Genomic DNA, 56,758 nt, shown 5'->3' with positions numbered 1-56,758 from the left:
CTCGGTACTGAGGTCGGGTCGGACTCGCCCGTGTCGTTCGAGTCGACCATGACCGACTCAGTGACCAAGATGACCGAGCTCGCCAGTGAATACACGAATGCGGATGCAGGAAGCCGCGGATACGGGGACGGGAACGTGGCGTTCGCCGAAGGCAAGGGCGCCATGTACCTGCAGGGCCCGTGGGCGCTCGGCGAGATCGCCAAGACGAACCCCGACGCCGAACTCGGCATGTTCCCGCTCCCCATGACCGAGAACCCCGATGACCGGGAGGTGCGCGTCAACATCGACCTCGCCGCCTGGATCCCCGAGGCATCGAAGCATAGAGAGGAGGCACGCGACTTCCTGCAGTACCTCTTCCAGCCTGAGGTCATCAACGACTACAACGCCGCCCAGCTCGGGTTTGGCACGACCGTCGACGCAGACCCAGTCACCGACCCTCGACTCGTCGAGCTGCAGCCGTACTACGAGGACGCCGCCTTCTATCAGGGCCCTTCGAAGGCCATCCCACTCACCATCCCCACCGACAACTACATGCAGGGACTCGTCACCGGGGGAGCCAGCGTCGAAGGAACGCTCAGCACCCTCGACGCCGACTGGGCCCGCCTCGCGCTGCGCCAGTAACCGCTCATGGCAACGGCAAGCACCACCCGATCACGAACCGGAATGGAGACACTGATGTCGACCACCACCGAGGCGATCCGAACCGACGAAGCGAAGCGCGACGGCAAGAAGCTCAGGCCACGCAGCACACGTCGCGTCGATCGCATCCACTACCTCTTCCTTGTCCCAACGCTCGTGCTCTTCACGATCGCCATCACCATCCCGGCCATCATCGGCATCTTCTTCAGCTTCACCAACTCGATCGGCTTCGGGGAGTGGAACTTCGTTGGCATCACGAACTACATCGCGATGTTCGGCGACCCCGCGATCTGGCAGAGCTACGGCTTCACCATGGGCTTCGCCGCAGTTACCGTGATCGTCGTCAACGTGCTCGCGTTCCTCCTCGCGGTCGGGCTCGTCGCGAAGATCCGCCTCAAGGCGCCGCTGCGGACCGTGTTCGTGATCCCCATGGTCATCTCGGGCATCGTCATCGCGTTCGTGTTCAACTTCCTCTTCTCGAACGCCGTACCGGCACTCGGCCAGAGCCTCAACATCCCGTGGCTCTCGGAGAGCATCCTCGCGAACCCGAGCCTCGCCTGGATCGGCATCGTCATCGTCACCGCGTGGCAGGCGATACCCGGCACGCTCCTCATCTACATTGCGGGACTCCTGGCGGTGCCCGGCGACGTCTACGAGGCCGCCGAGCTGGACGGGGCGACCAAGCTGCAGCAGATGCTGCAGATCACGCTGCCCCTCGTCGCAGGCTACGTCGTCATCAACGTCATCCTCGGTTTCAAGAACTTCCTCAACGCCTACGACATCATCGTCGGCCTCACGGACGGCGGTCCTGGCACGTCGACGAGAAGCATCGCGATGACGATCTTCACCGGCTTCAGCGGGGGCGACTACGCCTACCAAATGGCGAACGCGACCTTCTTCTTCGTGATCGTCGTCGCCATCTCCCTTCTCCAGCTCCGCCTCACCCAGGGAAAGAACCAACTCTGATGGCACTTCAGCAGCCCATCGTCGGCCGCACGCGCGCGGCATCCGCCAACACGACCTTCGGAGGGCGCAAGCGGTGGTCGACGACGATCATCCTGTTCCTCTGCGCCGTGACCGTGCTCATCCCGCTGTACGTGACGGTCGTGACCGCCTTCAAAACGACCTCGCAGGCGGTGAGCGGCAACGTCTTTGCGCTGCCCGCGCCGTTCAGCATCGACGGCTTCGTCGAGGCCTGGAACCTCACCAACTTCCCGCAGGCGTTCGGCGTCTCCGTCTTCATCACGGCGGGAACAGTCGCCGGCGTGATCCTGCTCGCGGCGCTCGCCTCGTACGCGATCACGCGGAACTGGAACAACCGCTTCTTCCGCGGCTCCTTCTACTACCTGCTGGCCGCGATGTTCCTCCCGTTTCCGGCGGTCGCGCTTCCGCAGATCCAGATGAGCGGCCTCTTCGGCCTCGACAACCCGGTCGGCGTGATCATCCTGCACGTCATGTTCCAGCTGAGCTTCTCGATCCTGCTCTTCACGGCGTTCCTGCGCTCGATCCCCGGGGAGCTGGAGGAGAGCGCGCGCATCGACGGAGCGAGCACCTGGCAGACCTTCTGGCGCGTCATCTTCCCGCTGCTCGCCCCCATGAGCGCGACGGTCGGCATCTTCGCCTTCCTCGCTTCCTGGAACGACTTCATGATGCCGTCGCTCATCATCTCCGACCCGGCCATGCAGACCCTCCCGGTCGTGCAGAAGATCTTCCAAACGCAGTTCAGCAACAACTACAACGTGTCGTTCGCCTCGTACCTGATGGCGATGGCGCCAGCCCTGATCGCCTACCTGTTCACGCAGAGGTGGGTCATGGAAGGTGTCACGCAAGGGGCAGTGAAGGGCTGACCTTCGGCGCCCGTGCGCAAACCGTTCTCGCCTCGCAGACCACCATCGACCGCAGACCGCCCACAACCCAAGGAATACCCCCAACTATGAGCTCGACCTTCTCCGCAGAGACCGACCTCCTCACTCGCGCCCTGCCACACGACGCCGACTGGTGGCGTCAGGCAGCCGTCTACCAGATCTACCCGCGCAGCTTCGCCGACGCCAACGGCGACGGGCTCGGTGATCTGCCCGGCATCACCGCCAAAGTGCCCTACCTGCAGGGCCTCGGCGTCGACGCCGTCTGGCTCAGCCCCTTCTATCCTTCAGAGCTCGCCGACGGCGGCTACGACGTTGCCGACTACCGAAACGTGGACCCACGCCTCGGTACCCTCGCGGACTTCGACGACATGGTCGCTGCGCTGCACGGCGTTGGGATCAAGGTGATCGTCGACATCGTGCCGAACCACTCCTCAGACCAGCACGAGTGGTTCCAAGCGGCGCTCGCGGCGGGGCCAGGATCCCCCGAACGAGACCGCTACATCTTCCGGGATGGGAAGGGTCCGGACGGGGCAGAGGCTCCGACCGACTGGGAGTCGGTCTTCGGCGGCCCGGCCTGGCACCGGGTAGAGGACGGCCAGTGGTACTTCCACAACTTCGCCGTCGAGCAGCCCGACTTCAACTGGTCGAACCCTGAGGTGCGCGCCGACTTCCTGAAGACGCTGCGCTTCTGGTCGGACCGCGGAGTCGATGGGTTCCGCATCGACGTCGCCCACATGCTCACCAAGGACCTCAGCGGGGATCTGCCCTCGAAGGCTGAGCTCGACGCGATGCCGTTCGACGGCCTGCACCCGATCATCGACCGAGACGACGTGCACGAGGTGTACGCCGAATGGCGTGAGGTCTTCAACTCGTACGACCCTCCACGCACCGCCGTCGCCGAGGCGTGGGTCGAGCGCGATCGTCGCCCGCGCTACGCGAGCCCGGAGGGGCTCGGTCAGGCGTTCAACTTCGACCTGCTCGAGGCAGACTTCGACGCCGCCCAGTTTTCGAGCATCGTCGCCGACAACCTCGAGCTCGCCGAGCGGTCCGGTTCGTCGACCACGTGGGTGCTGTCGAACCACGACGTGGTGCGTCACGCGACCCGATACGGGCTTCCGCATCCGGAGCGCGACGAGAAGGGGCACCCGCTGGCGAAGCACGGCTCGGAGTGGCTGCTCTCTGCCGGCGAGCGTCCGGCGCTGGATGCCGAGGGCGGCCTCCGGCGTGCCCGCGCGGCGACGCTGTTCACGCTTGGTCTTCCGGGTTCCGCCTACCTGTACCAGGGTGAGGAGTTGGGCCTGCACGAGGTTGCTGAGATCCCGGACGCGGACCGCCAGGACCCTACCTTCTTCCGCAACCCCGGCGTGGACATCGGCCGCGATGGCTGCCGCGTTCCGCTGCCGTGGGCGTCGGAGGGCCGCTCATTCGGGTTCGGGGTAGCGGATGCGCACCTGCCCCAGCCCGAGTGGTTCGGCGCATCAGCGGTCGGGGTGCAGTACGTCGACCCGGAATCGGTGCTGACGATGTACCGGCGGGCGCTTGCGCTCCGCCACGAACTGCAGAGCGGTGAGCAGCTCGAATGGCTGCCGACCGGGCGTGAAGACGTGCTCCGGTTCGCTCGGCCGAACGGGTGGGAGATCGTGACGAACTTCGGTTCGGAGCCCTTCGAGCTCGGCGCAGACGCTGAGGTGCTGCTGCGCAGCGACCTGGAGGCTGGCCCGACCCTCGCCGCTGAGACGACCGCCTGGGTGCGCCGCCGCGCGTAGTCAGCTCAGCACACCGCTGAGGTGCGCCCGCCCTCGATACGAGCATCGGGCGCACCTCGTGGCGCGGCATCGTTCCCGTGCCGCTGGGGCAGGCAACGACTCTGGTTCACTTCGGCGTCGGTTCGCCGAGCAGTCCCCGCAGCGCGGTCAGCATCCGCTGCGCCGCAAGACGCCCGTTGGTGGGGTCGATCGCGTGGTGGGCGGCCATGCACTCCCTATGTAGCCGGCGTTCGTCGACGCCATGGGGCAGGCGAATCTCCCAGTCAACGCCGAACGGTTGTTCGGGCACGCCCGCGTGCGCAAGGTACTCGGCGGTCGTCTCGTGGATGATCGCGCGGACCTCGTCCGTAGCGGTTGCCAGCCTGCCTCCGTCGCTACTGTGCGTCGGATACGAAGCGGTGCGTTGGCACACGTACTCAGGACCAGCCAAGTAGGCGATCAACGCCGTCCAACCGTTGAGATCGAGGTGCACGCGGTGCCCGGCACGTGTGCTGTGCGTCGGAAAGTCATTCCAGCTCCAGGTCGGAAGCTCGGGCTCGGCGGGGCGGGCGGCCTCGTCGCCGAGGAGTTGCTCGGAGAGCTCCCAGAGCTTTCTTGCCGAGGCGGGGTCCAGAGCGTGCGGGACCACCCCGTGCAGACCATCGACGATCTCTGCCACGACTTCTGCGGGGCGGCAGTCTTCGTAGTAGGTGGGAGTGCCCGGTCCAAGGAGAGCCCGGGTGGCGACGTAGACCGTGGTCGCCGCTCCCTGCTGCGGGGTCTTCGTCGGGAAGCGTCGCTGCATGTCGGCGAGCACTTCCGGGTCCCAATGGCGCTGCAGGTTCGTCCAGATTCCACCCGGCATAAGCGCTGCGGCGGCAATGCCTCGTTCGGTCCAGCGTCGTGTGGCCTCCAGACTGAAGAGCACGTTCGCAGTCTTGGACTGGCCATACGCGAGATGCCGGTCGTAGTCGTCTCGCTCGAAGAATGGGTCGTCGAACCGAATGCCGCTCGAGCCGTGACCGCTCGAGCTCACAGCCACGATGCGAGCGTTCTGGGCCTCGGTGAGTGCGGGAAGCAGAACTTGCGCAAGCGCGAAGTGCCCGAGGTGGTTGACGGCGAACTGCAGCTCCCACCCCGCTGGTGTGCGCGACTCCGGGGTATGCATGATCCCGGCGTTGTTGATGAGCAGGTGCAGTGGCCCCGACCAGGCGTCGCCGAGCGCGCGAACCGTCGAAAGGTCCGCCAGATCTAGGTGCGCCACACGGACGTCGGCGTCGTTGACGGATGCGCGGATGTAGCTGGCGGTCCGCTCCCCGGCTTCTAGGTCGCGCACCGCGAGCGTCACGGTAGCGCCCGCCGCCGCGAGCGCGCGTGCCGTCTCGGCGCCGATTCCAGAGCTTGCACCAGTCACAAGCGCTGTCTGGCCGAAGAGGTCAATACCGGCGACCACCTCGAGAGCTGTCGAGTCGGGGCCGAACGTGGGAGAGCCTGGACGGTTCATGGTCCTGTTCCTACCACCGCGAGCACCGCCACGGGAACTCATTCGCCTCAGCCGCCGCTCCTGGCGACCCTGACGACGCGCACCCCGCCCGCCGGTACCGGGTCGCTGGCGGCGATCGCCTGGTCGGTGAGGAGGTCCTGACCCGCCACCCCGGCGCCCGCATCCTGCGCACCGTGGTTGATCTGGAACACGTAGTCGACGCCTGGTCCTCGCCGGACTACCGTCTCGACGTCGCTGACGGGGGAGGTGTCCACTCCCGCATCCTCGAGCACTCGCAGCACGAAGCTGTCGAGGTCGGTGCCGTCGAGTGCTGTTGCGACGTACCAGGCGGTGCCGCGACCGAAGTCGTTGCGAGTGACTGCGGGCCCGTCGACCCCTGGCCCGTCGGCGAAGGTGGTGATGGCCGCGGCGCCCTGGAGCTGGATGTCGTCGCTCCAGACGCGCCCCGTGGAGCCGTCGCTGAGCTGGACTCGCTCGCCAGCTCGCAGTGGGAGGAACTCTTCCACGACCAACCCCAGCACGTCGCGCAACTGCCCCGGGTACGGACCTGACGGCACGTTGTCGTTGGTCGAGACGATGCCGGAGAAGTACGAGAACGCGAGTGTGCCGCCCTGCGCCGCGTACTCGCGGAGGTTCTCAGCTGCCTGGTCCTCGATGAGGTACAGGGATGGTGCGAACACGGCGTCGTAGGCGCTGAGGTCGGCTGAGGGGTGCACGAAGTCGACCGTCACGCCGCGGCGCCAGAGGGCCGCGTAGAAGGCTTCGACGCGCTCCCGATGGTCGAGGTCGACGGATGGCCGCCAGTCGAGGTCCTGTGCCCAGAACGACTCCCAGTCCCAGGCGATCGCGACGCGTGCATCCACGGTCGAACCGAGCGCGGGGGTGAGTGCCGCGACGTCGGCCCCCAGGGCGACCGATTCTCGCCACTTCCGGGACGCTTCGCCGGCCTGCGGGATGAGGGCGGAGTGGAATTTCTCGGCGCCCCGCTGGCCCGCCCGGATCTGGAAGAACAGCACCCCGTCGGCGCCACGGGCGGCGTGCGCGAGGCTGTTGCGGCGCATCTCGCCGGGTCGCTTCGCGATGTTGCGGGGCTGCCAGTTGACGGCTGACGTGGAGTGTTCCATGAGGATCCAGGGCTTGCCGCGTGCGAGCGATCTGGTGAGGTCTGCGGCGAGAGAGAGCTGGATGTGGTTGTCGTCCTGCTCAGCGCTGAGGTAGTGGTCGTTGGCGACGATGTCGACCTCGTCGGCCCACTTCCACAGGTCGACGCTCGGGCACATGCCGGCCATGAAGTTCGTCGTGATCGGCTGCGGCGCGTGCGCTCGGATGGCGTCGCGTTCTGCGGTGAAGCACTCGAGGAGCGCCGCCGAGCTGAATCGGTGGAAGTCGAGACGGTGCGCGGGGTTGCTGGCGGTGCCGGAGCGGTGCGGGGCGTCGATCTCGTCCCAGGCACCGTAGCGTTGGCCCCAAAAATTTGTTCCCCACGCCGCGTTGAGCTCGTCGAGCGAGGAGTAGCGGCGCTGCAGCCAGAGCCTGAACGCTGCGACGGAGTACTCGTCATAGCTCTCCGTGATGGGCGCGCCGTACTCGTTGTGCACGTGCCAGAGCACAACGGCGGGATGCTGGGCGTATCGTTCCGCGAGCTTCGCGGCGATCGCGGTCGAGGCGCGGCGGTACTCGGGGGAGCTGGGGCTCACAATGCCCCGCGAGCCGAACGCGAGGGGGGTCCCGTCGCGGGTGACCGCGCGTGCGTGTGGGTACGCCCGACAGAACCAGGCGGGCGGGGATGCGGTCGGGGTGGCGAGATCAACGTCGATGTCGGCGGCATGGAGCCGATCGATGATCTCGTCGAGCAGGGAGAAGTCGTAGGTGCCTTCCTGCGGTTCGAGCAGGGCCCACGAGAAGATGCCGATGCTCACGAGGTTGACGCCGGCCTCCCGCATGAGGCGAATGTCGTCGTCCCAGACCTCGCGGGGCCACTGTTCGGGGTTGTAGTCGCCGCCGAAGCGGATGGTCTGGCGGCCGGGTATCCACGTCACTGTGCTCACCCGGTCGAGCTTACGTCATCGTAAGTCGAGCGGGTCATTGACTTACGAAAGCGAAAATGCGTGAATCGGTGCATGACTGACGCAGTTCGCGATCCCCATGCAGCCTCAGACGACCGATACGAGCGGATGCGCTACGCCCGGTCGGGGAGGAGCGGGCTCAAGCTCCCGGAGCTCTCGCTCGGCCTCTGGCACAACTTCGGGCGCGAGCGCCCGCTCCAAACGCAGCGGGCGATCGTCCGCCGCGCCTTCGATCTTGGCATCACGCACTTCGATCTGGCGAACAACTACGGCCCGCCTCCCGGCTCGGCGGAAGTGAACTTCGGGCGCATCCTCGCCGAGGATCTCGCCGACTACCGAGACGAGATCATCGTCTCGACGAAGGCCGGCTACCTGATGTGGCCGGGCCCATACGGCGAGTGGGGGTCGCGCAAGAGCGTGCTCTCCTCGCTCGATCAGTCCCTCGCGAGGCTAGGGCTCGACTACGTCGACATCTTCTACTCGCACCGCTTCGACCCGGAGACGCCGCTCGAGGAGACGATGGGGGCCCTCGCCACCGCGGTCACCTCGGGGCGGGCACTCTACGTCGGGGTCTCGAACTACGATCCGGCGCAGACGCGCGAAGCCGCACGCATCCTGGCCGGCCACGGTATCCCGCTCACCATCCACCAGCCGCGCTACTCCATGTTCGATCGCCACATCGAGGGAGGGTTGCTGCCTGTGCTGGACGAGATCGGCGCAGGCGGAATCGTCTTCTCGCCGCTCGCGCAGGGTCTGCTCACTGACCGCTACCTCGACGGCGAGGTGCCGGCGTCGTCACGCGCCGCGACCTCGACATTCCTGTCTGCAGCGGGCATCGACGAGGAGTACCTGGGGCGCGCTCGGGCACTGAATGCGATCGCCGGCGAGCGAGGGCAGACGCTCGCGCAGCTCGCGCTGAGCTGGGTGCTGCGCCATCCGCAGGTCACCAGCGCGCTCGTCGGCGCCTCGAGTGTCGCGCAGCTCGAGCAGAACGTCGCTGCCCTGGATGCGCCCGGGCTCACCGCCGAGGAGCTTGCCGCGATCGAGCCGCTGGCGGTAAGCGGTACCGGGCAGGTCTCGCGCTAGCCGACAAGCGGGCGGCGTGACGGGCTTCGGCCCCTCGCGATCTCGTGTGTCCGCTCTTCTCGGGACGCGCGCAGGTGGACGCCTGCCCAGGCGCGAAACGGACGCCACGCGTTCGTGATCTGCTCGAGGGTTCGGTCCGAGCCATACCGGTCGATGATCTCGGCTTCGAGGCGATGCTCGTGCTGCGGCAAGACGTCGGGAAAGTTGGCTCCTCGGATGACGATGAGCTCCGCTGCGAACGGGCCTATGCCGAGGATCCCACGCAGTTCGCGGAGAACCTCGACGGCTCCGAGGGAGCGAAGCCGTTCGCCTTGGAGTGCTCCGTCGAGGGCTGCCGTCGCGACGGCGCGCAGGTACTCCGGCTTCCGTCCAGGGAGGTGCAGGTCGAGCTTGCGCAGAGTTGCTGGTGCCGGGAAGGCGCCTCGATCACCGTGCTGTTCGGCGAGGCGTTTGGCGAGTGTTGCGGCCTGACGCATGGGCACGCGTTGCGACAGCACGGACCACACGGCGGCTTCGTAGGGGGAGTAGAAACCGCACGGTCGAAAGCCGGGGAGTTCCCGCTGCAGCTGGCCGATGATCGAGTCGCGTTCGCCGACCGCAGGCCATCCGCTCGCGTCGATATCCAACGACATGAAGCGCAGCACCTGTCGGACGGCGGCCTCGAGGTCGCCGTGGCCCTGCACGGTGATGTGAGCAGCTCCCGCTCGCTGGCTGATGGTGAAGGCGACGGGTTCCCAGTCGGTATCGCTGAGGAAGGTCGCGGTGATCTCGTCGCGGTCGCTCTGTGTGGCGAGTTCTGACGGGGCGAAGCCCTCCCAGAACCGACGACTCGTCGCCAGCGACCAGGGTCCCGCGACTTCCTCGAGGTGCTCGAGTCGCTGTGCCGGATGCTCAGGCACGGTCGTGGAGGGTGATCTGGTACCCGTCGGGGTCGGCGAACGTGAATGTGCGGCCGAACGGCCCATCAGTCGGGGTGGCAGTGATTTCGATGCCGTCCGCGACCATCGCGTCGTGGACAGCTTGTGCGTTCGGGGCGTGCATCCACACGCCCACCCCGCGGCCGAGCGGCGCGGCCTCGAGGTCGACGCCGGGAGCCGCATCCCGGACCGCGAAGGCGGCGGGCGCGGTGTCGAAGACGACCGCGTGCGGTGGTCCGGGTTGGCGTGCGAAGCCGAGGTACGTCTCGTAGAACCGAGCGGATGCCTCGATGTCGCGAACCTGCAGGGAGATGAAGCCGGGGCCGGATGCGTGTGCCATGATGTCTCGCTCTCGTTGTGTGTGTCAGTTAGCTGACATTGAGGAGTGTATGTCAGAATACTGACATGAGTCAACCGGGTCAGCAGATCGAACTGAACACTTCGCTCGGCTACCTGCTGAAGGAAACGGCAACCGCGCTTCGCCTCGCCATGGAAGCCGTCCTGCGTCCCCTCGGCATGACCATCACCCACTACTCGTGCCTCGAGCTGCTGGCGCAGCGGCCCGGCCTCTCGAACTCGGACCTGGCGCGCGGTGCGTTCGTCACGCGGCAGTCTATGAACGTGCTGTTGCAGGCCCTCGAGCGCGATGGCCTCGTCCGACGACCAGAGGAGGCCACCGCTGGACGCGTGCTCCCCGCAGAGCTCACCGACGCGGGTCGACGTCAGCTGCGCGAGGCGAGCGCCGCCGTGCGTGGCGTCGAGGACCGGATGAAGTCGGATCTGAGCGCGGAGGAGCGAGCGGCGCTCCAAGACCTCCTCACGAGGTGCGTGACGTCGCTCCGCTGACAACGAAGGAGTCTGCTCGCCGGATCACGTACCTGAGCGTCGTCTGGGAGACCAGCCCACTTTGTGACGCATCGCCCTTGGCGCGCGTCTCCTCTGTAACGCCCCAGTCAGGTGCACAGGCACCAGGGCTCGAACGTGAGGAGACCAGCACATGACGAACGCCACCCCCAACACCACCGCCGCTTCCAGCTCCGCCCCTGAGCCCAAGGCAGGCGTCACCCCGAAGACCGTCGCACCGTCCAGCCGCAACGGCTCCGATCTGGCCTCCGGCCCCGGCACGACCACGGTCGTCGACAGCGTCGTCGCTCGTGTTGCCGGCATCGCGGCACGCGAAGCCTACGGCGTCTACGACCTCGGTGGCGGCGCGGCCCGCGCGATCGGCGCCATCCGCAACGCCATCAACGCGACCGACCAGGGTCAGGGCGTGAGCGTCGAAGTCGGCGAGAAGCAGGTCGCCGTCGACGTCACCATCGTCGCCGAATACCCGGTCTCGCTGCAGGACGTCGCGAACGGCGTTCGCGCCGACGTGATCCGCGCGATCGAGTCCATCGTCGGCCTCGAGGTCACCGAGGTGAACGTCACGGTCAACGACGTGCACCTGCCGAGCGACGACAAGGCCGACGAGGAGCCCGCGGAGCCGCGCGTCCAGTAGTCGTGGTCGCGGTTCGGAGCATCCCCCGGTGCCCCGAGCCTCGCACCACCCCAGTCGGCCTGGCCGTCCAGAGACGGCCAGGCCGCCGCACTTAACGAGAAAGCAGGTCAACCATGTTCCTCCGCATCGTCACATTCGTGCTCGGAATTGTCGTCAAGAAGCAGAGCGCCAAGAAGAAGCGCCAGAAGCAGGCCGGGTCTCGGTCGAAGCACCACGGCCGGACCACGAAGCGCGGGGGTCGTGCGAGCCGCGGCCGCCGACGCTGACTCCTCCCACGCAGTCCCGCCGCGTTGTCCACGCCCCGTTGACCTCAGGCCGATCACCGCCCGCCGACCGTCGTGTCGGCGGGCGGTGCTGTGTGTCTGGGGCCCAACCCTGCCAGGCCCGAACGGCGGGGTCGTGATGTCCGATTTCTCACTTCTCACACCCTCGAGCGGTGGGTGTGCCGAGGAAGTTGCTTCTGGGAAACAGCAGCACGCGCCGCGTGAAACATGCGGTTTCTACGCTCTGTGCATGCCAGCGACCCCGCGTCGCCGTTCATTCACGGAGGAGCCACCATGCGCGCACCAAGTCGAGCTCGACGAGACGAGCTGTGATGACCCCGAAACAATTGCCGCACAACGACGAAACATCCGAGACCTACGCTCGCGACATGCTTCCCCCAGCGCCCCGCTCCCGCCACGTCGTGGTGATCGGTGCGGGCATGGTGGCGCACCGCTTCATCGAATCGCTGCGTGCACAGGACTCCGATGGCGTCTGGGCGATCACCGTCATCGGCGACGAGCCGTGGCGGCCCTACGACCGCGTGCAGCTCACCAGCACCTTCTCTGGGGTCGACCCCGCCGCGCTTGAGCTGGGCAGGCCACTCATGTGGTCGCACCCGAACGTCACGCTGCGGACCTCCGAGACGGTCACCAGCATCCACCCAGAGCACCGCACGGTCGTGACCTCGACGGGCGCGACCGAGCACTACGACGAGCTGGTCATCGCCACCGGCTCGTCGGCCGCGAAGCCGCCGATCTCGGGGGTGGATGCGCCCGGCGTGCACGTGTACCGCACCGTCCACGACGTGGTCGCGCTCAAGGCGGAAGTTGCCGAGTTGTCACAGCGGCTCGGCCGAACGGTACGCGGCGCGGTCGTCGGCGGTGGGCTCCTCGGCCTCGAGGCGGCCGGCGCCATGGTGGCCCTGGGTGCCGAGTGCACCGTCGTGCAGTCCTCCGGGCACCTCATGTCCGCGCAGCTCGACGCCGGCGGCGGTGAGGCGCTCCGGCTCCTCATCGAGCACCTGGGCGTCGACGTGCGCACCGGCTCGCGTGCGAGTGCCGTCGTGCTCGACGCCGACGGTCGCGCCGCCGGCCTCGAGTTCCCGAACGGCGAACCGGAGATGGCAGACCTCGTCGTCTTCGCCGTCGGCATCAAGCCCCGAGACGAGCTCGCCCGAGGCTCAGGGCTCATCCTCGGCGCTCGCGGTGGGATCGAGGTCGACGAAGCGTGCCGCGCATCCGCCGCCAACATCTCGGCGATCGGCGAAGTCGCCTCGATCGACGGAGAGTGCTTCGGGCTGGTCGCTCCCGGCTACTCGATGGCCGAGGTCGTCGCGAACCGACTCACCGGGGGAGCGGCCACCTTTCCCGGCGTAGACCTCTCGACGAAGCTCAAACTCACCGGCGTCGACGTGGCGAGCTTCGGCGACGCCTTCGCGGAGTCACCGGGTGCGCTCGAGGTCACCTACGCCGACCCAGTCGGCGGGGTGTACAAGAAGCTGGTCATGTCCGACGACGGCAAGGTGCTGCTCGGCGGCATGCTCGTGGGAGACGCATCGGCCTACACGTCGCTGCGGCCCATGGTGGGCCGTGAGCTCGGCACCGACCCCGCCGCCTACCTGCTGCCCGCGGACGGCATGCCGGAGGTCGGCGGCGATCTGCCGGACGACGCCACGGTCTGCTCGTGCAACAACGTCTCCGTCGGGGCGGTCCGCGGCGCGGTCACCGAGCACGCCTGCACCGACCTCGCCGGCGTCAAGGCCTGCACCAACGCGGGCACCGCCTGCGGCTCGTGCGTGCCGCTCGTCAAGAAGATCTTCTCGACCGAGCTCGCCAAGACAGGCGTCGAAGTCAGCAACGCGCTCTGCGAGCACTTCGCGCTCTCGCGGGCCGGGCTCTTCGACGCCGTGCGCGTGACCGGCCTCTCCACCTTCACCGCCATCATCGAACGGCATGGCAACGGCGGCCGAGGCTGCGACATCTGCCGACCGGTCGTGGCCTCCATCCTCGCCTCGCTCGGCAACGGGCACATCCTCAAGGGCGAGCAGGCGGCGCTGCAGGACACCAACGACCACGTCATGGCCAACATGCAGAAGGACGGCACCTACTCGGTGGTCCCACGCATCCCTGGCGGCGAGGTCACGCCGGACGGGCTCATCGCCATCGGCGCCGTCGCCAAAGAGTACGGCCTCTACACGAAGATCACCGGTGGCCAGCGCATCGACCTCTTCGGCGCCCGCATCGAGCAGCTCCCCGAGATCTGGAAGAAGCTCATCGACGCCGGCTTCGAGTCGGGTCAGGCCTACGGAAAGGCGCTGCGCAACGTGAAGTCGTGCGTCGGTTCCACCTGGTGCCGGTACGGGGTGCAGGACTCGGTCGCCATGGCCATCTTCCTCGAGCTCCGCTTCCGGGGGCTCCGCTCGCCCCACAAGCTCAAATTCGGGGTCTCGGGATGCGCGCGCGAGTGTGCGGAGGCACGAGCCAAGGACGTCGGCGTCATCGCGACCGAGAAGGGCTGGAACCTCTACGTGGGCGGCAACGGCGGCTTCACGCCCCGTCACGCCGAGCTCCTCGTCGAGGACCTGAACGACGAGCAGCTCATCACCGCCATCGACCGCTTCATCGGCTACTACATCCGCACCGCCGACCGCATGCAGCGCACCGCGCGCTGGATCGAGGACCTCGAGGGAGGCATCGACACGCTTCGCGCGGTCGTGCTCGAGGACAGCCTCGGCATCGCCGCCGACCTCGACGCGATGGTCGCCAACCACGTCGACAACTACAAGGACGAATGGCAGGAGGCGCTCAACGACCCGGAGGTCATGCAGCGGTTCGTCTCGTTCGTCAACGCCCCCACCACCCCAGACCCCTCGCTCGGCTACGTGCCAGAGCGCGGCCAGCTTCGCCCCGCGAACGCCACAGACCGCAGCGCCGGCACCGTGATCGCAGGAACGACCTTGGAGGTCCGACGATGACCATCGCATTCGATACCAGAGGCGAGCAGCTCGAGCAGCCGGTCGCAGGCACCAGCGGCCGGTGGATCGCGGTCTGCCCGCTCGAGGCGCTCCACCCGGAACGCGGGGTGGCCGCCATCCTCGACGGCACCCAGATCGCGCTGTTCCGCCTCGGCGGCGACCGGGTCTTCGCGGTGCAGCAGGCCGATCCCTACTCGGGATCGCAGGTCATGAGCCGCGGACTCGTCGGCACGCGAGGCGGCCGAGTCACCGTCGCCTCCCCGATGTTCAAGCAGGTCTTCGACCTCGAGACCGGCGAGTGCCTCGACACCGTCGGCAAGGAGGAACGGGCCCTCATCACCTACCCCGTGCGACTCGAAGCCGGCACCGTGCACGTCGACATGAGCTCGGCGATCGACGGCGGGCAGCAGCGATGAGCACGCTCATGGCGCTCGACTTCGCCGGCCGCGATGTGCTCATCGTCGGCGCCGGCGCCGTCTCAGCCCGACGCGCCCAGAAGTTCGTCACGGCCGGCGCATCCGTCACCGTCGTCGCCCCGGAGCTCGGCGGCACCCTCGGCGGACTTGTCGCCGACGGGCTCGTCACCTGGCTCCAAGAGCCCGTGCGCGCCGACCACCTTGACGGCGTCTGGTTCGTGCACACCGCGACGGGGGACCGGGCGGCCGACCTGCTTGTCGCTGACTGGGCCAACGAGCGCCGCGTGTGGTGCGTGAATGCCAGCGACGCATCCGCTGGCAGCGCCAAGACGCCGGCCACCTCCGACGCCGGGGCCGTCGAGATCGGCGTCGTCTCCAAAGAAGGCGCCGACCCGCGCCGAAGCCGCCACATCTGCGACCAGCTCGCCGAGGGACTTCGCTCCGGAGCCGTGGACCTGCGCCGCCACCGCAAGGGCACCGGCCGCGTCGTGCTCGTCGGCGGCGGGCCGGGCGACGCCGACCTCATGACGCTCCGCGGCCGCCGCGCGCTCGCGGAAGCCGATGTCGTCGTGACCGACCGACTCGGGCCCCGATCGGTGCTCGCCGAGCTGCCTGCCGATGTCGAGATCGTCGACGTCGGCAAGCAGCCCAAGCATCACCCGGTGCCGCAAGAGGAGATCAACCGCATCCTCGTCGAGAAGGCCAAGCAGGGGCTCGTGGCTGTTCGGCTCAAGGGCGGCGACCCCTTCGTGTACGGGCGAGGCGGCGAGGAGGTGCTCGCCTGCAACGCCGAGGGCATCGGCGTCGAGGTCGTCCCCGGCATCAGCAGCTCCATCTCGGTCCCCGCCGCGGCGGGTATCCCCGTCACCCACCGAGGGGTCGCGAACTCGTTCCAGGTGGTGACGGGCCACCAGCGGCTCGGCGCGGAGCTGCTCCGCTCGGTGAAGGGCGAGAACTGCACGCTCGTGGTCCTGATGGGCGTGTCAGCCCTCGGTCGCATCTGCGGTGAGCTGGTGGATGCGGGAGTCCGCGACGACATGCCGGTCGCCATCATCGAGAACGGGCACACGCCCAGACAGCGCGTCACACGGGGGAGCCTTCGCACCATCGATGCGACGGCGCGCTCCGTCGGCGTCGAGAACCCCGCGATCATCGTCATCGGCGAGGTCGCCCAGTTCGGTCTCCTGCAGGCAACCCGTCAGCTCCAAGAACAGGACGCATTGTCAGCATGAGCCTCCCAACAGCGAGCGGAGTGCGCGGCCGCGCACCTCAGGAACAGCACCTGGCCGGCGTCGTGGTTGTCGTGACCAGCGACCGCCGGTCTGGTGAGCTCGCGACGGCGCTCGAGCGTCGCGGGGCCATCATCCGCCACTCGCCGTCGCTCAGCATGACCGCCGTCGAAGACGACGCCGAGCTCCTGGACGCGACCAAGCGGGTCATCGCCACTCCGCCCGACATCGTGGTGGCCACCACGGGCGTTGGGTTCCGCGGCTGGATCGATGCGGCGGATGCGCACGGCCTGGCCGAAGAGCTGCTCGCCGTACTCGCCCGCGCACGCATCGTCGCCCGAGGGCCGAAGGCGCGAGGTGCGATCCAGGCGGCCGGCCTCAACGCCGACTGGGTCGCCGAGTCGGAGACGTCCGCCGAGCTCGCGCAGTTCCTCCTCGCCGAAGGCGTCGAGGGGGCCCGAATCGCCCTCCAGCACCACGGATCGGGCGCCGACGGCCTCGACGAGGAGTTTGCGGCCGCCGGAGCCGATGTCGAGAGCCTTATCGTCTACAAGTGGGGGCCGCCAGCGGACCCCGCGCTGCTCGCCCGCTGGGCGCACAAAGCTGCCGACGGCGAGGCCGACGCGATCGTGTTCACCTCCGCCCCCGGCGTATCTGCCTGGCTCGACTCCTTCGCACCGCAGGGTGCGGCAGCAGCCCGGCCCGGGCAGGACGCGGACGGTGAGGAAGCGCAGGACGACGCCTTCGAGCGGCTCAAGGCGCGCAGCCGAGACGGATCACTCGTGACGGTCGCCGTCGGCCCCATCACCGCGGCGCCGCTTCGAGCCGTCGGCATCGAACCCGTCGTGCCCAAACGTGGCCGCCTCGGCGCGCTCATCCGCGAACTCATCGAGTACTACGCGCAGCGGTCGGGCGAGGGCATCGAGACCGAAGCAGGCAGGCTCTTCCTCCGCTCCAGCTGCGCCGTGATCGGCGACGACGTCGTCGAGCTCTCACCCGGTGCGCTGCGAGTCCTGCGGCTCCTGGCCGCCAACCCGGGCGGCGTCGTCAGTCGCGAGCAGATCCTCTCCCGGCTCCCCGGCAACCCGACGACGAACCACGCCGCCGACGTCGCCGTCGCACGCCTCCGCGAGTCGTTCGGCGACCGAGCCATCGTGCAGACCGTCGTGAAGCGCGGCTACCGGCTGCGCATCCGCACGTCGTGAACGACTGACCCACCCCCACCGACGCCAACACTGCCGACGCGAGCACCCCCCTCAGAGACCACCGAGAGCGAGCCGGAATGAACGAGCAGCCCCCACGCCCGACGATTCTCGTCGGCGCCTCCCACGGCACCGACAACACCGACGGCCAGGCCGTCGTCCGCGAGCTGCTGCGCCGCGTGCAAGCCATGCGGCCAAGCGTGCAGGTCGTTGAAGCGTTCGTCGACGTCCAGCAGCCGAGCCTTGTCGACGTGCTCGCCGGGCTCCCCGCCGACGCAGACGTCGTGGTCGTCCCCGTCCTGCTCACCGTCGGCTTCCACACCCAGGTCGACATCGCGGAAGCCGCAGCGGCGCGACCGCACACGACGGTCGCGGGTCCCCTCGGGCCCGACACCAGGCTCTCGCAGCTGCTCTGGGAGCGGTTTACCCAAGCTGGCGGCAGTGCCGACGACGGAGTCGTCATTGCCGTCGCAGGCTCGACCGCGGCCGCCGCCGTGCCCCGCTTCCACGAGCTGCGCGAACAGTTCAACGCGATCGGAGGAGCGGAGGCGCTGCTCGGCTACGGTGCAGCGCTCGCTCCGCGAGTGCCGGCCGCCGTCGAGCTCGCCAGGGACGGGGACGGCGAGGGGCCACGCCGAGTGAGCATCGCGAGCTACCTCCTCACCCCGGGGTTCTTCCACGACCGAGTCGCGGAAGCCGGGGCAGACATCGTCGCGGCGCCCCTCGGCGTCGACGACCGCGTCGCACAGATCATCCTCGAGCGTTTCGACGCTGCCGTCCCCACACCCGCATCCGTCTGAGCCCGCTTCTCACAGCCCTCCGTCGAGTCCGAGAGGGAACAGAAACCAGAACGCACCGCACGAGCCACGGGGCCGAAACCGCGCCCGAATAGCTTGTCGACAGAGGCCGAAAGGCCGCAGCGCATCGCCACAGCGAAAGGGAACCCGTGTCCTACGTCAAGCCGAACGACCTCGTCACCACCATGATCGACGCCGGAGAGACCAAGATCTTCCTGTCGAGCCGCGACACCATCATCCGCTCCGCCATGGGCGGCGCCTTCCTCACCATCGCGGCCGCCTTCGCCGTCACGGTCAGCGTCACGACCGGCTCCCCGCTGCTCGGCGCGCTGCTCTTCCCGGTCGGCTTCATCATGCTGTACCTGCTCGGCTACGACCTCCTCACCGGGGTGTTTGTGCTCGGCCCGCTCGCCTGGCTCGACAAGCGCCCCGGCGTCACGCTGCGCGGGGTGCTGCGCAACTGGGGGCTCGTGTTCGTCGGCAACTTCATCGGAGCTTTCGTCATCGCGGTCCTCATGGCCATCGTGGTCACCTACGGCTTCTCCACGCCGCCCAACGAGGTCGGCGAGGCCATCGGACACATTGGCGAAGGGCGAACCGTCGGCTACGCAGAGCACGGCGCATCCGGCATGCTCACGCTCTTCGTCCGAGCCGTGCTCTGCAACGCCATGGTCGCGACCGGGGTGGCCCTGGCCATGATCTCGAAGAGCGTCGCCGGCAAAGTCATCGCCATGTGGATGCCCATCATGCTGTTCTTCTTCATGGGCTTCGAGCACTCCATCGTGAACATGTTCCTGTTCCCCTCGGGGCTGCTGCTCGGCGCGGACTTCACGATCATGGACTACCTCATCTGGAACGAGATCCCCACGGTGGTCGGCAACCTCGTCGGCGGCCTGCTCTTCGTCGGCCTCCCGCTCTACTACACGCACGGCCGCACCGGATCCACGCGTGCGCTCGCCCCGAAGAGTGCGGACACCGAGGCGAAGACCCCGGCCTCCGTGTAGCGCCGCGGAGGCGCGGCGCGCGGGATCCGCTCTGCGCATCCGCGGACCCGCGACCGGGCTCAGCCGAAGAGCTCGTAGTCGTCGCGGCTCACCTCGAACCCCTTGCCGGTGACGAGGTTTGCGCAGGTCATGCCGTCGTACGCCGACTTGCACCGGTAGTCGCCGTACTGCACCGACGTGTCGTAGGGGAGCACGGAGACCGCGGGGAGCGGTGAGATGCCGAGCTCAACCGTCTCCATGTACGACGGCTCGCCGCGGCAGTCGCCGTAGGCCATCTCCGAACCGGCGATGACTGCCGACCCGCCCTTCTGCCCAAGGTGCAGGCAATTGTCGTCGGCACGGAGCTCGGAGGGTCGCGTGTCGGGGTGCACAGCGAGCTCGCAGGCGGCGACCTCGGCGCCTGGGCGCCACGACTCTAAGCGAGTCTTCGGCTGGTCGCTGCGCGGGTTCGCCGGTGAGACGCCGATCATGCAGTAGATGTTCCCGGTCGGCGAGAGGAACCTGAGGGTTCCGCTCTCCACCATCAGGTCGCCTGGGCGTGCCTGGACTGGCGCCGAAGTGCGCTGCTCGGCCGACGTGCCGGTGGAGACGCCGCCCCCTTCGCCGGCGGGCGCCTGACCGCCGTCGGGCCCTGGGACGGGCGGCGCGGTGAGCAGCTCGTCGGTCGCGTTGCCGCTCGTGTTCGCCGTCTGCTGGGCGGGGTCGTCCGCGTGCACGGAGGCGGTCGGGGCTGCGCCGGGCTGCTCGTCGACGGATGCGCATCCGCTGAGCAGCAGCAAGGCTGCGGTGGCGAGGGTGGCCGTGAGGGGCCTGCGGTGGTGCCGGGGTGAGGTCTGCACGTCGCGAGTCTAGGGAGACGCCACGCAACGCGGCAGGCCCCGGATATCCGGCGCAAATACGGGCCTCGGCAGCAGTCCGCCGCGCGCGGGCCAACGCAAACGGCCCCGCGTCCCAGCGGTTGCCGGGAGCGAGGCCGTCTGCGCGGTGCGCTGCTACGCGTTGGATTCGGTGCGGTCGCCGGACCAGTCGGTGTGGAAGACGCCGTCGCGGTCGATGCGCTTGTAGGTGTGGGCGCCGAAGAAGTCGCGCTGTCCCTGGATGAGGGCGGCGGGGAGGCGCTCGGCGCGCAGCCCGTCGTAGTACGACAGGCTGGAGGAGAAGGCGGGGGCGGGGATGCCAGCCTGCGCTGCCTGGACGACAACGCGGCGCCACGCGGCCTGCGCGGTGTCGACGGCGTCGCGGAAGAACGGCGCGGTCACGAGAGCCACGAGTTCGGGGTTCTCGGCGTAGGCCTCGGTGATGCGGTTCAGGAAGCGGGCGCGGATGATGCAGCCGGCGCGCCAGATCGCGGCGATGTCGCCCTTCTTGATGTCCCACCCGTACTGCTCGGCGCCCGCGATGATGGCGTCGAAGCCCTGCGAGTAGGCGATGATCTTGGACGCGTAGAGCGCGAGGCGCACGTCTTCGACGAACCCGTCGGCGTCCTCGACCTGGAAGCCGTCGGGGCCGGGGAGGGTGCGGGATGCGGCGCGCTGCTCGAGCTTGGAGGACACGGAGCGGGCGAACACGGCTTCGGCGATGCCGGAGACGGGCACGCCGAGGTCGAGGGCGGTCTGGACCGTCCAGGCGCCGGTGCCCTTGGCGCCGGCGGCGTCGAGGATGACGTCCACGAGCGGGAGCTGCGTGTCGGCGTCGACCTGGCGGAGCACCTCGGCGGTGATCTCGATGAGGTACGACTCGAGCTCGCCCTTGTTCCATTCGGCGAAGATCTCGGCGATCTCGGCGGGGGTCTTGCCGGTGCCGCGGCGGATGAGGTCGTAGGCCTCGGCGATGAGCTGCATGTCGGCGTACTCGATGCCGTTGTGGATCATCTTCACGAAGTGGCCCGCGCCGTCGGTGCCGACGTGGGTGACGCAGGGCTCGCCCTCGGCGACCGCGGCGATGGTGCGCAGGATCGGGCCGAGGGTCTCGTACGACTCGGCGGTGCCGCCCGGCATGAGAGAGGGCCCGTTGAGGGCGCCCTCTTCGCCGCCGGAGATGCCGCAGCCCACGAAGTGGATGCCCGTCTCGCGCACGGCCTGCTCGCGGCGGCGGGTGTCGGTGAAGAGCGCGTTGCCGCCATCCACGATGATGTCGCCGGGCTCGAAGACCGAGGTGAGCTGGTCGATGACCGCGTCGGTGCCAGCGCCGGCCTGCACCATGATGATCGCGGTGCGCGGCTTCTGGAGTGACGCTGCGAAGTCCGCGATCGTCTCGGAAGGCACGAACCCGGCCTCGGGGTGTTCCGCGACGAGCGTGCGGGTGCGCTCGGGGGAGCGGTTGTAGACGGCGACGGTGTTGCCCTCGCGGCTCGCCAGGTTCCTGGCGAGGTTGGAGCCCATGACGGCCATGCCGACAACACCGATGTTCGCGCTTGGGGACGAGCCGGCTTCCGAGGAGATCGAGGGGGCAGCGTCAGTGGTCATAGATGCGTCTCTTTCAATGTGGATGCGTGTCTCCCGTCAGGGCGATGCACGGGACACTCCACGGTATTGCACGACGGGCAGTCGTACCCTGACTTGTGGCACGAGCGGGGCAACCATTTCCGAACATGACGAAACGGCGCCGAGCTCGGCACGCGATCAGAACGACAACTGGCGGCGTGCGCGACCGCGACCACCTAGACAGGGAGACACTCAGTGGCTGATCACGACGCCCGCACGAGAGCCTACGATTTCGGGCGCCCAGACGATGACGGTGATGCCATCACCGACGAGCAGCCGACGACGGCGCTGCCGCGCACACGGGCGACGCCCAGCGCGCCCGCATCCGCTCGCAGCTCCTCCAGCCTCTACGCGGGCAGCGACGAGTCGACGCGGGTGATCCCGCAGCAGGCACCGCCGCCCCCGCCCGCTGACGCCGCGCCCGTCCGGTCGCAGAAGCCTCCGCGTCGGCAGGCCAGCACGCCACAGCAGGCTGGAGTGGCGGATGCGCGCACCGGCCACGAGCGGAACGGTCGCGCTCGGGAGTCGGCGAGCCCGAGCGTGTGGGCGCGCATCGGCTCCGTGTTCCTCGCGGTGCCGCTCTACGTCGTCTGCGTCGCGGCGTTCAGCGCGATTCCCGTGCTCATCATCGTCTCCGGAGTCTCGTCGTCGGCGGGCAGCTTCCTCGGGGACGGCGGGGGCGTCTCGCCCGTGTGGACGATGCTCGTCACCATGCTGGCGGCCGTCGGGTTCTTCCTCATGGCGCTCACGATGCGACTCTCGGGCACCGGCTCGGTCGTGGCGGGCGCACTGTCGGTGTTGGCGGGCCTCGGCTGCTTCCTGCTGCACGCCCAGCTCACCACCTGGATCGCCTCGGCCCCGCTGTGGCAGGACGAGCTCGCCGCCTTCGCCCTCTTCGCAGGTCCCGCATCCGGCATGGGCGTCTCGCTGCTCGCCGCTGAGCTTGTCGTCTTCGGCTTCGCGATGCTCGGGGCTGGCGCCGCAGTCAGCAGCGCGCGTCGCCACGGTTGGCGGAAGGCCGTCGGCTTCTGACCGTCTGCACCGCACCAGGCTCAGAACGTTCCCGCCTGGCGTCGGAGATGACGTAGAGTAGGGGGCTGAACTTCGGCGAGGGGCCGTCTGGCCCGTGATCGACGCGGTGATGTGTCCTTGAATGGGCCTCCACACGCTTCCTCAGTCTGTCGAGAACCACCATCAAGGAGACAACATGGCAGAGACCAACAAGCTCAGCGTTGAACTGCGCGACCAGTTCGGCAAGGGCGCAGCCCGCAAGATCCGTGCAGCGGGCAAGATCCCCGCAGTGCTCTACGGCCACGGCACCGACCCGCGCCACCTGACCCTCCCGGGCCACGACACGATGCTGCTCATCCGCAAGGCGAACGCCCTCATCGAGCTCGACATCGAGGGCGAGAAGCAGCTCGCGCTTGTCCGCGACGTGCAGCGCGACCCGGTGCGCCAGATCATCGAGCACCTTGACCTGGCGGTCATCCGCAAGGGCGAGCGCGTCGAGGTCGACGTTCCGCTGCACCTCGTGGGCGACCCGTTCCCCGGCACCATCGCCGTGCAGGACGCGACCACGATCCTCGTGTCGGCCGACGCGACGTCGATCCCGAGCTTCATCGAGGTCTCCGTCGAGGGCCTCGAGGACGGCACGCTCATCCACCGCGACGACCTCAAGCTGCCCGAGGGCACCGAGCTCGTCGAGCTCGCTGAGGACGCCGAGGAAGTCGCGCTCGTCTCCATCCAGACCCCTCGTGGCGAGGACGAGGACGAGGACGCAGACTCCGAGGAAGCGTCCGCAGAGTAGCTTCGGCTCCGGCGTCGCGACCGCGACGTCTCTTCGTCGGAAGGCGGGTGGCTTCGGCCGCCCGCCTTTCGCGTTTGTCCCCTGACGACACGCCGGGGCCGCAGGCGGCCCCTCGCATGAAAGGCTTTGCAGCATGGCAGCAGATACCTGGCTGGTGGTCGGCCTCGGCAACCCCGGTGAGAAGTACGCGAGGAACCGGCACAACGTCGGGCAGTTCGTCGTGGATGAGCTCGCGAGACGACTCGGGGCCAGCTTCTCACGGCACACGAAGGCCAATGCGCGTACCGCTGAGGGCCGGACAGTCCCTGGTGGGCCGAAGTTGATCCTCGCGAAGTCCAACGGCTACATGAACACCTCCGGCGGACCGGTGTCGCAGCTGGTCGACTACTACGGGGTCGAGGTCGACCACGTCGTAGTCGTGCACGACGAACTGGACCTGCCGTTCGACACGTTGAAGCTGAAGGTCGGCGGTGGACACGGCGGCCACAACGGTCTCCGTGACATCAGCGCCGCCCTTGGCGAGCCTGGCTACCTCCGCGTGCGGGTCGGTATCGGCCGGCCACCTGGCAGGCAGGATGCTGCCGACTTCGTACTGAAGGACTTCGCGGGCAGTGAGCGCGACGTGCTTCCCGTGCTGGTCGGGGATGCGGCGGATGCCATTGAGCTCATCGCCACCGAAGGGATGCAGGCTGCGCAGCTTCGCGTACACACGGCGGCCGGCGCGTGAAGCTGGTTGTCCAGCGCGTCACCGAGGCGAGCGTCGCCGTCGACGACCGCGTCGTCGGCAGCATCGCCGAGCCTGGGCTGCTGATCCTCGTCGGGGTGACGCACGCCGACACCGAGGCTGACGCGGCGAAGCTGGCTCGCAAGGTGCTCGGCCTGCGCATCCTGAACGACGAAAAGTCCGTACTCGACACCTCCGCGCCGGTACTGGTCGTGAGTCAGTTCACGCTGTACGGGGATGCGCGCAAGGGGCGGCGACCGTCCTGGTCGCTGGTCAGCGGTCGCGCACATTCGGAGCCGCTCGTCGGGGCGTTCGTGGCGGCGCTTCGCGCGGGCGGGGCCCACGTCGAGACCGGCGAATTCGGCGCCATGATGAAGGTCTCGAGCGTCAACGACGGACCCTTCACGGTGCTCCTCGAATCAGCCGACCTCGCCTAGACGCCTCGCAGAACGCGCCAGCTTCGCTGGCAGCGCAGTCCACCGAGCGGATCTGTAGGAAGTATCTTCGCCTCGGCGCGTACAATTCCCCGAGTGACTCTGCACGGCTTCGTACGCTCCATCCAGTCCGCCCCTTCCTTCGAGCGCGCCATGGGGCGCGCCGCTCGTGACACCGACTTCTCGCTCGTCGACGGTGCCAGGGCGCCGCTCATCGCGAACCTCCTGGCGGCCCGGCAGGCTGAGCTGGGTGCGGCGCCGATGCTGTTTGTGCTCACCGCGACGAGCCGCGAGACGGAGCAGTTCGGCGCAGATCTGCAGACGTTCGTACCAGACGCCCACGTCGCCGAGTTCCCGGCCTGGGAGACATTGCCGCACGAACGGCTGAGCCCCTCGGTGGAGACAACGGGCAAGCGACTTCGCGCGATGCGCGAGCTCACGGAGTGGAAGGCGGGGCCCAGGCAGGCGCCATTCGTGCTCCTCGCCTCCGTGCGGGCGGCGCTGCAGCCCCTGCTCCCGGGCCTCGACGCGGCCACGACCATCCGCCTCGAGCGCGGTTCCCGCGGCAACGACCTCACAAGCCTCGCACTGCAGCTCGTCGACCTCGCCTACTCGCGTGTCGACATGGTGACTCGCCGCGGTGAGTTCGCGGTTCGCGGTGGCATCCTCGACGTGTTCCCACCCGACGCCGCGCACGCGCTGCGCATTGATTTCTTCGGCGACGAGGTCGATGAGATCCGCGTGTTCTCGGTGGCCGACCAGCGCTCGCTCGAGTCCGAGGTCACCGAGGCGCTCATCACCCCTGCCCGCGAACTGCTCCTCACCGAGAGCGTGCGACAGCGAGCCCGGGAGATGCAGCACGAGTTCCCGAACCTGCAGCAGATGCTCGCGAAGATCGCGGAGGGCATCCCCTCCGAGGGCATGGAGTCGCTGGCCCCGGCCCTCGTGAGCGAGCTCGTTCCGATCACGAGCTATCTGCCCGAGGACGCCGCCATGGCCGTGCTCTCGCCCGAGCGCGTCGCGACGCGCGCCGTGCACCTTTCCGAGACGAACCACGAGTTCCTCGAGGCCGCCTGGAGTGCGGCAACGGCCGGGGCCGATGCCCCCATCGACCTCAGCTCCGGCGACTTCCTCACGGTCTCAGGGCTGCGGGATGCGCGGGGCGCAAGGCCCTGGTGGTCGTTCTCTCCGTTCCAGACGCTGGAGATCCCGGAGGAACAGCTCGACGCGAGCGAGATCCTCGCGGTCAAGATCGAGGGCGACGCAGTGCCGAGCTTCGCCGGCAACGCAGACGGCGCCATCGAGCACGTCTCGGCGCTCCTCAAGGATGGCTGGCGGGTCGTGGTCACGAGTCAGGGGCCCGGCCTTGTCGAGCGCGCGAGCCAGCTCCTGTCCGAGCACGGCGACGGCGCCAGGCTCGTCGACGAGCTCCCCGCCGACCTCGATACCGGCGTCGCCTACCTCACGCAGTCGCCGGTTTCGACCGGCGTGCAGCTGCCAGGGCAGAAGCTCGCGCTCGTCACCGAGACCGACTTCTTCGGCCGCTCCGTCGGGTACGACTCCCGGCAGCCAAAGAAACTCGCGAGGCGCCGCACCAACTCGGTGGTCGACCCGCTGCAGCTCAAGGCGGGCGACTTCGTGGTGCACGAGACCCACGGCATCGGCAAGTTCATTGAGCTCCGGCAGCGCGAGGTCCAGGCCGGCGGCCGCAACGCCGCGAAGACGGTGCGCGAGTACCTCCTCATCGAGTACGCGCCATCCAAGCGCGGACAGCCGGGCGACAAGCTCTTCATCCCGACCGAGCAGCTCGACCAGCTGACGAAGTACGTCGGCGGCGAAGCCCCCGCGCTGTCGAAGATGGGCGGCTCCGACTGGTCGGCCGCGAAGGGCAAGGCTCGCAAGGCGGTCCGCGACATCGCGGTCGAGCTCGTGAAGCTCTACAGCACGCGCATGGCGTCGAAGGGGCACGCCTTCGGCCCCGACACACCGTGGCAGCACGAGCTCGAGGAGGCGTTCCCGTTCGTGGAGACGCCCGACCAGCTGCAGACCGTCGACGAGATCAAGCGGGATATGGAGCGGCCCATCCCCATGGATCGCCTCGTCTCCGGCGACGTCGGTTTCGGCAAGACCGAGGTCGCGGTGCGCGCCGCGTTCAAGGCCGTGCAGGACGGGAAGCAGGTCGTCGTCCTCGTACCGACCACGCTGCTCGTGCGCCAGCACCACGAGACGTTCTCTGAGCGCATGGCGGGCTTCCCCGTCACCATCAAACCGCTCAGCCGCTTCCAATCGAAGAAGGAATCCGAGGAGACGATCCGCGGCCTCGCCGACGGCTCCGTCGACATCGTCATCGGCACCCACCGCCTCCTCACCGACGCCATCGCCTATAAGGACGTCGGGCTCATCGTCATCGACGAGGAGCAGCGCTTCGGTGTCGAGCACAAGGACGCGCTGAAGAAGCTCAAGGCCAACGTCGACATCCTCGCCATGAGCGCGACCCCCATCCCGCGAACCCTCGAGATGGCGGTCACGGGCATCCGCGAGATGTCAACCCTCGCGACCCCACCGGAGGATCGACACCCGATCCTCACCTTCGTCGGAGCCAAGTCCGACCGCCAGGTCGCCGCGGCCATCCGCCGAGAGCTGCTGCGCGAGGGGCAGGTGTTCTACGTCCACAACCGCACCGCATCCATCAACCGGGTCGCCGCCGAGATCGCCGAGCTCGTGCCGGAGGCGCGCGTGGCCGTCGCGCACGGCAAGCTCAGCGAGGCGCGCCTCGAGCAGATCATCGTTGACTTCTGGGAGCGCAAGTTCGACGTGCTCGTGTCGACGACGATCGTCGAGACCGGGCTCGACATCGCCAACGCGAACACGCTCATCATCGACGACGCCGAACGCTACGGCCTCAGCCAGCTGCACCAGCTCCGCGGGCGAGTCGGCCGGGGTCGCGAGCGCGCCTACGCGTACCTGCTCTACGACGGAACGCGTCCGCTCACCGAGACGGCCACCGACCGCCTCGAGACCATCGCCGCCAACAACGAGCTCGGCTCCGGCATGCAGGTCGCGCTCAAAGACCTCGAGATCCGTGGCGCGGGCAACCTGCTCGGCGGCGAGCAATCCGGCCACATCGCGGGCGTCGGCTTCGACCTCTACCTGCGCATGATCGGCGAGGCCGTGAACACGTTCCGCGGCGAGGTCGCGGAGGGGCAGACCGAGCTTCGTCTCGAGATTCCAGTGGATGCGCGCGTGCCAGAGGACTACGTGTCGAGCGAGCGACTCCGCCTCGAGGCGTACCAGAAGCTCTCGAGTGCCTCCAGCCCCAACGCCAAGCCTGGTCAGATCGGGCTCGTGCTCGAGGAGCTGCAGGACCGCTACGGCGAGCCGCCCATCGAGGTCCAGCGGCTCATCGAGGTCTCGAAGCTGCGCCGCCTCGCCGTAAAGGCAGGTCTGGGCGAGCTCGTCGTGTTCGGCAAGACGTTGCGCATCGGGCCCGCGGAGCTCAGCGACTCCAAGCAGATGCGTCTGCGCCGCATGTACCCGGGCTCGAAGATCGTCGAGGCGACCCATTCGCTCGCGATCCCCGTGCTCGAGGGGCGTGCGGGCAGCCCGCCGAGCGACGAGGAGATGATCGTCTGGGTGCGAGGCATCCTGAAGGCAATCTTCGAGGTGGAAGACGAGGCAGTCGAGGTGCCGAGCGACGCGGAGGCGAATTAGCCGTGGCCGACTCGAGCGAGCGCGCGCAGCATCCCATGCATCCCGGGCGCCCTGCGCGATACGAGGATCCTGCTCCTGTTGGGCGCCCTGGGCTGTCCGCCCATCCGGAGCTGAACCGGCTGCTCGCCGTCGTGGCTGCGTTCCGTGGCGAGGGCGGATGCGCCTGGTACGAGGAGCAGACCCACGCGACGCTTGTGAAGTACCTCACGGAAGAGACGGCGGAGCTCGTCGAGGCACTCGAGGATGACAACGCGGCCGACATCAAGGAGGAGCTGGGAGACGTGCTCTTCCAGGTGCTCTTCCACTCGGACATCGCCGCCCAGCGCGGGAGCGACGCCTTCACTCTCGAGGATGTGGCCCGCGAGCAGGCCGACAAGCTCCTGCGTCGCAACCCCCACGTGTTCGGACCTACGCCCACCAGGGACATCGACGAGATCATCCGTCTCTGGCAGGAAGCGAAGGCCATCGAGAAGCGCGACCGCACGAGCGTCCTCGACGGGGTGCCCCGCGGCATGTCGGCGCTCGCCCTGGCACAGAAGCTGCTCGGCAAGGAACGCCAGGTCGGCGGCGCCGAACCCGAACCCCGAGCCGCAGCGCCCGCGCCCGCCGCGGCCACTGGCGTCGGCGCTGACACCGGCGTCGGCGCTGACACCGCATCCGCCGACACCACCCGCGACTCGGGATGGGTTCCTCATCTCGGGATGGCTAGCAACTCATCCCGAGATGAGGAAGCCATCCCGAAACCTGGAGCAGGGGAGGCGGCCGATGAGGAGCTGGCGCTTGGTCGAACGCTGCTGGCGCTCGTGCGCGACGCGGATGCACGCGGCCTCGACGCCGAGCGCGCGATGCGGCTCGCAAACCGCGAGCTCGAGCAACGCATCCGCTCGGCCGAAACGCGACACGGCTGAGTTCCGCCAACGAAGCCGCCTCCCGAGGCCCCGTCGGGCGGCCGCGTATTGCGGCACTCACTCCTGCGCTGCGGCCACGCATCGCTGCCAGTCAAATGGCCGCTTCTGCCGACTCCCCACGACGCGCTGCCAGTGAAACGGCCGCTTTGGCGTGGCCTAACCGGCTCATGTACTGGCAGGGTTGGCTCGCGGAACGGTCTTACTTGCGCACTGCCTTCTCGCGTCGCAAGCGCCCGAGCGTCGCAAGCGCGCCAAAGTCGCAGGCGCGTCAACGCGTCAACGCGTCAGTGCGTCAGCGCGCCCGCGAGGTCGCGGGCGAGGTTGCCGCGATCGGCGACCACGATGTCATCGAGGCTCTGCCAGGTGGCCGCGTCGCGCAGCAGCAGCGCCGTGCGTTCCGCGATGTCGGCGGGCGCATCCGCTTCGCTCCACGCAGACTGCACGCGAAGGATGCGCGACTGGCGGTCGTTTTTGAGGTCGATGCGGCCGACAACTGCGTCGCCGAGGAGGATGGGCAGCGAGTAGTAGCCGTACACCCGCTTGTGCGCTGGCGTGTAGATCTCGATGCGGTAGTGGAAGTTGTGCATGCGCTCGGCCCGCGGCCGGAACCAGACGACGGGGTCGAACGGTGAGAGGAGCGCGGCGGCGTCCATGGTCCTTGGGCGTCGCGCGTCGCGGTGCAGCCAGGCGAGGCCGGGCCTACCGTCTTTGCCCCACTCGGCGACGCGCACCGGGACGACGTCGCCGGCCTCGGCGAGCTCGTCGAGCGCCGTCTTCGTGAGCGCCATCGGCACGCGGAAGTAGTCAGCGAGGTCAGCCGTGGTGCCGATGCCGTGGGCGGATGCGGCCATGGCCGTGAGCTGCCGGACGGCGTCGCCCGTGCTCACGTTGGCGCCGAGGACCTCCGAGGGGAGCACCTGCTCGGGCAACGCGTAGCGCCGCTCGAACCCCTTGCGGGGAGCGGATGCGAGCTCGCCCCAGCGAAAGAGGTACTCGAGCACGATCTTGACGTCGGACCACTCCCACCAGGAGCCGCGCCTCTTGTTGGCATCGTGTTCGAACTCGCTCGCGGCGAGCGGACCCCGCTCGAGGAGCTCGGATCGCAGCCACGCGATCGTGTCCGCGTGTCCCGCGAGGAACTCCGCGCTCTTGCGGCGGTCCCGTTCGGCCTTCTCGCGCATCCGCCACCCAAACAGGGGGAGTGACGAGACGGGGAGGAGCGCTGCTTCGTGCGCCCAGTACTCGGTCAGCCGTGGGATGCGGCCGGACGCGAGTCGGTCGAGCGTCGTCTTGTCGTAGCCGCCGAGCCGGGAGAACACCGGCATGTAGTGGCTGCGCTCCCACACGTTGACGGAGTCGATCTGCAGCAGGTGGATGCGCGACAGCAGCGACGTGAGCTGCCTGGTTCCGACCTCGGCCGCGCTGGTGCGCGAGCCGAAGCCCTGGGCTGCGAGTGCGATTCGACGTGCTTGGGCTGCGCTGACGAGCGGGAGCTGACCGGTCATGCCGCGTTGTGCGCTTCGACCGTGATCTCTCTCCGGCCGCCCCCGAGTCCGTCGCGTGCGATCATCCTGCGAGAATAGTGCAATGGCTTCTCAGATCACTCCGCCTCGTGGCATGCGCGATTTCCTCCCGGCAGACAAGCGCAGGCGCGAGCGCATCCTCGGGACGATCCGCGAGGTGTACACGAGGCACGGCTTCGACGAGATCGAGACGCCCGTCGTCGAGGACTCCGCTCGCCTGCACTCGGGGCTTGGCGGCGACAACGAGAAGCTGTCGTTCGCCGTGATGAAGCGCGCGCTCGACACCGACGCGCTCGCTGCTGCGGCCGAGTCGGGCGACCCGCTGACCCTGAGCGACCTGGGCTTGCGCTTCGACCTCACGGTGCCGCTCGCGCGTTTCGTGGCGACGCACCGCGGCACGCTGCCCGGCGTGTTCCGCAGTCTGCAGATGGCCCCTGTCTGGCGCGCCGAGCGCCCGCAGAAGGGTCGCTACCGCCAGTTCGTGCAGTGCGACATCGACATCATCGGCGAGCCGGGTGCGCTTGCCGAGGTTGAACTGCTCGTCGCCTCTTCGGCCGCGTTCGTTGAGCTCGGCCTCGAAAACTGCACGATCCGCGTCAACGACCGACGCCTGCTCACGGCCCTGCTGGTGCACTGCGGCTTCGCCGACGCAGAGCACGGTGCCGCGCTGATCACGATCGACAAGCTCGACAAGATCGGACCGGAGGGCGTTGCTGCTGAGCTCGCGACGATCAACGCCACGGCGGCTCTGCAGCTCGCCGCGGCCCTGGCGACGTGGGCCCCTCTGCTTGAGACCGGTATCCGCCTGGACCGCGAGACGGTGCTGACGAGCCTCCCCGGCGCCCTGCGCGAAGACCCGGCCGTCGTGGAGGTCGTCGAGGGAATGGCCGAGATCGCGGATGCGGCTACCGCTGCAGGCGCGGCGGTTCGGCTCGTGTTCGACCCGAGCCTCGTGCGCGGCATGGGGTATTACACGGGCACGATCTTTGAGGCCGCTCACCCGGAGTCTGGGTCGTCGGTCGGCGGCGGCGGGCGTTACGACGGCATGATCGGCCGCTTCTTGGGGCAGGATGTGCCCGCCTGCGGGTTCTCGATCGGCTTCGAGCGCATCGTCGACCTCGCCCAGCTGCCGGAGTCGGGGGAGGCCCGAGCGGTCGCCCTGCTCTTCGACAAGCGCGCATCCGTCGCCGACATTGCCAAGGTCAAGGGCGCGGTCGTGCGCTCCGGGGCGTCCCGCGTGCGCGTCGCGAAGAAGCCCAAGAACGTGCGCGGCCTGCTCGCGTCGCTCGCCGAGCAGGGATTCACGCACGTCGCCCACGTGCGTGACGAGCACGTTGCGGCTCCGGAGACCCTCAGCTTCGAAGCGCTCCAGACCTCGTAATCTGGCACCTCCGAGCAAGGGGGAGCTATGGCGTCGGTGACCGGACAGGCAGAGTTCGCAACGAGAGCGGGGATGCGCTGGCTCGCGGCAGCCACCATCGCGGCGGCCGCGGGGGCGTCGCTCAGCGGCTGCTCGTTCTTCGGCGAGTGGGACGAGCCGTTCGCGTATCAGGACGTCTCGATTCCCGCTGCGGTCACCGCGCCGGGTACGGAGCTGGAGTACTCGGAGACCGCGCTCCTCCCGCTCGAGGACGGTCGTGAGGTGGCGCTGACCTTCACGCAGCTCGCCGTCGGGGGACCAGAGAACGCGGGGCTCGCGGAGATCGGTCCGGAGTGGACGCAACCGGAGTCGTTGAACATGACCGTCGGCGTGCAGGGCGACGCCGACGAGGGCACCTCGGCGCTCCCACCGGATCTCGTCGGCGTACTCGATGACGGCTCGGTCGCGCTTCGGGCGACCGAGGACGAGGCGCCTGACGCGACCGCCTGCGGCATGCTCCTCGGCCTCCCGCCGCAGGACCGGGCACACTCGCGGCAGGTGCGCTGCGTGATCTACCTCGTCCCGGCCGGTCGAGCGCTGGTCGAGCTCCAGTGGGGGCCGGCGGATGGTCCCCCCGAGTACGCGGAGAACCCCGTGGTGTGGCGGGTTCCGAGCATGGATGAGCTGATGGCGGGGGAGATGTCCGCCTCGCCGCCGCCGAGCTCGTGACGCCCGTGCGGCCACGCCTTCCTCACGTTCCACCGACCCCGATACACTGACGAAGGACCGCGTCTCTGGCGGTCCGTACGCTACTGATTCGCAAGGAGCATCCTGTGGCCCTTATTGACGTCGTCCACGCCCGCGAGATCCTCGACTCCCGAGGCAACCCAACCGTCGAGGTCGAGGTGCTGCTCGATGACGGATCGACCGGCCGCGCGGCCGTGCCGTCCGGCGCATCCACCGGTGCCTTCGAGGCCTTCGAGCTGCGCGACGGCGACGCCGACCGCTACCTCGGCAAGGGCGTCGAGAAGGCCGTCGAGGCTGTCATCGACGAGATCGACCCGGCCATCGAGTTCTTCGACGCCAGCGACCAGCGCCTCGTCGACGAAGAGCTCAAGGAGCTCGACGGCACTCCCAACAAGAAGCGCCTGGGCGCAAACGCCATCCTCGGTGTGAGCCTCGCCGTCGCCAAAGCGGCCGCTGACTCGGCTGGCCTTCCCCTCTTCCGCTACGTCGGCGGCCCGAACGCGCACGTGCTTCCCGTCCCGATGATGAACATCATCAACGGCGGCGCGCACGCCGACAACGGCATCGACGTGCAGGAGTTCATGATCCTCCCCATCGGTGCAGAGACCTTCAGCGAAGCGCTTCGCTGGGGCACCGAGGTGTACCACCAGCTCAAGAAGACCCTGCACTCGAAGGGCTACGCAACCGGCCTGGGCGACGAGGGTGGCTTCGCCCCCGACCTGCCCAACACGCGCGCAGCGCTCGACCTCATCGTCGAAGCCATCGGTGCGACGAAGTACGAGCTCGGCACCGACATCGTGCTCGGCATGGACGTCGCCTCGAGCGAGTTCTTCAAGGACGGCAAGTACCACTTCGAAGGTGCTGAGGTCACGGCTGAGGAGATGACGGCTTTCTACGAGAAGCTCGTCGCCGACTACCCCATCGTCACGATCGAAGACCCGCTCGACGAGGACGACTGGTCGGGCTACCAGGCGCTGACCGCGGCCATCGGCGGCAAGGTGCAGATCGTCGGCGACGACCTCTTCGTCACCAACCCCGAGCGCCTCCAGCGCGGCATCGACGAGGGCGCGGCGAACTCGCTCCTCGTGAAGGTCAACCAGATTGGCACGCTCACGGAGACGCTCGACGCGGTCTCCCTCGCGCAGCGCGCTGGCTACACGGCGATTCTCTCGCACCGCTCGGGCGAGACCGAGGACGCGACGATCGCGCACCTCGCCGTCGCCACGAACTCGGGCCAGATCAAGACCGGTGCCCCTGCACGCACCGACCGCGTCGCGAAGTACAACGAGCTCCTCCGCATCGAGGAAGAGCTGGGCGACGCAGCCGTCTACGCGGGACGCAGCGCCTTCCCTCGCCACAAGGCGTAGGGTCCTCGCCACAAGGCGTAGGGTTCTCGCCACAAGGCGTAGCTCCGTGTCGCGGTGATCGGCGCGACACACGAACGGGTCGGGGCAAGTCCCCGGCCCGTTCGGCATGATGGGAACGCGAGAGCGAGAGGGGGTGGATGCGCATGGCCAGCACAAAGCGACCGTCAGCAGCACGCGGGACGTCTGGTTCCGGCTCGAACGCAGGGGCCAAGGCGACGGCCAAGGCCAAGTCCACATCCAAACCCAAGGCCAAGGCGACGTCGAAGTCGGAGACCTCGGCCAAGCGCCGGATACCGACCGTGCGTCCGAACGGCGCGACGGTGCTCATCACGCTCGTCGTGATCCTCGGCATTGCCGTGCTCGCTCCGAACGCGCAGCGCTACATCGCTCAGCGTCAGTATGTGGCCCAACTGCAAGCCGAGCTCGAGGAGACGCAGCAGAGCGTTGACGAAATCGCCACCGAGCGCGACCGGTGGAGCGATCCCGCCTACATCCAGTCGCAAGCGCGTGGACGCCTCCTCTTCGTAATGCCCGGCGACACGAGCTACCTCGTGCTCGACCCGCCGGTGTCGACGAAACAGCAACAGAGCAACGTCAGCACCGAGCTCCACGAAACGAACTCGAGCTGGCTCGACAGCTTCGTCGAGTCGCTGGTCACGTCCGGGACCGCCCCCGCCCCAACACCCAGCGAATAACCACCCAAGACCAGCGGATGCACCCGTCACCGTGCATCCGCCCGCAGAGCCGAAAGCGACCAATGCTCGAGTACTCAGAAGCCACCGAACGCGACCTTCAGGTCATGCGCGAGCAGCTCGGCCGTCCCATGCGCGGCGTCGTGGGCATCGGAGCCCGCTGCGCCTGCGGCAACCCGACGGTCGTCGTCACTCGGCCACGGCTGCCCGACGGAACTCCGTTCCCCACGCTCTACTACCTCTCGCACCCGGCCGCGACCATCGCCATGTCGCAGCTCGAGGCCGATCAGATCATGCCGGAGATGCAGCAGCGCCTCAGCGACGACGAGGACTTCCGAGCCGCCTACCTCGCCGCGCACGAACGCTACCTCGCGGAGCGGGAGTCGCTCGACGTCGTTGAGGAGATCGCCGGCGTCACTGCTGGCGGGATGCCCACGCGCGTGAAGTGCCTCCACGCGCTCGCCGCACATTCGCTCGTCGCCGGCCCCGGTGTGAACCCGGTTGGAGACTGGGCGCTCGAGCTGTCGAGCTGGTCGCCGGAGCGCTGTGTCTGCGCGAACCCCGGCGATGCACTCGCCGGTGACGCGCAGGAGTAGACTTGACGAGGTTTTCCTCGCCCAACCATCGCATGCAGGGAGTACAAGTACGTGACTAAGATTCTCATCGTTGGCGGAGGCTACGCCGGCTTCTACACGGCGTGGCAGCTCGAGAAGCAGCTGAACCCTGGCGAAGCCCAGGTCACAGTCGTCGACCCGCTGCCGTACATGACGTACCAGCCATTCCTCCCAGAGGTCATCAGCGGAAACATCGAGCCGCGTCACGCAGTCGTCTCGCTGCGACGCCACCTCAAGCGCTCGCGTGTCATCACCGCCGAGGTCACCAAGATCGACCACGCTGCGAAGACGGCGACCATCACGCCCGAGATCGGCGACCCCTACACGGTCAACTACGACATCATCGTGGTCACCGCAGGTGCCGTCTCGCGCACGTTCCCGATTCCGGGCATCGCCGACAACGCCATCGGCGTGAAGACCGTCGAAGAAGCCACGTGGATCCGCGACACGATGATCGACAACTTCAACAAGGCGTCGACCATGGCCCCCGGCCCAGAGCGCACGCGCCTGCTCACCTTCGTCGTCGTCGGTGGCGGCTTCGCGGGCATCGAGTCGTTCGCTGAGATGCGCTCGCTCGCGACCGCACTGCTTGAGGACTACCCGTCGCTGCAGTTCGACGACGTGCACTTCCACCTCATCGAAGCTGCCGGGCGCATCATGCCCGAGGTGTCCGAAGACACGGCGCTGTGGGTCATCAAGAACCTCGCGGAGCGCGGTGCGACCGTGCACCTGAACACGCAGGTCTCCTCCGCCGTCGACGGCGTCGTCGAGACCTCTGCCGGCGACAAGTTCCCCACCGATGTCATCGTGTGGACTGCCGGCGTCATGGCCGCTCCGGTTGTCAAGAGCAACAGCGACCTCCCCGTCGACGAGCGCGGACGCATCCGTGCGCGCGCCGACCTTCGCGTTGAGGGCGACAACGGCATCGTGCAGGACGCCTGGGCAGCCGGTGACGTCTCGGCTGTGCCCGACCTCTCGGGCGGCGGCGTCGGCGGCTTCTGCGTGCCGAACGCGCAGCACGCAGTTCGCCAGGGCAAGCTCATGGCCTCGAACCTCGTTGCAACGCTCCGTGGCGGAACGCCGAAGGACTACTACCACGAGAACATGGGTGCGGTCGCTGGTCTCGGCATCGGCGTCGGGGCCTTCCAGTCGGGCAGCTTCGCCCTGACCGGTGTGCTCGCCTGGCTCGCGCACCGCGGCTACCACGACCTCGCGATCCCCACCGTCGAGCGCAAGATTCGTGTGCTCACCGGCTGGATCAACAACTTCGTGCTCGGCCGCGACTTCGTGTCGATCAGCGCCCGGGAGACGCCTCGCGCCGCGTTCGAGCGCTTCGCATCGCGCCCCCGCCCGACGGCACCCGCCGCAGAGGCCGCACCGGCCAAGCTCCCCGCTTCGAGCGAGCACAGCGACAAGTCGGAGAAGCCCGCAACCGAGTCGAGCGAGAAGGCGACCACTGAGAAGGTTGCCGAAGCCGCAAAGCCGAGCTCGGCCAAGCCTGCACCGGCACGGGCCGCAAAGGCTCCAGCTAGCGACAGCAAGTAGCTGACCTCGTCGGGGCCGCCTCATCTCCGGATGCGGCGGCCCCGACCTGTACGCCCCTATAGCCCAACTGGCAGAGGCAGAGGACTTAAAATCCTTGTGTTCTGGGTTCGAATCCCAGTGGGGGCACGCTTTCCCTGGACGTCGGTTGCGGTCAGCGTGGCACGATGTTGTCATGGTGATCGACGTACGCGCGGCGACCCGCTTCGCCGACGTGAAGACGATGGTCGGCCCCAAGCGGCCGGACGCCAACGTGTGCTGGTGCCTCAGCTACCGCATCCCGTCCAAGGAAAACCAGTCGCTCGCGGGGCCAGAACGCGGCGAGCGGGTCAAGCGCCTCTTGCGGCAGAAGATCCCGCCTGGCGTGCTTGCCTACGAGGGCGACGAGGTCGTCGGTTGGGCGGCCGTGCACCCGAGAAGCGACACGAGCTTCGCGCGCAACCGCCGCATCCCGCACCTCGACGACCTGCCGGTCTGGTCGCTGTGGTGCGTCCGGGTGCGCCCCGGGTTTCGTGGGCGGGGCATCTCCTACCGCCTGGTCGAAGGCGCCACGCAGTTCGCTCAGGACCACAACGCGCCCGCCGTCGAGGCGTATCCCGTCGACAACGGGGGAGCGAAGGTCGACCTGACGATGGCGTACGTCGGCACCCGCTCGCTGTTCGAGAAGGCGGGCTTCACGAAGGCTTCGGACACCGACTCGGTGCTGAACGGCTTCCCCCGAGTCCTCATGCGTCTCGACCTGCGCTGAGGCGCTCTCCGTGTCGACGGGCCATACTTGCGGCATGCCGATTCTCAACAAGGACATGACCCTCTGCATCTCGCTCGCGGCCCGGCCGTCGAATCTTGGGACGCGGTTCCACAACTTCCTCTACGAGGAACTCGGCCTGAACTTCATCTACAAGGCCTTCACCACGGAGGACATCGAGGGAGCCGTCCGCGGCGTGCGGGCTCTCGGGATTCGCGGATGCTCGGTGTCGATGCCGTTCAAGGAAGCGGTCATCCCGCTTGTCGACGAGCTCGATCCCTCTGCCTTGGCGATCGAGTCTGTCAACACGATTGTGAACGACGGCGGCAGGCTCATCGCATCGAACACCGACTACGAGGCCATCGCGGAACTCATCTTTGAGCATCAGGTCAGCCCATCGCTGCCGGTCGTCGTCCGAGGCGCCGGCGGTATGGCAAAAGCCGTCGTGGCAGCCTTCCGAGACGCGGGCTTCGCAGACCTCACCGTCGTCGCCCGCAACGGCGTCACCGGCTCGGCACTCGCCGAGAAGTACGGCTACCGCTGGCAGGCGAAGGACCCCGCCCCTGGACCGTACGCGCTGGTCAACGTGACGCCGCTCGGCATGACGGGCGCCGACGAGGACGCCCTGTCGTTCGGCGGGGAGCACGTCACCGCGGCAGAGCTTGTCTTCGATGTCGTGGCGTTCCCGGCGGAGACACCGCTCATCCGCCTCGCGCGGGCCCAGGGTGTGCCCGTGATCACGGGCGCTGCGGTTGCCGCGCTCCAGGCGGCGCGCCAGTTCGAGAAGTACACGGGGCGCAGCATCACGGCCGAGCAGGTCAACAGGGCGGCGGCATTCTCGCGCCAGAGCTGACGGCCTGAGCTCACGAGGTCAGAGTTGCCTGGGTACGAGCTGTTTCGCGCGGGGTGTGTCCCGCTACGCCGACATCACCGAGCGGCCATCCATTCTCGGGTCATGACAGTTGTTGTACTGCGTACAAAATATGCAAGACTGGGTGCATGATGGATGTGCTGACACCGGGATTCGGTCACGAGGCCGTCGACTACGCGCAGGCGCTCGCGCTGCAACGAAAGCTGCACGCCGAGCTCGTGGCTGGGGCGAGGCGTGACACGCTCGTGCTGCTCGAGCATCCGAGCGTCTACACGGCCGGGCGGCTCACCCGAGCGCATGAGCGTCCGACGGATGGGACCCCCGTGGTGGATGCGGACCGGGGCGGCCGCCTGACCTGGCACGGCCCCGGTCAGCTTGTCGGATACCCCATCGTGAGACTTCCCGCGCCGGTCGATGTCGTTGCCCACGTGCGAATGCTCGAGATCGCGCTCATCGAGCTGATCGGGGAGCTGGGCGTCGCGGGCAGGCAGGTGGCGGGTCGCTCCGGGGTGTGGGTGGGGAACGAGGGCGCACCGCGGAAAGTCGCCGCGATCGGCGTCCGAGTCGTGGAGGCGTGCACGATGCACGGCTTCGCGCTGAACTGCTCCAACGAGCTCGAGCCCTTCGAACGCATCGTGCCCTGCGGGATCAGCGACGCCGGGGTCACCACACTCAGCCGTGAACTGCAGCGCCCCGTGATACCCGCCGAGGTCGCACCGAGGGTCGCGGAACTGCTCGCCGCGCACCTGCCCCTCGGCCAGGAGGTCGCGGCGTGACGATCAAGCCCGAGGGGCGCCGAATGCTCCGCCTCGAAGCCCGGAACTCGCAGACGCCCATCGAGCGCAAGCCCGAATGGATTAAGACCAGGGCCAAGATGGGTCCAGAATTCACACGGGTCGCCGAGCTCGTGAAGGCGGGAGCACTGCACACCGTCTGCCAGGAGGCAGGATGCCCGAACATCTATGAGTGCTGGGAAGATCGGGAGGCGACCTTCCTCATCGGCGGGTCGCAGTGCACGCGCCGCTGCGACTTCTGTCAGATCGATACTGGGAAGCCCGCTGCCTACGACACTGACGAGCCGAGGAGAGTCGCCGAGTCTGTCCGCACCATGGGCCTGCGCTACGCCACGGTGACGGGAGTGGCGCGTGACGATCTGTCGGACGAGGGGGCGTGGCTGCACGCGGAGACCGTCCGCCGCATCCACGCCGAGAACCCCTCGACGGGCGTCGAGATCCTCGCCACGGACTTCTCGGGCAAGCCGGACCTTCTCGCCGAAGTGTTCTCATCGAGGCCGGAGGTGTTCGCGCACAACGTCGAGACCGTCCCGCGCATCTTCAAGCGAATCCGTCCGGCGTTTCGGTACGAGCGGTCGCTCGGTGTCATCGCGCAGGCGAGAGCGGCCGGGTTGGTCACGAAGTCGAACCTGATCCTCGGCATGGGGGAGGAGCGGGTCGAGATCGAGCAGGCACTCAGCGACCTGCACGAGTCGGGCTGCGACATCATCACGCTGACCCAGTACCTGCGCCCGAGCCCGAGGCATTTGCCCGTCGCCCGGTGGGTGAAGCCGCAGGAGTTCCTTGAGCTCAAGGCCGTCGCCGAGGAGATCGGGTTCCTCGGCGTGCTTGCCGGACCGCTGGTCCGATCTTCCTACCGAGCTGGCCGGCTCTGGGCGCAGGCGATTCGGCGACGGGGGATGCCCATCCCGGCGCACCTGAGGCACCTGGCCGAGTCTGCATCGATGGGTTTCGCGCAGGCTGTGCGCTGATCCCGCCGACACGCAGTCGAGGCGAGATAGCATTCCGGCATGCTGGAAGTCTGGATCGCCATCGGAGCCGTGCTCCTCATCGTCATCGCCGTTGCCGTCTTTGTGATCGCCACGAGTCGCTCGTTGAAGCGATTGAGCTCCCGGGTCGACACGGCATGGAACGACATCACCGTGCAGCTCGCCGCCCGCGAGGAGCTGCTGCCCCAGCTGGAGCGTCGCGTCCGAGCGTTCGCGTCCCACGAGGAAAAGACGTTCGCGGCCTTCGCCGAGGCGCGGCAGGCAAGCTCGCAGGCGGAGACCCCAGAAGAGGTGAGTGCCGCAGAAAACCGCGTCCAGGGCGCCCTTCGTGGCCTGTTCGCCGCCTCGGAAGGCTACCCGCAGCTGCAGTCGAGCCGTGAGTTCCTGCAGCTGCAGTCTGACCTGGTCGAGGTCGAGAACCGCATCCAGGCCTCTCGTCGCTTCTACAACGGTGGGGTCCGCGAATACAACACCAAGGTGAAGGTGTTCCCCAACAACCTTGTGGCCGGGCCGTTGCACTACGAGCAGCGCACCTTCTTCGAGGTCGCCGATCGCGCCGCCATCTCGCAGCCCCCGCGGGTGCAGTTCTGATGGCACCCGTGCGCCCGTGGGCGCTTCTAGTATTGAGCGCATGATCGAACGCGACCTCGACGAGAACGCCGCCCCAGCGGCGTCGGCGAGAACAGGCTCCACCCTGGCGCAGAACCCCGCGCCAGCCCTGCGGAACGAGAGCGAAGACGAGCTCGTCCCGCGCGGCCTCCGCATCGGCGCGGCCTGGGCCTGGCGCAGCGTGGCCATCCTGCTGGCGTTAATCCCGCTGGGCTGGCTGGTCGCGCAGGCGTCCATCTTGGTCATTCCGCTGCTCGTCGCTGCGCTGCTCGCCTCCCTGCTCGCGCCACTCATGAAGTGGCTGGTTGGCACTGGCATGCCCAGGTGGGCAGCGCTCATCCTGTCGCTGATCGTGCTGTTGGCGGCCATCGGCACCCTCATCACCCTCGTCATAAGTCAGTTCGCACAGGGGTTCAATCTCGACCTCGGGAAGCTGGCGGCGCAGTATCAGCTGCTGTTGCAGTTCCTCGCAGACTCACCGTTGCACGTCACGGAGCAGCAGGTCGACGACGGCCTGCAGCAGATCGTCGGCTGGGTGCAGTCGAACGTCAACGCCATCTTCTCGCAGGCCCTCTCCGTCGGCTCGAACGTGGCGGCGTTCCTCGCAGGCACGCTGGTCACCGCGTTCGCCCTGGTCTTCTACCTGCTCGACGGGCGTCGCATCTGGCTCTTCATCGTCTCGATCTTCCCGAAGAAGGCGCGAGCCGCGATCGACGGCGCCGGCCAGCGCGGCTGGATCTCCGTTGGACACTACGTGCGGGTCCAGGTGCTGGTCGCCCTTATCGACGCTGTCGGTATCTACCTCGGTGCCGTCATCCTGCAGGTGCCATTCGCCCTGCCCATCGGCGTCATCGTGTTCCTCGCCTCGTTCGTCCCGTACATCGGTGCGATTTCGGCGGGCACGATCGCTGTCGCTGTCGCACTCGCCTACAACGGGTTCCTCAACGCGCTCATCATGCTCATCGTGGTGGTCGCCGTCATGCAGATCGAGTCGCACATCCTGCAGCCGCTCATCATGGGAAGCGCCGTCAAACTGCATCCGCTCGCCGTGCTGCTCGCCGTGAGCGCCGGAACCATCTTCGGAGGCATTGCAGGAGCCGTCTTCGCCGTACCCCTGGTCGCTGCAGGCAAGGTTATGGTGCAGTTCATCTCACGCGGCACCTGGCGCGACGACCCTGATCCGACGAAGATCACAGAGACCCAACCCCCGAAGCGCGAGCGTCAGCCGCGCGAGAAGAAGGCAAGCACGGTATGACCGCTCCCACCATCACGCTCGATCAGATCGTCGCCGCCCGCGAAATCGTGCGACAGGTCATCTCGCAGACGCCCATCGACTCGGCCCGCTTTCTCTCGGAGAAGCTCGGCTCGCCGGTGCTGCTCAAATGCGAGAACATGCAGCGCACGGGGTCGTACAAGATCCGCGGCGCCACCTATCGCCTCTCGCAGCTGAGCGAAGAGCAGCGCTCCCGTGGCGTCGTCGCCGCATCGGCCGGCAACCACGCCCAGGGCGTCGCGTTCGCGGCCCGTGAGCTCGGCATCAAGGCGACCATCTTCATGCCGGTCGGTGTGCCGCTGCCGAAGCTGCAGGCCACCCGGGGCTATGGCGCAGACGTCGTGCTCACCGGGACGAACGTGGCGGATGCGCTGGTCGCGGCCAAGCAGTTCGCCGCGGACACGGGCGCGGAGTTCATCCACCCCTACGACCACGCCGACATCATCACCGGCCAGGCCACGCTGGCGCTCGACATCCTCGAGCAGGCCCCTGAGGTCGACACGATCATCGTTCCGATCGGGGGCGGCGGGCTCATCTCCGGCGTCAGTGTTGCAGCCAGGCTCCTCGGCGAGCAACGGGGCCGCCCGATCCGAATCATTGGCGTGCAGGCGGCGAACTCCGCACCGTTCCCCGTCTCGCTCGAAGCCGGTCACCCCGTGAAGATCCAGGCTCGACCGACCATCGCAGACGGCATCGCCGTCGACATCCCGGGTGACATCACCTTCGAGGTGGTTCGCGACCTCGTCGACGACGTCGTGACGGTTTCCGAGGACGACATCTCGCGCGCCATCCTCCTGCTCGTGGAGCGTGCGAAGCTCGTGGCGGAACCGGCGGGCGCGACTGCGGTCGCCGCCATCCTCGCGGGCAAGATCAAGGACGCGGGTACCACCGTCGCGATCCTCTCGGGTGGCAACATCGACCCGCTGATGCTCGAGAAGGTGCTCAGCCGTGGCCTCGCGGCGTCTGACCGCTACCTCAAGCTCGTCATCGAGCTGCAGGACGTGCCCGGCCAGCTCGCGCTCATCGCCAAGACCATCAGTGAGGTCAACGCCAACGTCGTGGAGGTGCTGCACACCCGGCACAACAAGGGGCTGCAGGTGAGCCACGTGGAGCTCGAGGTGTCGGTCGAGACCAGAGGCACCGAGCATTCCCGACAGGTGATGGATGCGTTGCGCGCCCTGGGCTACCAGCCGCGCACGAGCCGCGACGCGACCCCGATTCCCTGACGTCAACATCCGTCGCCCAAACACCGGTCCCAAGACGAAGAGGACCTCCCGCGGGAGGTCCTCTTCGCGTTGCCGCGCGTGCCGGTGTTGGCTACGGGTGGAACGTCTCGACTTCGACGATCTCGACGTCGATGGAGTTGCCGTTTGGGGCTTCGTAGCTCGTGGCAGCGCCGACGGCCAGGCCGAGGATGGACGCGCCGAGCGGGCTCTCACCCGAGTACACGCGCAACTGCGTCTGGGAAGCCATCTCACGGCTGCCGAGCAGGAACTTCTGCTCCTTCCCGCCGATCTTGGCGGTCACGACGGTGCCGGTCTCGACGATGCCGGAGGCTTCCGGGGCCTCGCGGACCTCTGAGTTCTTGAGCATGGTCTCGAGCTGGTTGATTCTGGCTTCAATTTTGCCCTGCTCGTCCTTGGCTGCGTGGTAGCCGGCGTTCTCCTTGAGGTCGCCGTCTTCGCGCGCCTCTTCGATGCGCTTCGCGATCTCCTCGCGACCGTTCACGGCGAGCTCGTCGAGCTCCGCCTTCAGGCGGTCATATGTCTCCTGGGTGAGCCAGGTCACCGATGGGTTAGCCATGCTGGAACTCCTTGTGCAGCCGGATACGACCAAAGCCCTGACACGAGTCAGGGCCTCGACCACCATGTTACGGCAACCAGCATTCCTTCACCAAAGCCGTGGTGCCTTCCTTCGTCGTGCGGACCTGCACGTTGAGCACTTGCGAGGGTTCGTCGGTGGGCGGCACGTCGACGACGTCCCAACCCACGACGGCTTGCTGTTCGTCGCGGATCTCGATCGCGCAGGTGACGGCGGTGCCTGCAGGAGCGGTGATGCGGTAGTCGAAGCTGACGTTGGCGTCGTCGACGATCGAGAAGCGGACCGTGTCGGCGCGAATCGCCGAGGACGACACGGGGCCGACCGTCGTTGTCGCCCAGAACGCGACGACGGCGATGACAAAGATGCCGACGACCATCCAGATCCAACGCTCCGGTTTCTTCTCGGATCGGGGCGCGCGCTTGCCGTACCGGTCGACGAGGTCAGCTGAGGGGGCTGCGTCGACGACGGTCTCGCGGTCAGCTGGCACTGGGGGTTCCTCTCGGCGGGAGGGTGGGCGCGGCCAGAAACTGGCGGCCGCGCGAGATAGGCTCTGTACCTAGGTTAACGTTCCACGAGGAGACCAGTGACACTTCGACTGTTGGCGGTCCACGCCCATCCCGACGACGAGTCAAGCAAGGGCGCCGCGACCTACGCCGCATACCGCGCCAAGGGTGCCGAGGTGATGGTAGTCAGCTGCACCGGTGGCGAGGCGGGAGACATCCTCAACCCCGGGCTCGAGTCCGTCTACCACGCACAGCGGGACCTGGCGGGGCTACGCCGCGTCGAGATGGCTGCAGCGCAGGAGATCCTGGGCGTCGAGCATCGGTGGCTCGGATATGTCGACTCCGGCATGGCCTCAGAAGACGGCTCGCTGCCTGCGAACTCCTTCGCGAGCATCCCTCTCGATATCTCCGCGCGTCCCCTCCTGCGCATCGTTCGGGAGTTCCGGCCCCACGTTCTCGTCACGTACGACGAGAACGGCGGATACCCGCATCCCGACCACATCCGGACGCACGACGTGTCGATGCGCGTGTGGCGCGAGTCAGGCCTCGCGACGCACCCTGAGCTCGGCGCTCCGTGGCGCATCTCGAAGCTTTACTACGACCGCACCATGAACGGCAAGCGTGCCGACAGCCTGCTGCAGCACATCAAGTCGCTCGACCCGGAGTCGCCCCTGCTCGAGCGCCTCGAGCAGATGCTGGCGTGGATGCGCGACAAGCCGAGCAACGTGACGACCCAGATCCAGATCGACGACTTCTTCGACGCACGGGACTCGGCACTGCGCTCGCACGCGAGCCAGGTCGCACCCGATAGCGGGTTCTTCGCGATCCCGCGCGACATTGAGGCGGCCGCCTACCCCTACGACGACTTCGAGCTGATCGACTCCCGAGTCGATGCGCCGACGCCGGAGACCGATCTCTTCGCTGGCGTCGACGAACGCAACGACGACCGGCAGGGCGCCTCGGAGACCACCGCGTGATGCTCTTCGCGCAGGCGCACGCCTGGACCCTCGCACTGGCCACCGCGGTGCCGTCGCCTGGCGAGGAACTGCCCTTCAACCCCGACGACGTCACGCCCGGCCCGCTCGGCTTCTTCGTTTTCATCTTCGTCGCCGTTGCGACCGGGCTCCTGGTTATGGACCTCATCCGCCGCACCAGCCGTGTGCAAGCGAGGGCGCGCATCCGCGAGCAGCTGCGGGCCGAGGCTGCGGCCAACCAGGCTGCGGCCGATGGGGCGTCGGGCGGCGAACCCCGGCAGCCAGCTTCTGAAGCCGAAGCCAGCCCGGAGTCTGACCGCAGGAACGCGAGCGACTAGGAGAACACGGGCGGGTCGATGCAGAGCAGGAGGATGCCCGTCCACTGGCTCAGGAACGCCAGCACCGTGAAGACGTGGAACAGCTCGTGGAAGCCGAAGTGGCCCGGCCAGAAGTTGGGTCGCTTCACGGCGTAAAAGACCGCTCCTACGGTGTAGAACAGCCCGCCGACCACGATGAGGACCACCGTGGCCACGTTGACGGCCGCGATGTCGCCAAGGTAGGCCACGGCGGCCCACCCCAGAGCGATGTAGAGCGCCACGTAGAGCCAGCGTGGTGCGCCGATCCAGAACACTCGGAAGCATATGCCGAGCAGGGCCGCGCCCCAGACGATCCCGAACAGCGGCCAGCCCTTGTCCGGCGGCAGCGCCACCAGGGCGATGGGTGCGTAGGTGCCGGAGATGAGCAGGAAGATGTTGGCGTGATCGAAGCGCTTGAGCGCGACGCGCGTCTTCTCGCTCCAGTTGAAGCGGTGGTAGAGCGCGGAGATACCGAACAGCAGCCAGGAACAGATGGCGTAGAGCGTGCAGGCAAGCTTCGCCGTCGTGCCCTCGGCAAGCAGGATGAGCACGATCCCCGCCGCGATCGACACCGGCAGCGTGCCGGCATGCACCCAGCCACGCCACGACGGCTTCGCGTCGGTGGGGCGAGCACCGGAGTCTGCTTCGAGCAGGGGGAGGTGGACCGCGGGCTCTGGACCCGGGTCGAGTTCTGCGTCAGCGTGATGTTCTGAAGCCACCCTCGCACTCTACGCGGCCCCGTGCACGCGTATCTGACCCACGGTCCGGTACGTTGTTTGCACCATGTCGATGATTCCCACCAGCTTGCGGAGCTTCCTTTACGGGCTGTACACGAGACGGCTGCGTCGATCTCTGCACGGGCGCCCTAAGCCGAAGCACGTCGCGATGATCATCGACGGCAACAGACGCTGGGCCAGGCAGCTGGGACTGCGCGACGCCGCGCAGGGACACGCCGCCGGCGCGGCCAAGATGATGGAGTTCCTGGCCTGGTGCGACCGAGAGGGCGTGCAGGTCGTCACCCTCTACCTCCTGTCGAACGACAACCTCAAGAACCGCAGCAGCGAAGAGCTGGACGCGCTGATCGACATCATCGAGAAGTTGGCGATGCAGATCGCCGAGAACGCGCGCTGGCGGGTCCACCACGCCGGCTCGTCCGAGCACCTTCCCGAAGGGCTCGGCACCACGCTCGAACGTCTCCAGCGCGACACCGCGGAACGGCGCGGGATGCACGTCAACCTGGCTGTCGGCTACGGAGGGCGGAGTGAGATCGTCGACGCGATGCGCCGGATCGTGCGGGCACACGCCGCCGACGGGGGCGACGTCGCGGCCCTCGCGGACATCCTGACCCCGGATCTCATCGCGGAGCACCTGTACACCGGTGGCCAACCGGATCCAGACCTCGTCATCAGGACGTCGGGGGAGCAGCGCCTCAGCGACTTCATGCTGTGGCAGTCAGCGCACTCGGAGTTCTACTTCGTGGAGGCCCTCGGCCCAGACCTGCGTGAGGTCGATTTCCTTCGAGCTCTGCGCGATTTCGCGTTCCGGCAGCGTCGCTACGGGCAGTAGTCGTCGGCACCCAGACACGCACCAAGATTTAACGTTCGCCTGCGCGTGGCGAAGCCGTGATCGTCGTACGTTAATGCCATCAGGTACGGTGCCTGATCGAAACGGCCACAGGTTCCCGAAGTTCGTTTCACCCTACCGATTCCCCCTGTGGTCGTGGCATAACCCAACGACGAGCGAGAGCTTGGCGAAGGAGCGGAACTGCCGTGACACCCGCACAGCGCAACACCGACCACCTCGAGAACGAGGAAGGGGGCGCCGTGCACAGCACGGCTCCCGAATCTTCCATCTCGACCCGGACCTACGTGCTCGACACGTCGGTCCTGCTCAGCGATCCGAGGGCGCTGTTCCGCTTCGCGGAGCACGCCGTTGTCATTCCTGTCGTCGTCATCACGGAGCTCGAGAAGAAGCGTCACGATCCCGAGCTCGGGTACTTCGCACGCCAGGCGCTGCGGTTCCTCGACGAGCTGCGCATCAAGCACGAGCGGCTCGACTTCCCGATCGCGATCGGTGAGGCCGGCGGAACGCTCCGCGTCGAGCTCAACCACTCGAACATGAGCGTGCTCCCGAGCGGGATGCAGCTCGGCGACAACGACACGCGCATCCTCGCCGTCGCACAGAACCTCGCCGGCGAGGGGCTTGCGGTCACGGTGGTCTCGAAGGACCTGCCGATGCGCGTGAAGGCGTCGGCCATCGGCCTCGCGGCTGAGGAGTACCGGGCAGAACTGGCCCGTGACACCGGCTACACGGGCGTCGCCGAGATCTCGCTCGGCGCTGACGAGCTGGACACGCTCTACGCGGACGAGCACGTGACGACCGAGGTCGTCGACGGTCTTCCGGTGAACACGAGCCTCGTGATTCACTCGGACCGAGGGTCAGCACTTGGACGCGTGTCGGGGAAGGGCGCGGTCCGTCTCGTACGTGGCGATCTGGACGTCTTCGGCGTGCACGGACGATCGGCGGAGCAGCGGCTCGCCATCGACCTGCTGCTGGATCAGTCGATCGGCATTGTCTCGCTCGGCGGCAGAGCGGGGACGGGGAAGAGCGCCCTCGCACTCGCCGCGGGGCTCGAGTCGGTGCTCGAGCGCGGGTTGCACCGCAAAATCATGGTGTTCCGTCCCCTGTTCGCGGTTGGTGGTCAGGAGCTGGGGTTCCTCCCCGGCGACCAGGGCGAGAAGATGAATCCGTGGGGCCAAGCCGTCTACGACGCGCTCTCGGCGATCGTCTCGGAGAACGTCATCGACGAGGTCATGGACCGAGGGATGCTCGAGATCCTGCCGCTCACGCACATTCGTGGACGATCGCTGCACGACGCGTTCGTGATCGTGGATGAGGCTCAGTCGCTCGAGCGGAACGTGCTGCTCACGATGCTGTCTCGGATCGGCAAGAATTCTCGCGTAGTGCTCACCCACGATGTCGCGCAGCGCGACAACCTGCGGGTCGGGCGACACGATGGGGTCGCGTCGGTCATCGAGACGCTCAAGGGGCACAAGCTCTTCGCGCACATGACGCTCACCCGATCGGAGCGCAGCGACATCGCGGCACTCGTCACCGAGCTGCTCGGCGACTACGAGGTCTGAGCTGCGGCGGCACGGCACGGCACGGCCTGGGCGCAGCGCTTCGGCGCTCAGGTCGGCTGTGGATAACCTCCGCGAGGTGCGAGAGAACTGACTAGCGTTCTGCCATGGCAGAGCGAGTTGGGGGAAGCTCCTCTGCTGTGACGAGGCTGGGCTCCGCGCAGAAGTCTGGGGGAGCGCGGGGTCCAGCCTCATGGTCGCAGCAGCCGGGGCCCCGGGAGATCGTCGGCATTGGTGCCCTGATTGGGGTGAGTTGCGCCGCCGCGATCCCGGAACGCCCCGAGATGCTGCCTGCACTGCTTTCGCTGGCGATCGTCAGTCCGCGACTGATCGCCACCGATCTCCGCGAGCATCGCCTGCCGAATCCGCTGGTGGGGCTTGCAGGTCTTGGTGCGCTACTCGCCTGGACAGCCGCGTGGGTCCTGCGAGGCACCCCGGATCTGTCGGCCGCGCTGACGGGGGTCGTCACCCTCCTGCTGCTGCTGGCGTTGTCGTTGCTCGGCGGCCTGGGCATGGGCGACGTGAAGTTGGGCGCGGTGCTCGCCTGGTCGGCGGCCCTGGTCGACCCCGCGAATGCGTTGCTGTCGGGCCTGCTCGCGGTGGTGTGCGGGGGTGTGCAGAGCGCGGTCGTGCTGGTGCGTACGCGGGACCGTCATCGCAGCATCGCGTTCGGGCCTGCTCTGCTCGCGGGCTATTGGTTGCCGGTCGTGTGGTTGGCCGCCGTACCGGGGTGATGACGGGCCGGGGACTGCAGGGGCTTTCGAGGACTGGCCGGGTCGGGAGCAGGAAGAGGCGGAATTGGCGCCGCCATCTTCGCGTTTGGGCCGTCCGCGCACAAGAGACCCGCCGTGACGGTGCACGACGGGTCTCTTCTCGGTGAGCGGCTGCGAGAGCTGCGGGGCCGCTAGAGGTTCGGCGAGGTCATGCTCAGCACGTCGAGCTTCTCGTCGAGCTGAGCCTCGGTGATCTCGCCGCGCTCGACGTAGCCCAGGTCGATGACGGCCTGGCGCACCGTGACCTTGTTGGCGACGGAATGCTTGGCGATCTTGGCGGCCGCCTCGTAGCCGATGACGCGGTTGAGCGGCGTGACGATCGACGGCGAGGACTCGGCGAGGGCGCGGGCGCGCTCCTCGTTGGCGACGAGCCCGTCGACCGTCTTGTCGGCGAGCACGCGGACGCTGTTCGCGAGAAGGCGGATCGACTCGAGCAGGGCGGTTCCCATGACCGGGATCTGCACGTTGAGCTCGAAGGAGCCCGATGCGCCGCCGAACACGATCGCCGCGTCGTTGCCGATGACTCGGGAGGCGACCATGAGCACGGCCTCGGGCACGACAGGGTTGACCTTGCCGGGCATGATCGAGGACCCAGGCTGCAGGTCGGGGATCTGGAGCTCGCCGAGGCCGGTGTTCGGGCCCGAGCCCATCCAGCGGAGGTCGTTGTTGATCTTGATCAGGCTCACGGCGATCGTGCGGAGTGCGCCGGAGGCCTCGACGAGGCCGTCGCGCGCACCCTGCGCCTCGAAGTGGTCAAGCGCCTCCGTGAGCGGGAGCTGGGCGTTGTCGGCCAGCTCTGCGATGACCTGCTGCGAGAATCCGGCCGGGGTGTTGATGCCGGTGCCGGTCGCGGTGCCACCGAGCGGCACCTCGGCAACGCGGGAGATGGTCGACTGGACTCGCTCGATGCCGAGTCGGATCTGTCGGGCGTACCCGGCGAATTCCTGTCCGAGCGTCACGGGCGTCGCATCCATCAGGTGCGTTCGGCCGGCCTTAACCGTCGTCGCCCACTGCTCGGCCTTGCGCTCGAGCGCTTCCGCGAGGTGCTCGAGACCTGGCACCAGGTCGTTGAGGAGCGCGTCGGTGACGGCGACGTGGACCGACGTCGGGAAGACGTCGTTCGACGACTGCGAGGCGTTGACGTGGTCGTTCGGATGCACCGTGTCGCCGAGCCCGCGAGTCGCGAGGGTCGCCAGGACTTCGTTGATGTTCATGTTGGACGAGGTGCCAGAGCCGGTCTGGTACACGTCGATCGGGAACTGGTCGAGGTGCTGCCCATCGATGACCTGCTGCGCGGCCGCCACGATGGCGTCGGCCACGGGCTGCTCGATGATGCCGAGCTTGGCGTTGACGATCGCTGCGGCGCGCTTGATGCGTGCGAGGGCGATGATCTGACCGGGCTCGAGACCTGCACCGGAGATGGGGAAGTTCTCGACGGCGCGCTGTGTCTGCGCGGCGTAGAGGGCGTTCTTCGGAACGCGCACTTCACCCATCGTGTCGTGCTCGATGCGGTACTCGTCTTGATTTTCCACCACGTTGTGTGACCTTTCCAGGTAGCCGATCTCTGTTGTAGCCAGCCTACCGAGTGCTGGCCTCAGTCGAGTTCGGCGGCGACGAGCTCTGCGAGCTCGGTGACGGTCTCAGGGTCGTTGTTGCCGTACACGAGGTACGCCTGGTCGCCCTGCTCGAGCACGAGCATGTACGCGCGGTTGCCGGCGTCTTCCGGGCTCAGGTCTGTGGCGTCGTATTCAACCCAGTCGAGCCCGCCGACCTGGACCGTACCCGTGGGGGTCCGTTCCCGAGTGGCGTCAAGCAACCAGGTCGGGTTGACGCCGATACCCTGGCTCAGGCCGACGTACTCGGTCGGGGCTTCCTTCGGGCCGACGAGGAAGCCGACGTACCACGCGCTCACGCCGTCGGCGCTCGTGCGGATCTCGGCCTCGTTGGCGGTCCAGTCTTCCGGCACCTTTGGCACGACGAGGGGCACATCGAAGTCGCCTTGCGCGCTCTGCGCCTCAGCTGCGAAATCGACGTCGAAGGTGACGGGCGTCTCGTTGCGGGGAACGATCGCGACGATGAAGATCACAAGGCCGAGCGAGACGAGCAGCGAGTAGACGAGGTTGTTGATCGTCTTCCGTTTGCGGTAGAGGCGTGACGACTCCGCTTTGCGGGCGAAGGTCTCCTCTGGAGTCTCAGGACGACCGAGCTCCGCGACGATCGGCGGCTGCTTCTGCTTGGCCATCAGGCCTCGTCCGCGCTGTCATCGCGTCGCCGCGCGGCCTCGAGCCGCTTGCGAGCTCCGAGAAGCCACGATTCGCAGTGGGCTGCGAGCTGCTCGCCTCGCTCCCACAGCTTGAGCGACGCCTCAAGCGAGGCGCTGCCCTGCTCGAGCTGGCTCACGACCGAGATGAGCTCGTCGCGCGCCTGCTCGTAGCTGAGCTCTGCGATGTCGGACTGTTCCTGCATGGTGGTCATTCTACGTTCGCCTCCGTCGCGCCGCTCGGGGCGCCGGTCGTGGTGATGGCCTCGCCGCCGAACGACGTGGCTGAGATGCGTCCGTCCGCGGTGCGGATGCGGAGCTCGCTGGAGGCAGGCGCCTCCTGCCAGGCGGTGACAAGCCGCCGCGAGTCCCCGTCGACGCGCTCGACGATCGAGTAGCCGCGCTCCAGCGTGCCCTGCGGGGAGAGTCCGCGCAGGTGACGCGAGAGTGATTCGAGGCGATCCTGCTCACGGTCGATGCGCCGGGTGATGAGCTCTTCGCCGCGCTGCGAGGCCCGCATGAGCTCTTCGCCTCGCTGGTCGATGATCCAGGAAGGATTGGCAAGGGCCGGACGCGACACGAGGGCGTCGAGTGCACTGGACTCGCTACGGACGCGGTCGACGATGCGCTGAAGGATGCGTGATCTCGCCTGCTGCACGCCCGCGAGCTCTTCGGCGACGTCGGGGACGACGCGCTTTGCCGCGTCGGTCGGGGTGGAGGCTCGGAGATCGGCGACGTCGTCGAGCAGCGGGCGGTCCGCTTCGTGGCCGATGGCGCTCACGATGGGGGTGGAGAGCGTCGCGACGAGCCGCACCAGGCTCTCGTCGCTGAACGGGAGGAGATGCTGGAAGTCGCCGCCGCCTCGGGCGACGATGATGACGTCGATCTCCGGGTCAGCGTCGAGCTCACGGAGGGCCGCCGAGACCTCAGCGACGGTTCGCTCGCCTTGCACCGAGGTGTGGATCGTCCGGAACTGCACCGCTGGCCAGCGCAGCTCGGAGTTGCGGCGCACATCCTTCTCGGCGTCGGACTCTCGGCCGGTGATGAGCCCGATCGTGCCGGGAAGGAAGGGGAGCGGCCTCTTGCGGTCCTCACTGAAGAGCCCTTCGGATGCGAGCTGCTTCCGCAGTCGCTCGAGGCGCTCGAGCAGGTCGCCGAGACCGACGTGGCGCAGGTCGGAGACCTGCATCGACAGGGTTCCCCCCTTGACCCAGAAGTCCGGCTTAACGCTCGCGATGACGCGGTCGCCCTGCTTGAACTCACCGTCGAGGCGTTGCACGACGCTGCGCCAGGCCGTGACGGAGAGCGTCGCGTCGGCCTCGAGGTCCTTGATCTTCCCGTAGGCGTGGCCGCCGCGGATGCTCCATCCGGTCAGCTCACCCTCGATCCACACGGAGCCGAGTCTCGCTATCCAGTCGCGGACGAGTTCGGAGACGACGCTGACCGGCCACGGGGCATCCGGCGTCGACTTCGGGGGCTGGATGACGACCACGTGCCTCTTCTCGGAGCTGGAACTGCCCGACGCGTGTGCAACCGGGAGCGACGCGGGCGGAACACGAACATCGGCCGCCGCATGCGAATTCGAGGATATCGCGTGCGGCGGCCGACCTTCCCCGGCTGTGGAGAACAGGGAGGCTGCCCTGGATGAGCGCGGAAGTGTCTCCTAGGTCGAGGTGGGTGTCGCCGTTGGCAGCGCCCCGCTCGAGATCGCCTGGAGGAGCTCGCCGTGCATGAGCAGCGCCGTCAACGTGAGTCCGAAGATCGCGATGAGCGTGACGACGGCACCGATGATCGGGATCCACATCGCCCGTTTCCCGGCACGCCACCGGATGAGGGTGAGGTACAGCGTCAGCGCGTAGATCGCTGGGAGGACGAGGATCGCCGTCAGCGACAGCATGGCGAGCCCCTCAGGCCGCACGTAGTCGCTGATCCCGAAGTCCTCGTAGAGCAGGGCCATCTGGCCCGCCAACGAGTTCTCCGTGAACGCCGTCATGTTCAGGATCGTGGCGACGAGGCCGAGCACCAGGAACCCGATGCCGAGGAAGCGGTCGTTCTTGCGCTTCGCCTCCTGCGTCGAGTCCTGCTGCTCGGCTCCCGGCGTCACGCTCACGCGGCTGAGTGACCGAACGAGCCGAGCTGCTTGGTGGCTTCGACGACGCGAGCAGCCATGGCGGTCTCGGCCTTCTTGCCCCACGCGCGGGGGTCGTAGATCTTCTTGTTGCCGACTTCGCCGTCGATCTTGAGGAAGCCGTCGTAGTTCTTCAGCACCGAGTCGGCGACCGAGCGGCTGAAGGCGTACTGCGTGTCGGTGTCGATGTTCATCTTCACGACGCCGTTGCGGACCGCCTCGGCGATTTCCTCATCGGTCGAGCCGGAGCCACCGTGGAAAACGAGGTCGAGCGGCTTGGCACCCGTGCCGTACTTCTCGGCGAGGCCAGCCTGGATCTCGGCGAGCAGTTCCGGACGCAGCTTGACGTTGCCGGGCTTGTAGACGCCGTGCACGTTTCCGAAGGTCAGAGCGGCCATGTAGCGCCCGCGGTCGCCGAGGCCGAGTGCCTCGACGGTTGCGATCGCGTCGTCGAGGGTCGTGTAGAGGTGCTCGTTGATCTCGTGCGCGACGCCGTCTTCTTCGCCGCCGACGACGCCAATCTCGACCTCGAGGATCTGGTTGTTGGCCTGCGTGAGCTTGAGGATCTTGGATGCGATCTCGAGGTTCTCGGTGAGCGGCACGGCCGACCCGTCCCACATGTGCGACTGGAAGATCGGCTCGCCACCGCGCTTGATCTGCTCAGCGGATGCTTCGAGCAGCGGGTAGACGAAGCCGTCGAGGGCGTCCTTCGGGCAGTGGTCGGTGTGCAGCGCTACCGTGATCGGGTAGTTCTTCGCGACTTCGTGGGCGAAGGCAGCCATGGCGAGTGCGCCTGATGCGCGAGCCTTAACGCTCTGGCCGGCGAAGTAGTCGGCGCCGCCGGTGGTGACCTGGAGGATGCCGTCTGAACCGGCCTCGGTGAGACCCTGCAGCACGGAGTTGATGGTCGACGAGCTGGAGACGTTGATCGCGGGGTACGCGAAACCGCCTTCCTTGGCTCGGTTCAGCATCTCGGCGTACTGGTCCGGTGTTGCGATGGGCATGTGTGCTCCTTCAGCGCTTGGATCTTCTCCAGGGAGTCTATCCAGGGCGACCGAATTTCTCCGAGCGCGCGTACTAGGCTTGGGAACCGGATAGCGCGGAGCAATGGTGTCGTGTGATTGCTCGGCGAGAACGTCCACAACGCCAGCGAAAGGGACCCCTGTGACCTCAACCTCCGCCACTCCGACTCCTGAGCACGGGCAGCTCTTCGCGAATCCCGACCGCAACCTCGCCATGGAGTTGGTGCGTGCGACTGAGGCGGCGGCCATCAGGGCGACGCCTTTCATCGGTCGTGGCGACAAGAACGCGGCCGACGGTGCGGCCGTCGACGCGATGCGCAAGTTCCTCTCCACGGTCGACTTCGCTGGCGTCGTCGTCATCGGCGAGGGCGAGAAGGACGAGGCCCCGATGCTCTTCAACGGCGAGCAGGTCGGGAACGGCCAGGGTCCAGACTGCGATATCGCGGTTGACCCGATTGATGGCACGAGCCTGACCGCGGCGGGTCGGCAGAACGCGCTCAGCGTCATCGCGGTGGCAGACCGTGGGTCGATGTACAACCCGAAGGATCTCTTCTACATGGAGAAGATCGTCACCGGCCCGGAGGGCGTCGGCGTGATCGACCTTGCTCGTCCGATCGGTGAGAACATCCGAGCGCTGTCCAAGGCGAAGAACAAGCCCGTCGAAGACATGGTCATCGCGGTCCTCGACCGTCCGAGGCATGAAGAACTGATCAACGAGATTCGCGCGGCGGGTGCAGGGACCCAGCTCATGCTCGACGGCGACGTCGCGGGTGGCATCAACGCTGCTCGCGGCACGGGCCGGATCGACATGTGCGTCGGCATCGGCGGCACGCCGGAGGGCATCATCACGGCCTGTGCGATCAAGGCGCTCGGTGGTGTCCTGCAGGGCCGCTGGTACCCCCGCAATGCGGAGGAACGCGAGCGCGCGATCGGCGCGGGGCATGACCTCGACGCGGTGCTCACCCAAGACGACCTGGTGCGCACCGAGAACACGTACTTCGTGGCTACTGGCGTAACCGATGGCGGACTTTGCGCTGGGGTTCGTCGTGCTGGCGACCGCATCCTCACCGACTCCGTCGTGTTGCGCTCGCGCTCCGGCACCGTGCGACGCGTGACTGCTGAGCACCTCGCCGACAAGTGGCTCTGAGCTCCAGAGTGCACTGACGAGACCACCCCGCCGCTCGTCGCCGCTCCGCTGGTTCCACCAGCGACGCGAGCGACGGGCGGCGTTTCACACTCGGTGCGGTGTCAGCGCCTCGGCGTCTCGTGCTCGGGCACCTCGAGTGGTGTCGGTTCCGTGAGCTCGGGGGCGGTGAGCCCGCGCAGCTGTTCCTCGACGGGTCGGGGCGTGCTGATGGGGGAGCCGATGTTGAGCGCGTCGA

At 67.8% G+C, this 56,758-nt stretch carries 56 protein-coding genes and 1 tRNA gene (2 of these 57 only partly in view); 40 read left to right on the top strand and 17 right to left on the bottom strand.

Annotation, left to right across the window (positions count from 1 at the left end):
- The 4 genes from ACPYN9_RS07000 to ACPYN9_RS06985 form a co-directional block, all read left to right on the top strand.
- Positions 1-621, top strand: partial view of an ABC transporter substrate-binding protein gene (locus tag ACPYN9_RS07000; protein WP_424465150.1) — the 3' end only. 660 nt of this gene lie to the left of the window's left edge; the window shows 621 of its 1,281 coding nt (coding positions 661-1,281); its start codon lies off the left edge, out of view; the stop codon is at positions 619-621.
- Positions 622-675: 54 nt separating this feature from the next.
- Positions 676-1,605 carry a carbohydrate ABC transporter permease gene (locus ACPYN9_RS06995; RefSeq protein WP_424465148.1) on the top strand — a complete coding sequence of 310 codons (930 nt, stop codon included), beginning with the start codon at positions 676-678 and terminating at the stop codon, positions 1,603-1,605.
- Positions 1,605-2,486, top strand: a complete 882-nt coding sequence (locus ACPYN9_RS06990) for a carbohydrate ABC transporter permease (RefSeq protein ID WP_424465146.1) — start codon at positions 1,605-1,607, stop codon at positions 2,484-2,486. Before ACPYN9_RS06995 ends, ACPYN9_RS06990 begins: the two co-directional genes overlap by 1 nt.
- A gap of 86 nt (positions 2,487-2,572) precedes the next feature.
- The gene (locus ACPYN9_RS06985; protein WP_424465144.1) at positions 2,573-4,270 is read left to right on the top strand and encodes an alpha-amylase family glycosyl hydrolase; all 1,698 of its coding nucleotides are present in this window, start codon (positions 2,573-2,575) and stop codon (positions 4,268-4,270) included.
- A gap of 106 nt (positions 4,271-4,376) precedes the next feature.
- Here ACPYN9_RS06985 and ACPYN9_RS06980 read toward each other — a convergent pair whose 3' ends face one another.
- Positions 4,377-5,753: an SDR family NAD(P)-dependent oxidoreductase gene (locus ACPYN9_RS06980; protein ID WP_424465142.1), complete on the bottom strand. Its 1,377-nt coding sequence runs from the start codon at positions 5,751-5,753 to the stop codon at positions 4,377-4,379.
- A gap of 47 nt (positions 5,754-5,800) precedes the next feature.
- Positions 5,801-7,801: a beta-galactosidase gene (locus ACPYN9_RS06975; protein ID WP_424465141.1), complete on the bottom strand. Its 2,001-nt coding sequence runs from the start codon at positions 7,799-7,801 to the stop codon at positions 5,801-5,803.
- A gap of 72 nt (positions 7,802-7,873) precedes the next feature.
- On the opposite strand from ACPYN9_RS06975, the gene ACPYN9_RS06970 reads away from it, so the two are divergent.
- Complete coding sequence (locus ACPYN9_RS06970) at positions 7,874-8,905, top strand: aldo/keto reductase (protein ID WP_424465139.1); 1,032 nt, start codon at positions 7,874-7,876, stop codon at positions 8,903-8,905.
- Here the strand turns inward: ACPYN9_RS06970 and ACPYN9_RS06965 are convergent.
- Positions 8,902-9,804 (bottom strand): DNA-3-methyladenine glycosylase family protein, encoded by a 903-nt coding sequence (locus ACPYN9_RS06965; RefSeq protein ID WP_424465137.1) that lies wholly within the window; start codon positions 9,802-9,804, stop codon positions 8,902-8,904. The genes ACPYN9_RS06970 and ACPYN9_RS06965 overlap by 4 nt on opposite strands.
- Complete coding sequence (locus tag ACPYN9_RS06960; RefSeq protein WP_424465136.1) at positions 9,797-10,162, bottom strand: VOC family protein; 366 nt, start codon at positions 10,160-10,162, stop codon at positions 9,797-9,799. The genes ACPYN9_RS06965 and ACPYN9_RS06960 overlap by 8 nt, the downstream gene beginning before the upstream one ends.
- 65 nt (positions 10,163-10,227) lie before the next feature.
- On the opposite strand from ACPYN9_RS06960, the gene ACPYN9_RS06955 reads away from it, so the two are divergent.
- The 9 genes from ACPYN9_RS06955 to ACPYN9_RS06915 all read left to right on the top strand — a co-directional run bounded on the left by ACPYN9_RS06955 (position 10,228) and on the right by ACPYN9_RS06915 (position 19,206).
- Complete coding sequence (locus ACPYN9_RS06955) at positions 10,228-10,668, top strand: MarR family winged helix-turn-helix transcriptional regulator (RefSeq protein ID WP_424465134.1); 441 nt, start codon at positions 10,228-10,230, stop codon at positions 10,666-10,668.
- Between the two features lie 151 nt (positions 10,669-10,819).
- Positions 10,820-11,320, top strand: a complete 501-nt coding sequence (locus ACPYN9_RS06950) for an Asp23/Gls24 family envelope stress response protein (protein WP_424465132.1) — start codon at positions 10,820-10,822, stop codon at positions 11,318-11,320.
- A gap of 113 nt (positions 11,321-11,433) precedes the next feature.
- A complete protein-coding gene (locus ACPYN9_RS06945; RefSeq protein WP_424465130.1) occupies positions 11,434-11,586 on the top strand; it encodes a hypothetical protein in 153 nt (50 codons plus the stop codon).
- Positions 11,587-11,972: 386 nt separating this feature from the next.
- A complete protein-coding gene (gene nirB / locus ACPYN9_RS06940) occupies positions 11,973-14,558 on the top strand; it encodes a nitrite reductase large subunit NirB (RefSeq protein WP_424465129.1) in 2,586 nt (861 codons plus the stop codon).
- A complete protein-coding gene (nirD, locus tag ACPYN9_RS06935; RefSeq protein WP_424465127.1) occupies positions 14,555-14,974 on the top strand; it encodes a nitrite reductase small subunit NirD in 420 nt (139 codons plus the stop codon). The genes nirB and nirD overlap by 4 nt, the downstream gene beginning before the upstream one ends.
- The gene (gene cobA, locus ACPYN9_RS06930) at positions 14,971-16,206 is read left to right on the top strand and encodes a uroporphyrinogen-III C-methyltransferase (RefSeq protein ID WP_424465125.1); all 1,236 of its coding nucleotides are present in this window, start codon (positions 14,971-14,973) and stop codon (positions 16,204-16,206) included. The genes nirD and cobA overlap by 4 nt, the downstream gene beginning before the upstream one ends.
- The gene (locus ACPYN9_RS06925) at positions 16,203-17,408 is read left to right on the top strand and encodes a uroporphyrinogen-III synthase (protein WP_424465124.1); all 1,206 of its coding nucleotides are present in this window, start codon (positions 16,203-16,205) and stop codon (positions 17,406-17,408) included. Before cobA ends, ACPYN9_RS06925 begins: the two co-directional genes overlap by 4 nt.
- Before the next feature lie 77 nt (positions 17,409-17,485).
- A complete protein-coding gene (locus tag ACPYN9_RS06920; RefSeq protein WP_424465122.1) occupies positions 17,486-18,205 on the top strand; it encodes a sirohydrochlorin chelatase in 720 nt (239 codons plus the stop codon).
- A 146-nt stretch (positions 18,206-18,351) separates the two neighbouring features.
- Positions 18,352-19,206 (top strand): formate/nitrite transporter family protein, encoded by an 855-nt coding sequence (locus ACPYN9_RS06915; protein ID WP_424465120.1) that lies wholly within the window; start codon positions 18,352-18,354, stop codon positions 19,204-19,206.
- A gap of 59 nt (positions 19,207-19,265) precedes the next feature.
- Here ACPYN9_RS06915 and ACPYN9_RS06910 read toward each other — a convergent pair whose 3' ends face one another.
- A complete protein-coding gene (locus ACPYN9_RS06910) occupies positions 19,266-20,045 on the bottom strand; it encodes a DUF6636 domain-containing protein (RefSeq protein WP_424465118.1) in 780 nt (259 codons plus the stop codon).
- A gap of 153 nt (positions 20,046-20,198) precedes the next feature.
- A complete protein-coding gene (gene gndA / locus ACPYN9_RS06905; protein WP_424465116.1) occupies positions 20,199-21,671 on the bottom strand; it encodes an NADP-dependent phosphogluconate dehydrogenase in 1,473 nt (490 codons plus the stop codon).
- 213 nt (positions 21,672-21,884) lie between these two features.
- Between gndA and ACPYN9_RS06900 the strand changes: the two genes are divergently transcribed.
- From ACPYN9_RS06900 to ACPYN9_RS06875, 6 genes are all read left to right on the top strand, one after another.
- Complete coding sequence (locus ACPYN9_RS06900) at positions 21,885-22,721, top strand: hypothetical protein (RefSeq protein ID WP_424465114.1); 837 nt, start codon at positions 21,885-21,887, stop codon at positions 22,719-22,721.
- Positions 22,722-22,896: 175 nt separating this feature from the next.
- Positions 22,897-23,496, top strand: a complete 600-nt coding sequence (locus ACPYN9_RS06895) for a 50S ribosomal protein L25/general stress protein Ctc (RefSeq protein WP_424465113.1) — start codon at positions 22,897-22,899, stop codon at positions 23,494-23,496.
- Positions 23,497-23,629: 133 nt separating this feature from the next.
- Entirely contained in the window at positions 23,630-24,223 is a 594-nt protein-coding gene (gene pth, locus ACPYN9_RS06890; RefSeq protein ID WP_424465111.1) for an aminoacyl-tRNA hydrolase, read from the top strand.
- Positions 24,220-24,657: a D-aminoacyl-tRNA deacylase gene (gene dtd / locus ACPYN9_RS06885; RefSeq protein WP_424465109.1), complete on the top strand. Its 438-nt coding sequence runs from the start codon at positions 24,220-24,222 to the stop codon at positions 24,655-24,657. Before pth ends, dtd begins: the two co-directional genes overlap by 4 nt.
- 93 nt (positions 24,658-24,750) lie before the next feature.
- Positions 24,751-28,365, top strand: a complete 3,615-nt coding sequence (gene mfd / locus ACPYN9_RS06880; protein WP_424465107.1) for a transcription-repair coupling factor — start codon at positions 24,751-24,753, stop codon at positions 28,363-28,365.
- Positions 28,366-28,367: 2 nt separating this feature from the next.
- Entirely contained in the window at positions 28,368-29,273 is a 906-nt protein-coding gene (locus ACPYN9_RS06875; protein ID WP_424465105.1) for a MazG nucleotide pyrophosphohydrolase domain-containing protein, read from the top strand.
- Positions 29,274-29,557: 284 nt separating this feature from the next.
- Here ACPYN9_RS06875 and ACPYN9_RS06870 read toward each other — a convergent pair whose 3' ends face one another.
- Positions 29,558-30,778 carry a winged helix-turn-helix domain-containing protein gene (locus tag ACPYN9_RS06870; protein WP_424465103.1) on the bottom strand — a complete coding sequence of 407 codons (1,221 nt, stop codon included), beginning with the start codon at positions 30,776-30,778 and terminating at the stop codon, positions 29,558-29,560.
- An 82-nt stretch (positions 30,779-30,860) separates the two neighbouring features.
- On the opposite strand from ACPYN9_RS06870, the gene hisS reads away from it, so the two are divergent.
- From hisS to ilvA, 14 genes are all read left to right on the top strand, one after another.
- Complete coding sequence (gene hisS / locus ACPYN9_RS06865; RefSeq protein WP_424465102.1) at positions 30,861-32,177, top strand: histidine--tRNA ligase; 1,317 nt, start codon at positions 30,861-30,863, stop codon at positions 32,175-32,177.
- A gap of 27 nt (positions 32,178-32,204) precedes the next feature.
- Positions 32,205-32,885: a hypothetical protein gene (locus ACPYN9_RS06860; protein ID WP_424465100.1), complete on the top strand. Its 681-nt coding sequence runs from the start codon at positions 32,205-32,207 to the stop codon at positions 32,883-32,885.
- A gap of 104 nt (positions 32,886-32,989) precedes the next feature.
- Positions 32,990-34,270: a phosphopyruvate hydratase gene (gene eno, locus ACPYN9_RS06855; protein ID WP_424465098.1), complete on the top strand. Its 1,281-nt coding sequence runs from the start codon at positions 32,990-32,992 to the stop codon at positions 34,268-34,270.
- Between the two features lie 143 nt (positions 34,271-34,413).
- A complete protein-coding gene (locus ACPYN9_RS06850; RefSeq protein ID WP_424465096.1) occupies positions 34,414-34,965 on the top strand; it encodes an FtsB family cell division protein in 552 nt (183 codons plus the stop codon).
- A 62-nt stretch (positions 34,966-35,027) separates the two neighbouring features.
- Positions 35,028-35,558 (top strand): DUF501 domain-containing protein, encoded by a 531-nt coding sequence (locus tag ACPYN9_RS06845; protein ID WP_424465094.1) that lies wholly within the window; start codon positions 35,028-35,030, stop codon positions 35,556-35,558.
- Between the two features lie 51 nt (positions 35,559-35,609).
- Positions 35,610-37,121: an NAD(P)/FAD-dependent oxidoreductase gene (locus ACPYN9_RS06840; protein ID WP_424465093.1), complete on the top strand. Its 1,512-nt coding sequence runs from the start codon at positions 35,610-35,612 to the stop codon at positions 37,119-37,121.
- Positions 37,122-37,173: 52 nt separating this feature from the next.
- Positions 37,174-37,247 (top strand) — tRNA-Leu (locus ACPYN9_RS06835).
- Between the two features lie 46 nt (positions 37,248-37,293).
- On the top strand, positions 37,294-37,866 hold the full coding sequence (locus tag ACPYN9_RS06830; RefSeq protein WP_424465091.1) for a GNAT family N-acetyltransferase: 573 nt from the start codon (positions 37,294-37,296) through the stop codon (positions 37,864-37,866).
- 34 nt (positions 37,867-37,900) lie between these two features.
- Complete coding sequence (locus ACPYN9_RS06825) at positions 37,901-38,716, top strand: shikimate 5-dehydrogenase (RefSeq protein ID WP_424465089.1); 816 nt, start codon at positions 37,901-37,903, stop codon at positions 38,714-38,716.
- 146 nt (positions 38,717-38,862) lie between these two features.
- Positions 38,863-39,510, top strand: a complete 648-nt coding sequence (gene lipB, locus ACPYN9_RS06820) for a lipoyl(octanoyl) transferase LipB (protein WP_424465087.1) — start codon at positions 38,863-38,865, stop codon at positions 39,508-39,510.
- Positions 39,507-40,499, top strand: coding sequence for a lipoyl synthase (gene lipA, locus ACPYN9_RS06815; protein WP_424465085.1), 993 nt, complete (start codon positions 39,507-39,509; stop codon positions 40,497-40,499). Before lipB ends, lipA begins: the two co-directional genes overlap by 4 nt.
- Before the next feature lie 42 nt (positions 40,500-40,541).
- A complete protein-coding gene (locus ACPYN9_RS06810) occupies positions 40,542-41,108 on the top strand; it encodes a LemA family protein (protein ID WP_424465204.1) in 567 nt (188 codons plus the stop codon).
- Positions 41,109-41,148: 40 nt separating this feature from the next.
- Entirely contained in the window at positions 41,149-42,381 is a 1,233-nt protein-coding gene (locus ACPYN9_RS06805; protein ID WP_424465083.1) for an AI-2E family transporter, read from the top strand.
- Positions 42,378-43,625 carry a threonine ammonia-lyase gene (gene ilvA / locus ACPYN9_RS06800; protein ID WP_424465082.1) on the top strand — a complete coding sequence of 416 codons (1,248 nt, stop codon included), beginning with the start codon at positions 42,378-42,380 and terminating at the stop codon, positions 43,623-43,625. The genes ACPYN9_RS06805 and ilvA overlap by 4 nt, the downstream gene beginning before the upstream one ends.
- Before the next feature lie 91 nt (positions 43,626-43,716).
- On the opposite strand, the gene greA is transcribed toward ilvA, so the two are convergent.
- Together greA and ACPYN9_RS06790 are read right to left on the bottom strand one after the other, a co-directional pair.
- A complete protein-coding gene (greA, locus tag ACPYN9_RS06795; RefSeq protein ID WP_424465080.1) occupies positions 43,717-44,202 on the bottom strand; it encodes a transcription elongation factor GreA in 486 nt (161 codons plus the stop codon).
- 67 nt (positions 44,203-44,269) lie between these two features.
- Positions 44,270-44,707, bottom strand: coding sequence for a DUF4307 domain-containing protein (locus ACPYN9_RS06790; protein WP_424465078.1), 438 nt, complete (start codon positions 44,705-44,707; stop codon positions 44,270-44,272).
- A gap of 96 nt (positions 44,708-44,803) precedes the next feature.
- On the opposite strand from ACPYN9_RS06790, the gene mca reads away from it, so the two are divergent.
- Positions 44,804-45,700, top strand: a complete 897-nt coding sequence (mca, locus tag ACPYN9_RS06785) for a mycothiol conjugate amidase Mca (protein WP_424465076.1) — start codon at positions 44,804-44,806, stop codon at positions 45,698-45,700.
- Positions 45,697-46,035 carry a hypothetical protein gene (locus ACPYN9_RS06780; RefSeq protein ID WP_424465075.1) on the top strand — a complete coding sequence of 113 codons (339 nt, stop codon included), beginning with the start codon at positions 45,697-45,699 and terminating at the stop codon, positions 46,033-46,035. Before mca ends, ACPYN9_RS06780 begins: the two co-directional genes overlap by 4 nt.
- Here ACPYN9_RS06780 and trhA read toward each other — a convergent pair.
- Positions 46,032-46,772: a PAQR family membrane homeostasis protein TrhA gene (trhA, locus tag ACPYN9_RS06775; protein WP_424465073.1), complete on the bottom strand. Its 741-nt coding sequence runs from the start codon at positions 46,770-46,772 to the stop codon at positions 46,032-46,034. The genes ACPYN9_RS06780 and trhA overlap by 4 nt on opposite strands.
- Positions 46,773-46,842: 70 nt before the next feature.
- On the opposite strand from trhA, the gene ACPYN9_RS06770 reads away from it, so the two are divergent.
- The 3 genes from ACPYN9_RS06770 (at position 46,843) to ACPYN9_RS06760 (ending at position 49,927) form a co-directional block, all read left to right on the top strand.
- Positions 46,843-47,619: an isoprenyl transferase gene (locus ACPYN9_RS06770; protein ID WP_424465202.1), complete on the top strand. Its 777-nt coding sequence runs from the start codon at positions 46,843-46,845 to the stop codon at positions 47,617-47,619.
- A 257-nt stretch (positions 47,620-47,876) separates the two neighbouring features.
- Positions 47,877-49,196 (top strand): PhoH family protein, encoded by a 1,320-nt coding sequence (locus tag ACPYN9_RS06765; RefSeq protein ID WP_424465200.1) that lies wholly within the window; start codon positions 47,877-47,879, stop codon positions 49,194-49,196.
- A gap of 245 nt (positions 49,197-49,441) precedes the next feature.
- A complete protein-coding gene (locus ACPYN9_RS06760; RefSeq protein ID WP_424465072.1) occupies positions 49,442-49,927 on the top strand; it encodes a prepilin peptidase in 486 nt (161 codons plus the stop codon).
- Positions 49,928-50,097: 170 nt separating this feature from the next.
- Here ACPYN9_RS06760 and ACPYN9_RS06755 read toward each other — a convergent pair whose 3' ends face one another.
- The 6 genes from ACPYN9_RS06755 to fbaA all read right to left on the bottom strand — a co-directional run bounded on the left by ACPYN9_RS06755 (position 50,098) and on the right by fbaA (position 55,358).
- Positions 50,098-51,501: a class II fumarate hydratase gene (locus tag ACPYN9_RS06755; RefSeq protein WP_424465070.1), complete on the bottom strand. Its 1,404-nt coding sequence runs from the start codon at positions 51,499-51,501 to the stop codon at positions 50,098-50,100.
- A 59-nt stretch (positions 51,502-51,560) separates the two neighbouring features.
- Positions 51,561-52,208, bottom strand: a complete 648-nt coding sequence (locus ACPYN9_RS06750; RefSeq protein ID WP_424465068.1) for a DUF4245 domain-containing protein — start codon at positions 52,206-52,208, stop codon at positions 51,561-51,563.
- Positions 52,208-52,432, bottom strand: coding sequence for an exodeoxyribonuclease VII small subunit (locus ACPYN9_RS06745; RefSeq protein ID WP_424465066.1), 225 nt, complete (start codon positions 52,430-52,432; stop codon positions 52,208-52,210). Before ACPYN9_RS06745 ends, ACPYN9_RS06750 begins: the two co-directional genes overlap by 1 nt.
- 5 nt (positions 52,433-52,437) lie before the next feature.
- The gene (gene xseA / locus ACPYN9_RS06740; protein ID WP_424465064.1) at positions 52,438-53,718 is read right to left on the bottom strand and encodes an exodeoxyribonuclease VII large subunit; all 1,281 of its coding nucleotides are present in this window, start codon (positions 53,716-53,718) and stop codon (positions 52,438-52,440) included.
- A gap of 171 nt (positions 53,719-53,889) precedes the next feature.
- Positions 53,890-54,420, bottom strand: a complete 531-nt coding sequence (locus ACPYN9_RS06735; RefSeq protein WP_424465062.1) for a DUF6264 family protein — start codon at positions 54,418-54,420, stop codon at positions 53,890-53,892.
- A complete protein-coding gene (gene fbaA, locus ACPYN9_RS06730; protein WP_424465061.1) occupies positions 54,333-55,358 on the bottom strand; it encodes a class II fructose-bisphosphate aldolase in 1,026 nt (341 codons plus the stop codon). The genes ACPYN9_RS06735 and fbaA overlap by 88 nt, the downstream gene beginning before the upstream one ends.
- Positions 55,359-55,590: 232 nt before the next feature.
- Here fbaA and glpX point away from each other — a divergent pair, with 232 nt between their 5' ends.
- Positions 55,591-56,523, top strand: a complete 933-nt coding sequence (gene glpX, locus ACPYN9_RS06725) for a class II fructose-bisphosphatase (protein ID WP_424465198.1) — start codon at positions 55,591-55,593, stop codon at positions 56,521-56,523.
- Positions 56,524-56,624: 101 nt separating this feature from the next.
- On the opposite strand, the gene ACPYN9_RS06720 is transcribed toward glpX, so the two are convergent.
- Positions 56,625-56,758, bottom strand: the final stretch of a protein-coding gene (locus ACPYN9_RS06720) for a DNA recombination protein RmuC (RefSeq protein ID WP_424465059.1). It continues 1,099 nt past the right edge of the window; 134 of the gene's 1,233 nt are visible here — the last part of the coding sequence; its start codon lies off the right edge, out of view — the gene reads right to left on this strand; its stop codon occupies positions 56,625-56,627.

The organism is Pseudoclavibacter helvolus, assembly GCF_049707175.1.
Taxonomy (GTDB): domain Bacteria; phylum Actinomycetota; class Actinomycetes; order Actinomycetales; family Microbacteriaceae; genus Pseudoclavibacter; species Pseudoclavibacter helvolus_A.
Note: the sequence above shows the minus strand (reverse complement) of the source record. Positions and strands in the feature narration are given on the sequence as shown.

Coding starts and splice junctions, on each gene's coding strand:
- ACPYN9_RS06995 (WP_424465148.1), top strand. CDS start 676: ATGTCGACCACCACCGAGGCGATCCGAACCGACGAAGCGAAGCGCGAC.
- ACPYN9_RS06990 (WP_424465146.1), top strand. CDS start 1,605: ATGGCACTTCAGCAGCCCATCGTCGGCCGCACGCGCGCGGCATCCGCC.
- ACPYN9_RS06985 (WP_424465144.1), top strand. CDS start 2,573: ATGAGCTCGACCTTCTCCGCAGAGACCGACCTCCTCACTCGCGCCCTG.
- ACPYN9_RS06980 (WP_424465142.1), bottom strand. CDS start 5,753: ATGAACCGTCCAGGCTCTCCCACGTTCGGCCCCGACTCGACAGCTCTC.
- ACPYN9_RS06970 (WP_424465139.1), top strand. CDS start 7,874: ATGACTGACGCAGTTCGCGATCCCCATGCAGCCTCAGACGACCGATAC.
- ACPYN9_RS06960 (WP_424465136.1), bottom strand. CDS start 10,162: ATGGCACACGCATCCGGCCCCGGCTTCATCTCCCTGCAGGTTCGCGAC.
- ACPYN9_RS06955 (WP_424465134.1), top strand. CDS start 10,228: ATGAGTCAACCGGGTCAGCAGATCGAACTGAACACTTCGCTCGGCTAC.
- ACPYN9_RS06950 (WP_424465132.1), top strand. CDS start 10,820: ATGACGAACGCCACCCCCAACACCACCGCCGCTTCCAGCTCCGCCCCT.
- ACPYN9_RS06945 (WP_424465130.1), top strand. CDS start 11,434: ATGTTCCTCCGCATCGTCACATTCGTGCTCGGAATTGTCGTCAAGAAG.
- nirB (WP_424465129.1), top strand. CDS start 11,973: ATGCTTCCCCCAGCGCCCCGCTCCCGCCACGTCGTGGTGATCGGTGCG.
- nirD (WP_424465127.1), top strand. CDS start 14,555: ATGACCATCGCATTCGATACCAGAGGCGAGCAGCTCGAGCAGCCGGTC.
- cobA (WP_424465125.1), top strand. CDS start 14,971: ATGAGCACGCTCATGGCGCTCGACTTCGCCGGCCGCGATGTGCTCATC.
- ACPYN9_RS06925 (WP_424465124.1), top strand. CDS start 16,203: ATGAGCCTCCCAACAGCGAGCGGAGTGCGCGGCCGCGCACCTCAGGAA.
- ACPYN9_RS06920 (WP_424465122.1), top strand. CDS start 17,486: ATGAACGAGCAGCCCCCACGCCCGACGATTCTCGTCGGCGCCTCCCAC.
- gndA (WP_424465116.1), bottom strand. CDS start 21,671: ATGACCACTGACGCTGCCCCCTCGATCTCCTCGGAAGCCGGCTCGTCC.
- ACPYN9_RS06895 (WP_424465113.1), top strand. CDS start 22,897: ATGGCAGAGACCAACAAGCTCAGCGTTGAACTGCGCGACCAGTTCGGC.
- pth (WP_424465111.1), top strand. CDS start 23,630: ATGGCAGCAGATACCTGGCTGGTGGTCGGCCTCGGCAACCCCGGTGAG.
- ACPYN9_RS06870 (WP_424465103.1), bottom strand. CDS start 30,778: ATGACCGGTCAGCTCCCGCTCGTCAGCGCAGCCCAAGCACGTCGAATC.
- hisS (WP_424465102.1), top strand. CDS start 30,861: ATGGCTTCTCAGATCACTCCGCCTCGTGGCATGCGCGATTTCCTCCCG.
- ACPYN9_RS06860 (WP_424465100.1), top strand. CDS start 32,205: ATGGCGTCGGTGACCGGACAGGCAGAGTTCGCAACGAGAGCGGGGATG.
- ACPYN9_RS06850 (WP_424465096.1), top strand. CDS start 34,414: ATGGCCAGCACAAAGCGACCGTCAGCAGCACGCGGGACGTCTGGTTCC.
- ACPYN9_RS06845 (WP_424465094.1), top strand. CDS start 35,028: ATGCTCGAGTACTCAGAAGCCACCGAACGCGACCTTCAGGTCATGCGC.
- ACPYN9_RS06830 (WP_424465091.1), top strand. CDS start 37,294: ATGGTGATCGACGTACGCGCGGCGACCCGCTTCGCCGACGTGAAGACG.
- ACPYN9_RS06825 (WP_424465089.1), top strand. CDS start 37,901: ATGCCGATTCTCAACAAGGACATGACCCTCTGCATCTCGCTCGCGGCC.
- lipB (WP_424465087.1), top strand. CDS start 38,863: ATGATGGATGTGCTGACACCGGGATTCGGTCACGAGGCCGTCGACTAC.
- ACPYN9_RS06805 (WP_424465083.1), top strand. CDS start 41,149: ATGATCGAACGCGACCTCGACGAGAACGCCGCCCCAGCGGCGTCGGCG.
- ilvA (WP_424465082.1), top strand. CDS start 42,378: ATGACCGCTCCCACCATCACGCTCGATCAGATCGTCGCCGCCCGCGAA.
- greA (WP_424465080.1), bottom strand. CDS start 44,202: ATGGCTAACCCATCGGTGACCTGGCTCACCCAGGAGACATATGACCGC.
- ACPYN9_RS06770 (WP_424465202.1), top strand. CDS start 46,843: ATGATTCCCACCAGCTTGCGGAGCTTCCTTTACGGGCTGTACACGAGA.
- ACPYN9_RS06750 (WP_424465068.1), bottom strand. CDS start 52,208: ATGGCCAAGCAGAAGCAGCCGCCGATCGTCGCGGAGCTCGGTCGTCCT.
- ACPYN9_RS06745 (WP_424465066.1), bottom strand. CDS start 52,432: ATGCAGGAACAGTCCGACATCGCAGAGCTCAGCTACGAGCAGGCGCGC.
- fbaA (WP_424465061.1), bottom strand. CDS start 55,358: ATGCCCATCGCAACACCGGACCAGTACGCCGAGATGCTGAACCGAGCC.
- glpX (WP_424465198.1), top strand. CDS start 55,591: ATGGAGTTGGTGCGTGCGACTGAGGCGGCGGCCATCAGGGCGACGCCT.